The organism is Cupriavidus sp. 05T313 (genome assembly GCF_056396665.1).
Genome location: NZ_JBFTLX010000004.1, coordinates 1 through 57,671 on the forward strand (window position 1 = coordinate 1; position 57,671 = coordinate 57,671).

Annotated in this window: 46 protein-coding genes and 1 pseudogene (1 of these 47 running past the window's edge); 16 read left to right on the forward strand and 31 right to left on the reverse strand. The window is 67.7% G+C overall.

Features of this window, described 5'->3' with window-relative positions:
• The first annotated feature begins 220 nt into the window (after positions 1–220).
• Entirely contained in the window at positions 221–715 is a 495-nt protein-coding gene (rfaE2, locus tag AC1DKD_RS01630) for a D-glycero-beta-D-manno-heptose 1-phosphate adenylyltransferase (protein WP_441637202.1), read from the forward strand.
• A 15-nt stretch (positions 716–730) separates the two neighbouring features.
• Here rfaE2 and AC1DKD_RS01635 read toward each other — a convergent pair whose 3' ends face one another.
• The 3 genes from AC1DKD_RS01635 to AC1DKD_RS01645 are packed head-to-tail and all read right to left on the reverse strand — an operon-like array spanning position 731 to position 3,192.
• Entirely contained in the window at positions 731–1,426 is a 696-nt protein-coding gene (locus AC1DKD_RS01635; protein ID WP_441637204.1) for an SPOR domain-containing protein, read from the reverse strand.
• Positions 1,427–1,477: 51 nt separating this feature from the next.
• A complete protein-coding gene (locus tag AC1DKD_RS01640) occupies positions 1,478–2,329 on the reverse strand; it encodes a type III pantothenate kinase (protein WP_441637206.1) in 852 nt (283 codons plus the stop codon).
• On the reverse strand, positions 2,326–3,192 hold the full coding sequence (locus AC1DKD_RS01645) for a biotin--[acetyl-CoA-carboxylase] ligase (protein WP_477142861.1): 867 nt from the start codon (positions 3,190–3,192) through the stop codon (positions 2,326–2,328). The genes AC1DKD_RS01640 and AC1DKD_RS01645 overlap by 4 nt, the downstream gene beginning before the upstream one ends.
• A gap of 231 nt (positions 3,193–3,423) precedes the next feature.
• On the opposite strand from AC1DKD_RS01645, the gene AC1DKD_RS01650 reads away from it, so the two are divergent.
• From AC1DKD_RS01650 to AC1DKD_RS01670, 5 genes are all read left to right on the forward strand, one after another.
• On the forward strand, positions 3,424–4,545 hold the full coding sequence (locus AC1DKD_RS01650) for an MlaE family ABC transporter permease (RefSeq protein WP_477142874.1): 1,122 nt from the start codon (positions 3,424–3,426) through the stop codon (positions 4,543–4,545).
• Positions 4,542–5,417 carry an ABC transporter ATP-binding protein gene (locus tag AC1DKD_RS01655; RefSeq protein WP_441637210.1) on the forward strand — a complete coding sequence of 292 codons (876 nt, stop codon included), beginning with the start codon at positions 4,542–4,544 and terminating at the stop codon, positions 5,415–5,417. Before AC1DKD_RS01650 ends, AC1DKD_RS01655 begins: the two co-directional genes overlap by 4 nt.
• Positions 5,414–6,355, forward strand: coding sequence for an MlaD family protein (locus AC1DKD_RS01660; RefSeq protein WP_441637211.1), 942 nt, complete (start codon positions 5,414–5,416; stop codon positions 6,353–6,355). The genes AC1DKD_RS01655 and AC1DKD_RS01660 overlap by 4 nt, the downstream gene beginning before the upstream one ends.
• A 119-nt stretch (positions 6,356–6,474) precedes the next feature.
• Positions 6,475–7,113, forward strand: coding sequence for an ABC-type transport auxiliary lipoprotein family protein (locus AC1DKD_RS01665; protein ID WP_441637217.1), 639 nt, complete (start codon positions 6,475–6,477; stop codon positions 7,111–7,113).
• A gap of 11 nt (positions 7,114–7,124) precedes the next feature.
• Positions 7,125–8,351, forward strand: coding sequence for a VanZ family protein (locus AC1DKD_RS01670; RefSeq protein ID WP_477104650.1), 1,227 nt, complete (start codon positions 7,125–7,127; stop codon positions 8,349–8,351).
• A 24-nt stretch (positions 8,352–8,375) separates the two neighbouring features.
• Here AC1DKD_RS01670 and AC1DKD_RS01675 read toward each other — a convergent pair.
• The 9 genes and pseudogenes from AC1DKD_RS01675 to AC1DKD_RS01715 all read right to left on the reverse strand — a co-directional run.
• Positions 8,376–8,678 (reverse strand): annotated as a pseudogene (locus AC1DKD_RS01675) (pyroglutamyl-peptidase I family protein); the annotation flags it as partial.
• A 134-nt stretch (positions 8,679–8,812) separates the two neighbouring features.
• Positions 8,813–9,763 (reverse strand): DUF979 domain-containing protein, encoded by a 951-nt coding sequence (locus AC1DKD_RS01680; protein ID WP_441636906.1) that lies wholly within the window; start codon positions 9,761–9,763, stop codon positions 8,813–8,815.
• A gap of 3 nt (positions 9,764–9,766) precedes the next feature.
• Positions 9,767–10,504: a DUF969 domain-containing protein gene (locus AC1DKD_RS01685; protein ID WP_441636904.1), complete on the reverse strand. Its 738-nt coding sequence runs from the start codon at positions 10,502–10,504 to the stop codon at positions 9,767–9,769.
• A gap of 131 nt (positions 10,505–10,635) precedes the next feature.
• Positions 10,636–11,376: a 5-oxoprolinase subunit PxpA gene (pxpA, locus tag AC1DKD_RS01690; RefSeq protein WP_035865170.1), complete on the reverse strand. Its 741-nt coding sequence runs from the start codon at positions 11,374–11,376 to the stop codon at positions 10,636–10,638.
• Positions 11,377–11,442: 66 nt separating this feature from the next.
• Complete coding sequence (locus AC1DKD_RS01695; RefSeq protein WP_441636902.1) at positions 11,443–12,471, reverse strand: 5-oxoprolinase subunit C family protein; 1,029 nt, start codon at positions 12,469–12,471, stop codon at positions 11,443–11,445.
• Between the two features lie 55 nt (positions 12,472–12,526).
• On the reverse strand, positions 12,527–13,177 hold the full coding sequence (gene pxpB, locus AC1DKD_RS01700; protein WP_441636900.1) for a 5-oxoprolinase subunit PxpB: 651 nt from the start codon (positions 13,175–13,177) through the stop codon (positions 12,527–12,529).
• A gap of 493 nt (positions 13,178–13,670) precedes the next feature.
• Positions 13,671–14,666 carry a lipoyl synthase gene (lipA, locus tag AC1DKD_RS01705; RefSeq protein ID WP_006161271.1) on the reverse strand — a complete coding sequence of 332 codons (996 nt, stop codon included), beginning with the start codon at positions 14,664–14,666 and terminating at the stop codon, positions 13,671–13,673.
• 43 nt (positions 14,667–14,709) lie between these two features.
• The gene (gene lipB / locus AC1DKD_RS01710; RefSeq protein WP_441636898.1) at positions 14,710–15,441 is read right to left on the reverse strand and encodes a lipoyl(octanoyl) transferase LipB; all 732 of its coding nucleotides are present in this window, start codon (positions 15,439–15,441) and stop codon (positions 14,710–14,712) included.
• Positions 15,442–15,597: 156 nt separating this feature from the next.
• Positions 15,598–15,957: a DUF2917 domain-containing protein gene (locus AC1DKD_RS01715; protein WP_441636896.1), complete on the reverse strand. Its 360-nt coding sequence runs from the start codon at positions 15,955–15,957 to the stop codon at positions 15,598–15,600.
• A 220-nt stretch (positions 15,958–16,177) separates the two neighbouring features.
• Between AC1DKD_RS01715 and AC1DKD_RS01720 the strand changes: the two genes are divergently transcribed.
• Positions 16,178–17,137 (forward strand): transcriptional regulator GcvA, encoded by a 960-nt coding sequence (locus AC1DKD_RS01720; protein WP_477142862.1) that lies wholly within the window; start codon positions 16,178–16,180, stop codon positions 17,135–17,137.
• Here AC1DKD_RS01720 and AC1DKD_RS01725 read toward each other — a convergent pair.
• The 7 genes from AC1DKD_RS01725 to gatC all read right to left on the reverse strand — a co-directional run bounded on the left by AC1DKD_RS01725 (position 17,134) and on the right by gatC (position 24,928).
• Entirely contained in the window at positions 17,134–18,336 is a 1,203-nt protein-coding gene (locus AC1DKD_RS01725) for a tyrosine recombinase XerC (protein ID WP_477142863.1), read from the reverse strand. The two genes, AC1DKD_RS01720 and AC1DKD_RS01725, sit on opposite strands and share 4 nt — an antisense overlap.
• A gap of 40 nt (positions 18,337–18,376) precedes the next feature.
• Positions 18,377–19,045 (reverse strand): DUF484 family protein, encoded by a 669-nt coding sequence (locus tag AC1DKD_RS01730; protein WP_477104649.1) that lies wholly within the window; start codon positions 19,043–19,045, stop codon positions 18,377–18,379.
• A 978-nt stretch (positions 19,046–20,023) separates the two neighbouring features.
• Complete coding sequence (gene gatB, locus AC1DKD_RS01735) at positions 20,024–21,484, reverse strand: Asp-tRNA(Asn)/Glu-tRNA(Gln) amidotransferase subunit GatB (protein WP_441636962.1); 1,461 nt, start codon at positions 21,482–21,484, stop codon at positions 20,024–20,026.
• A 118-nt stretch (positions 21,485–21,602) separates the two neighbouring features.
• The gene (locus AC1DKD_RS01740) at positions 21,603–22,559 is read right to left on the reverse strand and encodes a dienelactone hydrolase family protein (RefSeq protein WP_477103969.1); all 957 of its coding nucleotides are present in this window, start codon (positions 22,557–22,559) and stop codon (positions 21,603–21,605) included.
• A 5-nt stretch (positions 22,560–22,564) separates the two neighbouring features.
• Positions 22,565–23,032 carry a hypothetical protein gene (locus AC1DKD_RS01745; protein ID WP_441636964.1) on the reverse strand — a complete coding sequence of 156 codons (468 nt, stop codon included), beginning with the start codon at positions 23,030–23,032 and terminating at the stop codon, positions 22,565–22,567.
• A complete protein-coding gene (gene gatA, locus AC1DKD_RS01750; RefSeq protein WP_441636966.1) occupies positions 23,029–24,534 on the reverse strand; it encodes an Asp-tRNA(Asn)/Glu-tRNA(Gln) amidotransferase subunit GatA in 1,506 nt (501 codons plus the stop codon). Before gatA ends, AC1DKD_RS01745 begins: the two co-directional genes overlap by 4 nt.
• Before the next feature lie 94 nt (positions 24,535–24,628).
• A complete protein-coding gene (gene gatC, locus AC1DKD_RS01755; RefSeq protein WP_477142864.1) occupies positions 24,629–24,928 on the reverse strand; it encodes an Asp-tRNA(Asn)/Glu-tRNA(Gln) amidotransferase subunit GatC in 300 nt (99 codons plus the stop codon).
• Between the two features lie 626 nt (positions 24,929–25,554).
• Between gatC and AC1DKD_RS01760 the strand changes: the two genes are divergently transcribed.
• The 6 genes from AC1DKD_RS01760 (at position 25,555) to AC1DKD_RS01785 (ending at position 32,752) form a co-directional block, all read left to right on the forward strand.
• A complete protein-coding gene (locus AC1DKD_RS01760; RefSeq protein ID WP_035859663.1) occupies positions 25,555–26,598 on the forward strand; it encodes a rod shape-determining protein in 1,044 nt (347 codons plus the stop codon).
• Positions 26,599–26,800: 202 nt separating this feature from the next.
• The gene (gene mreC / locus AC1DKD_RS01765) at positions 26,801–27,841 is read left to right on the forward strand and encodes a rod shape-determining protein MreC (RefSeq protein ID WP_045238331.1); all 1,041 of its coding nucleotides are present in this window, start codon (positions 26,801–26,803) and stop codon (positions 27,839–27,841) included.
• On the forward strand, positions 27,838–28,350 hold the full coding sequence (gene mreD, locus AC1DKD_RS01770; RefSeq protein ID WP_035859668.1) for a rod shape-determining protein MreD: 513 nt from the start codon (positions 27,838–27,840) through the stop codon (positions 28,348–28,350). Before mreC ends, mreD begins: the two co-directional genes overlap by 4 nt.
• A 72-nt stretch (positions 28,351–28,422) precedes the next feature.
• Entirely contained in the window at positions 28,423–30,747 is a 2,325-nt protein-coding gene (gene mrdA, locus AC1DKD_RS01775; RefSeq protein WP_477103967.1) for a penicillin-binding protein 2, read from the forward strand.
• Positions 30,748–30,759: 12 nt separating this feature from the next.
• On the forward strand, positions 30,760–31,902 hold the full coding sequence (rodA, locus tag AC1DKD_RS01780; protein WP_441631045.1) for a rod shape-determining protein RodA: 1,143 nt from the start codon (positions 30,760–30,762) through the stop codon (positions 31,900–31,902).
• Positions 31,903–31,984: 82 nt separating this feature from the next.
• On the forward strand, positions 31,985–32,752 hold the full coding sequence (locus AC1DKD_RS01785; protein WP_035859677.1) for a ParA family protein: 768 nt from the start codon (positions 31,985–31,987) through the stop codon (positions 32,750–32,752).
• 771 nt (positions 32,753–33,523) lie between these two features.
• Here AC1DKD_RS01785 and AC1DKD_RS01790 read toward each other — a convergent pair.
• The 6 genes from AC1DKD_RS01790 to AC1DKD_RS01815 all read right to left on the reverse strand — a co-directional run bounded on the left by AC1DKD_RS01790 (position 33,524) and on the right by AC1DKD_RS01815 (position 43,319).
• Positions 33,524–34,456 (reverse strand): alpha-E domain-containing protein, encoded by a 933-nt coding sequence (locus AC1DKD_RS01790; protein ID WP_477142865.1) that lies wholly within the window; start codon positions 34,454–34,456, stop codon positions 33,524–33,526.
• Between the two features lie 78 nt (positions 34,457–34,534).
• Positions 34,535–35,473, reverse strand: a complete 939-nt coding sequence (locus AC1DKD_RS01795) for a transglutaminase family protein (protein ID WP_441631040.1) — start codon at positions 35,471–35,473, stop codon at positions 34,535–34,537.
• Between the two features lie 8 nt (positions 35,474–35,481).
• Complete coding sequence (locus AC1DKD_RS01800; RefSeq protein WP_477142866.1) at positions 35,482–38,145, reverse strand: circularly permuted type 2 ATP-grasp protein; 2,664 nt, start codon at positions 38,143–38,145, stop codon at positions 35,482–35,484.
• Positions 38,146–38,172: 27 nt separating this feature from the next.
• The gene (locus AC1DKD_RS01805; protein ID WP_477142867.1) at positions 38,173–41,718 is read right to left on the reverse strand and encodes a transglutaminase family protein; all 3,546 of its coding nucleotides are present in this window, start codon (positions 41,716–41,718) and stop codon (positions 38,173–38,175) included.
• A gap of 168 nt (positions 41,719–41,886) precedes the next feature.
• Positions 41,887–42,627, reverse strand: a complete 741-nt coding sequence (locus tag AC1DKD_RS01810; RefSeq protein ID WP_441631034.1) for a tetratricopeptide repeat protein — start codon at positions 42,625–42,627, stop codon at positions 41,887–41,889.
• 92 nt (positions 42,628–42,719) lie between these two features.
• The gene (locus tag AC1DKD_RS01815) at positions 42,720–43,319 is read right to left on the reverse strand and encodes a MarR family winged helix-turn-helix transcriptional regulator (protein ID WP_441631032.1); all 600 of its coding nucleotides are present in this window, start codon (positions 43,317–43,319) and stop codon (positions 42,720–42,722) included.
• 283 nt (positions 43,320–43,602) lie between these two features.
• Here AC1DKD_RS01815 and AC1DKD_RS01820 point away from each other — a divergent pair, with 283 nt between their 5' ends.
• The 3 genes from AC1DKD_RS01820 to AC1DKD_RS01830 all read left to right on the forward strand — a co-directional run bounded on the left by AC1DKD_RS01820 (position 43,603) and on the right by AC1DKD_RS01830 (position 47,089).
• Positions 43,603–44,550: a tripartite tricarboxylate transporter substrate-binding protein gene (locus tag AC1DKD_RS01820; protein ID WP_051648081.1), complete on the forward strand. Its 948-nt coding sequence runs from the start codon at positions 43,603–43,605 to the stop codon at positions 44,548–44,550.
• A 158-nt stretch (positions 44,551–44,708) separates the two neighbouring features.
• Positions 44,709–46,268 carry a sulfatase-like hydrolase/transferase gene (locus AC1DKD_RS01825; protein ID WP_477142868.1) on the forward strand — a complete coding sequence of 520 codons (1,560 nt, stop codon included), beginning with the start codon at positions 44,709–44,711 and terminating at the stop codon, positions 46,266–46,268.
• A 161-nt stretch (positions 46,269–46,429) separates the two neighbouring features.
• A complete protein-coding gene (locus AC1DKD_RS01830) occupies positions 46,430–47,089 on the forward strand; it encodes a response regulator transcription factor (RefSeq protein WP_441631028.1) in 660 nt (219 codons plus the stop codon).
• On the opposite strand, the gene AC1DKD_RS01835 is transcribed toward AC1DKD_RS01830, so the two are convergent.
• The 6 genes from AC1DKD_RS01835 to kdpA form a co-directional block, all read right to left on the reverse strand.
• The gene (locus AC1DKD_RS01835; protein ID WP_477142869.1) at positions 47,056–49,098 is read right to left on the reverse strand and encodes a sensor histidine kinase; all 2,043 of its coding nucleotides are present in this window, start codon (positions 49,096–49,098) and stop codon (positions 47,056–47,058) included. The two genes, AC1DKD_RS01830 and AC1DKD_RS01835, sit on opposite strands and share 34 nt — an antisense overlap.
• Positions 49,099–49,234: 136 nt before the next feature.
• Complete coding sequence (kdpE, locus tag AC1DKD_RS01840; protein ID WP_441631024.1) at positions 49,235–49,930, reverse strand: two-component system response regulator KdpE; 696 nt, start codon at positions 49,928–49,930, stop codon at positions 49,235–49,237.
• The gene (locus tag AC1DKD_RS01845; protein WP_441631022.1) at positions 49,920–52,835 is read right to left on the reverse strand and encodes a DUF4118 domain-containing protein; all 2,916 of its coding nucleotides are present in this window, start codon (positions 52,833–52,835) and stop codon (positions 49,920–49,922) included. The genes kdpE and AC1DKD_RS01845 overlap by 11 nt, the downstream gene beginning before the upstream one ends.
• Positions 52,836–52,994: 159 nt before the next feature.
• Entirely contained in the window at positions 52,995–53,612 is a 618-nt protein-coding gene (gene kdpC / locus AC1DKD_RS01850; protein WP_441631020.1) for a potassium-transporting ATPase subunit KdpC, read from the reverse strand.
• A gap of 36 nt (positions 53,613–53,648) precedes the next feature.
• Positions 53,649–55,871, reverse strand: coding sequence for a potassium-transporting ATPase subunit KdpB (kdpB, locus tag AC1DKD_RS01855; RefSeq protein WP_477142870.1), 2,223 nt, complete (start codon positions 55,869–55,871; stop codon positions 53,649–53,651).
• A 129-nt stretch (positions 55,872–56,000) separates the two neighbouring features.
• On the reverse strand, positions 56,001–57,671 hold the 3' portion of the coding sequence (kdpA, locus tag AC1DKD_RS01860) for a potassium-transporting ATPase subunit KdpA (protein WP_441631016.1). The gene runs 150 nt beyond the window's last position; only the last 1,671 of its 1,821 coding nucleotides appear in the window; its start codon lies off the right edge, out of view; its stop codon occupies positions 56,001–56,003.

Sequence of the window (57,671 nt, forward strand, 5' to 3'; positions counted from 1 at the left end):
GGCCATGTTTGAGCATCGCCTTAAGGCGATGTGAGTTTGGCCCCCGGCCGCTCTTTTYGCCTGCCGACGAGGAGGGGGTCGCCCCATCCGGCRCGCCTTTTTTGCCTACTTTTTTGGCAAGACAAAAAAGTAGGTCGCCGCCCCGMAGGGGTGGTGAAACTGCCTTTGACTTTAAGCCTTTGACGTTAAGCTTTTGACTTACCCAAAACCAGCCACCACCATGTCCACCCCAGCCTTCGAATCCAAGCTAGTCACCACCAACACCCCCAACGACCTGACCGAAAAGCTAGCCGCCCTCCCACGCCCGCTCGTCTTCACCAACGGCGTCTTCGACATCCTCCACCGCGGCCACGCCACCTACCTCGCGCAAGCCAAAGCCTTCGGCGCGAGCCTGGTTGTGGGCGTCAACAGCGACGCCTCCGTCCGCATGCTCGGCAAAGGCGACGACCGCCCCCTCAATCACGAGTCGGACCGCATGGCGCTGGTCGCCGCGCTGGCATCCGTGGACCTGGTGGTGATGTTCCGCGAGAAAACGCCGGTCGAGCTGATCCGGCTGGTGCGCCCGGACATCTACGTCAAGGGCGGCGACTACGATATCGATACGCTGGAAGAAACGCGGCTGGTGCGCAGCTGGGGCGGGCAAGCCCATGCCATCGCCTTCCTGCACGACCGTTCCACTACCAAGCTGCTGTCCAAGGTTCGCCAGGTGCAGTAATCCGCCAGCGGCGCATCAGGCGCAGCTGAGCATGTCCTGCACGCCGTAGCGCCGGCGCATCTCGTCAAGCCGCGTACGCAGCGCCGCGTCGGCATTGCGCACGCGCAGCCACTGGCGCGTGAGCGGATGCGGCGTGTCGCTCAGCACCGCGGTACGCACGCCGTGCTCGCGCAGGTTGTCCAGGAAATGCTCGGCATGCTCGCGCTCCTGGAACAGGCCCAGCGACACCGTATAGGTTTCGGGCGTCCCCGCGCTGACCACCGACACATCGGTGATGTTGCGCCGGCGCAACTCACCGAGCTTGCGCTGCAGGTTCTCGCGCGTGGACTGCGGCGGCAGGTGAACCCACCAGCGCGCTTGCTCCTGCCGCTCGAACTGCTCCACCCGCCAGGCGCCGGCCGGTGCGCCTGCCAGTTCATCGGCCACGCGCCGCACCAGGTCGCCGTTGAAGCCACCGATCTCCACGCAGGCCATGGTGGACGCGGCGGCATGCGCGGCAGGCTGAAGCGCCGGCGCGGATGCCGGGCTTGCCCGGTCCTCCCGCGCCATCTGGCGGAATCGTTCCGCGCGGGTCTGCTGGGCGGCGCGTCCGGGTTCGCGCGCGCTTTCCATCCAGCCAGCCAGGGGCTGTGGGCCGAAAGCGCCCAGCACGGCCGCCAGCAGCAGCGCATTGACCAGGACCAGCAGGATTAACAGGCTTCGTTGGAGCATGGGGGCGATGCAGGGGAAACGAGAGGCTTGGAGAACAATGGCCGGCGCAGATCAGTCCAGGGCATCGGCCCGGCTCCGCGAGGCCATCACATGCAGGCCGAGCAGCACGAGATTATCGTGCATCTCGAACGGCATCGAGAGGGCGTTCGCCAGCATATGGCGGGCGCCGCCGGACAGCAGGCAGCGTACCGGACCGCGCTCGCCGAGGGCACGCCAGGTGCGCTCCACCGCACCGGCCTGCGCCGCCAGGCAGCCGGCGGCAATGGCGTCCCGGGTGTTGTCGGCCCAGGGTGCGGCCAGCCCGGTGTCGCCGACGCCCAGGGCTGGCAATTGCGCGGTGTTCTGCGCCAGCGCGCCCAGCATCAGGTCCAGGCCGGGCAGGATCAGCCCGCCCTCGAAACGGTCCTGCGCGCTCACCACGTCGAGCGTGGTGGCGGTGCCGGCGGTGACGATCAGCAGCGCACCCTCCGGCCGGTAGCACCGCGCGCCGATGCTGCCGATCCAGCGGTCGACGCCGAGCTGGGCGGGATCGCGGTAGCCGTTGACCAGGCCGCCGAAGCGCGGGCCCGAGCGTACCCAGTTCACACCGGCGCCGGGGCCGAACACGGTGTCCAGCGTGGCTTGCAGGCTGGCGGCGATGGCCGGGCCGGCTACGTTGCTGACCCACACCTGCGGCCGGGCGCCGGCGGGACCGGCCGTCCGCAGCGACGCCCATTGCGCCACCAGCGTGGACAGTGCGTCGTGTGCCACGGCGCCGCCGTGCTGCCACGGCGTGGGCAGCGGCGCCTCGTGCAACACAGCGCCGGACCAGGCGTCTTCGCACCAGGCCCATTTCAGGCGGGTGTTGCCGATATCGATCAGCAGTTGCGGCACGCGCGGCATGCCGGCGGTGGAAAAGCTCATGCGCCCGCTCCCGGGCMTTCGTCCGCCGGGCGTAGCGAGACTTCGCCGCTGGCGATGCGCTCCAGGCCCATCGGCGTTTCAAGCAACAAGTGGCCGTCGCCGTCCACGCCGCGCGCCAGGCCTTCGGCCTGCACGCGGCCGTCGTGCAGCAGGCGCACCGGCTGGTCGCGATACGCGTCGCGGGCCGACCAGCGGGCCGCCATCGGCGCGAATCCCCGCGCCAGGAAATCGTCGCGCATCGTCGCCAGCCGGTTCAGCACGGCGGCCAGCAAGGCGGTGGGATCGCAATCCGGCAGGTATTCGGTCACGCCGGCCAGGCTGCGCCCGAGCGCGGCCTCCATCTGCGCATCGCGTACCAGGTTCAGGCCGATGCCGATCACCGCCCAGACGCGCTGCGGCCCTGCCGGCACCGACTCAATCAGGATGCCGGCCAGCTTGCGGCCGTCGATCTGCAGGTCGTTGGGCCATTTCAGGCCCACGGCGGCGCCGAGCCGCGCATCGCAGTCGGCCAGCGCCTCGGCCAGCGCCAGCCCCACCGCCAGGCTCAGCCCGCTGAGTTGCGACGGCGCCAGCGGCAATGGCATCGCCACCGAGAAGGTCAGCCCGGCCTGGCCCTGCCAGGGACGGCCCTGGCGGCCGCGGCCCGCGGTCTGGCGGTAGGCCAGGCGCAGCGCGCCGGCCTCGGTCCACGGCGCGCTGCGGCAGGCCTGCGTCAGGTCGGCATTGGTCGAGCCGGTCTCGTCGACGACGTCGAGGGTCCAGCCGCTGGCGGCACCCGTGAGYGCGGCGCGCAGGCGGTCGGAGTCGATGCGCCAGGCCGGGGCTGGCGGGGCGGACGGCGGCAAGGATGGGTCTGCGGACATGCGAATCGGCGTTGGACGGCACAAAGGGCACGAAGGGCGCAAAGGGCACAACGTGCGCAAGAAGTACGAGAGGTACGGCTTGCGTCGGTGGAACAGGCCGCGCAGCCGGGACCGCGCGGGGAATCCAGCCCGCATTGTAGCCGCGCGAATCCGCCGCCGAGGCGGTCCGGGCGCCCGCTGACCCTGCGGGTGGCATAGAATCGGGACTTGCCCATCACTTCCACCCATCCTTTGGAAAGCCTTACCACGCCAGCCATCGAAGTGACGCGCGCGGACGGAGCGGCGACGGTGCGATTGCGCGGCGACTGGACCGCGCTGGCGCTCTCGGACTGCCACCACGCGCGCGGCCTGCGCCATGACTTGCATGCGATTGCCACGGATTCGCACTGGTCGCTGGCCGGCCTCGGCCGGCTCGACCACATCGGCGCGCAACTGATGTGGCAGGCCTGGGGCGGCAAGCTGCCCGAGCGCCTTGAGGCCAGCGAGGCCCAGCGGCGGGTGTTCGCGCGCATCGCCGGCCTGCGCCGCGAAAACTGGAAGAAACATATCGTGGACCGGTTCAACCCGGTGACACTGTTCGGCGCCTCGATCCTGTCGATGTTCTCGCAACTCGGCAACGGCGTGACCATGCTGGGCCAGCTGGCCTTCGACCTGCTGCGCCTGGCGCGCGCGCCGCATCGCGGCCCCTGGCGCGAGATCTCGGCCAACATCTACAACGTCGGCTATAAAGCGCTCGGCATTACCGCGCTGGTGGGCTTCCTCATCGGCATCGTGCTGTCGTACCTGTCCGCCAACCAGTTGCGCACCTTCGGCGCCAGCATCTTCATCGTCAACATCCTGGRCATGGCGGTGATCCGCGAACTGGGGCCGGTGCTGGCGGCCATCCTGATCGCCGGCCGCTCGGGCTCGGCCATCACCGCGCAGATCGGCGTGATGCGCGTCACCGAGGAGCTCGACGCCATGCGCGTGATGGGCATCTCGCACGGCTTCCGGCTGATCATGCCGCGTGTGATCGCGCTGGCCATCGCCATGCCGCTGCTGGTGGCGTGGACCGACGTGCTGGCGCTGGCCGGCGGCATGCTGGCGGCCAAATTCCAGCTCGATATCAGCGTGGCCTTCTTCCTGCGCGCGCTGCCCGATGCGGTGCCGGTGGCCAACCTGTGGATGGGGCTGGGCAAGGGCGTGGTGTTCGGCATCCTGATCGCGATCACCGCCTGCCATTTCGGCTTGCGCATCCAGCCCAATACGCGCAGCCTGGGCGAAGGCACCACCGCCTCGGTGGTGACCTCGATCACGGTGGTGATCATTGCCGATGCGATCTTCGCCATCCTGTTCAAGGACATCGGACTATGACAACCGCCACCGCTTCCACGACGCCACAAGCGGCCCGCCCGGCCTCCATGCCCGGCACGGCGCAAGAATCCGGGCGCACTACCGTCATCGAAGTGCGCGACCTCGTCAAGCGCTTTGGCGAGGCGGTCGTGCACGACCACCTGAACCTCGATGTCTATCGTGGCGAAGTGCTGTCCATCGTCGGCGGCTCGGGCAGCGGCAAGACCGTGCTGCTGCGCCAGATCGTCGGGCTGGACCGGCCCACCTCAGGCACCATCCGCGTGTTCGGCGAGGACCTGATGCGGCTCGATGCCGCGCGCCTGCAAGCCCTGCGCAACCGCTGGGGCCTGCAGTTCCAGCGCGGCGCGCTGTTTTCCGCGCTGTCGGTGATCGACAATATCGCGCTGCCGCTGCGCGAACTTCGCACCCTGCCCGACGATCTCATCTGCCAGGCTTCGCTGCTCAAGCTGCAGTTGGTGGGGCTGTCCGCCCGCGACGCGGACAAGATGCCGTCCGACCTGTCCGGCGGCATGATCAAGCGCGTGGCGCTGGCCCGCGCGCTGGCCCTGGAGCCCGAACTGGTGTTCCTGGACGAGCCCACCGCCGGGCTGGATCCGATGGCCTCCGACGACTACGTGGCGCTGATCTGCGAACTGCGCCGCGAACTGGGCCTGACCGTGGTGATGGTGACCCACGACCTCGACACCCTGGTGGCGCTGTCCGACCGCGTCGCCGTGCTGGCGGACCGCAAGGTGCTGGCAGCGCTGCCGATACCCGAACTGGTGCATATCGACCACCCGTTCATCCGCGAGTATTTCCTGGGCGAGCGCGGGCAACGCGCCATGCAGGCCCTGGCGGTGACACCGGCGGGCCCGCAATCTGGAGAAGCATGATGGAAAACAAGTCAAACGCCTTCCTCGCGGGCGTTTTYACGATCGGCCTCGCCATCCTGGTGCTGTTCTCGATCTTCTGGTTCAGCAGCGACCACGCGGTGCGCGTGCCCTACGACCTGATCACCCGCTCCACCGTCAACGGGCTGGGGCCGCAGGCCGACGTCAAGTACCGCGGGCTGGACGTGGGCAAGGTGGTGTCGATCCGCTTCGATCCCGCCGTGCCGGGCCAGATCATCGTGCGCATCAGCGTCAACCAGGACACCCCGATCACCCGCACCACCTATGCCACGCTCGGCTTCCAGGGCGTGACCGGGATCGGCTATGTGCAGCTCGACGACACCACCGCGCAGGAGGGCGGCACGCCATCGCCCCATCTGGCCACCTCCTCCAAGTCGGTGGCGCGCATCACCATGCGGGCCGGCTTCTTCGAAGAGCTGGAAAAGCGCGGCGACAGCTTGCTGACACAGCTCGAAACGATCATGGGCTCGCTCAACGACATGTTCCAGGCCGACAACCGGCGCGAACTGATGGGCGCGATCCGCTCGGTGCGCAAGACCGCCGACGACTACTCTCAGCTGGCCAACTCGCTCGCGCCGGCGGTGCGCCAACTGCCGCAGGTGACCGAAAACCTGAACGCCACGCTGGCCTCGACGCGGCGCCTGACCCAGGAACTGGCCAGCCCGAACGGCACCGTGCTGCGCACCATTGACCGCGTCGGGCACGACCTGCAGGGCGCCGCCGATTCGATCCAGTCGGCCGCCGGTGGCGTCAGCCAGGATACGCTGCCGCAGATCAACGGGCTCGCGCGCGATGCGCGCCAGACCATGCGCAGCATCGACCGCGCCGCCAGCCAGTTCAACGACAGCCCGCGCAGCGTGCTGTTCGGCGGCCCGGCCACCATGCCGGGCCCCGGCGAGCCTGGCTTCCAGGCGCCGTGAGCGGAACAGGTACCGTGATCCCGCGCCCCCAAGCAATCGCCGCGCGCCTGGTCCGCCAGGTGCGCACGGCAAACCCTTCGAGCAATCCGAGCCCCACGGGCAAACCGAGGCAATCCATGATGCGCACCGCCCATCTCCGGCCAGATCGTTCCGGCACCTCCGGCGTTTGCGGCCTGCCGCGCCGGCTTGCCGCCGGCATCGCGCTGGCCGGCCTGCTGCTGGGCGGCTGCGCCCTCACGCCCTCCACGTCCACCATCACCTACGACCTGGGCCCGCCGGCCGGGGCGGCGCCCGGCGCCACGCCCCTGCCCAGGATGCGCGTGGCGCAAACCGACGGCCCCACCTGGATGGACGGCAACTCACTCTTCTATCGCCTGCACTACGCCCAGGCCGAGCGCCTGCAGCCCTATGCCACCCAGCGCTGGGTGATGTCGCCGGTGCGCCTGTTCGACGACCGCCTGCGTGAAGCGGTGGCCTCGCGCGGGGCGCTGACCTGGTTCGGCGATACCGCCACGCCGGCGCTGAAGATCGACATGCTGGAGTTCGAGCAGGTCTTCGACAGCGCCAGCGCCAGCCGCGGCGTGATCCGGGTGCGTGCCAGCGTGTTCCGCAACGGGCTGCGCGGGCAGAAGACCTTCGTGGTGGCGCAGCCCGCGCCCACGGCCGATGGCGCCGGCGGCGTCAAGGCGCTCGCCACGGGCACCGACGCCGCCATCGCGGCGATCCTCGACTGGGTGGCCACGCTACCGCTGCAATAACCCGGTCCCGCATGGCATCGGCACCCGCTCCGCTCACTCCCTTGCCGCCCACGCCCCGCCATTCGCCGCTGGCGCGGGTGGGGCTGCTGTGCTTCACCCTTCTGGTGATCTACGGCAGCCTCTTTCCGTTCACGGGCTGGACCGACAACGGCATCTCACCGCTGGCCTTCCTCACCGCGCCCAAGCCGCGCTACCTGACCGAGTTCGATCTCATCACCAATGTGCTCGGCTATTGCCCCTTCGGCGCGCTGTTGGTGCTGTCCCTGCACCCGCGCGTGTCCGGCGCGCGCGCGACGCTGCTGGCGCTGGTGGCGGGCGCGCTGCTCTCAGGCTGCATGGAAGCGCTGCAAACCTGGCTGCCCAACCGCATCTCGTCCAATATCGACCTGATCACCAATGCGCTGGGCGCCCTGCTGGGCGGCGCCGTGGTGGCGCCCTTCTCGGCCGCGCTGATCGACCGCGGCTCGCTGCGCCAGTTGCGCATGGCCTGGTTCGAGCCACATGCCAGCTTCGCCATCATCCTGCTGCTGCTGTGGCCGTTCGCGCAGATCTTCCCGCAGGAGCACCTGTTCGGCATGGGCGCGATCGTGCGCGAGTGGCTGACCGACCCCGACTCCTGGCCCGTGCAGTGGCTGCAAGGCATGTTCCCGACGCTGCCCGACCTGATCGAAAGCGTAGGCCTGCTGCGGCCCGACGACGTGCAGGGACAGCAGTTGCTGGAATCGCTGGTGACCGCGTGCGGATGGGTCGGCACCGGGCTGTTCGCCTCGGCGGCGATGCGGCGCAATGCCCCGATGCTGCGCATTCTGGCCGGCTTGCTGGCCTGCACGCTGCTGCTCAAGGCGGCCGTGGCGGAACTGCAGTTCCCGGACGACAACGCCTTCAACTGGCTGTCCGAAGGCGGCCGTTTCGCCCTGCTGACGGGCTCGCTGGTGCTGGTATTGCTATTGCGGCTGCCGCGCTGGCTGCGCGGCGCGCTGGCGCTGGCCGCGCTGATGTTGCTGGTGCTGCTGTCCAACCTGCTGCCCGCCAATCCCTATTCCTGGATCTCGGAGCAGGGCTGGCGCCTGGGCCGCTTCATCCACTTCAACAGCCTGGCGCAGTGGCTGGCCTGGATGTGGCCGTTCCTGGCGCTGTTCTACCTGATCTGGCGCTTCGAGCAATTCCAGCTGGACCGCCGCAGCTTGCGGCGCGCACGCCGCAAGCTGCGGCGGCAGGCGGCGGCGAAAAAGGGATAGGCCACCGCCCGGGGCCTGACCGCTTCAGTGCGTCTGGCCGCCCTGCTCGCGGATATCGTCCTGCGTCGACAGCGCGGTAGCCACCGCGCAGCGGATGCCGTCGATCATCGTGGCCAGCGCCAGGCTGGGCTGGCCCGGATGCCGCGCGGCCTGCTCCGGCAGATAAGGAATATGGATGAAGCCGCCACGCACGCCCGCCGGCACGCTTTGCGTCGCCAGCAAGTGCATCAGCCCGTAAAACACGTGATTGCAGACGAAGGTGCCGGCGGTCTGCGAAACCGAGGCCGGCACGCCAGCCGTGCGCATCCGGCGCACGATGGCCTTGATCCCAGGACGGATTGATAGGTTCGCTTTCGAACGGCTCGAAACCGGTCAGCAGCACGGTACGCATGGCGGGGACTCCCGGCCCGAAGTCCGGTTGCCCGGGCCCCTGGCCAAACTTTCGCGGCTGGACCGCGTTCTTACATCAGGAAATACAGCAGCGCGATATTGGCCACCAGGATCATCAGCGCGGTCGGCACCTGCGCCCGGATCACGGCGTTCTTGTCGTCCAGCTCCAGCAGCGCGGCAGGCACGATGTTGAAGTTGGCCGCCATCGGCGTCATCAGCGTGCCGCAGTAACCGGAGAACATGCCGATAGCCGCCATCACCGCCGGGTTGCCGTGGAACATGTTCACCAGGATGGGCACGCCGATGCCGCCGGTCATCACCGGGAAAGCGGCGAAGCCATTGCCCATGATCACGGTGAACAGCGCCATGCCCACGCAGTACACCACCACGGCCACCAGTTTGTAGTCCATGTTGATGTAAGCCGTGGTCAGGTACGCCACCGCCTTGCCCACACCGGCATCGGCAAACACCAGGCCAAGCATGGCCAGCATCTGCGGCAGCACCAGCGCCCAGCCGAGCGACTCGGTCAGGCGGCGCGACTCGCGCACGCCCTGCACCACAGTATCGCGGGTGAGCCAGCAGGCCGCGGCCAGCGCGACCAGGCAGCCGACGCCCAGCGAGACGAAGGTCACGTTCTTGGGGTCCAGCAGCGGCAGGCCGGCGATCTTCACGTCCTTGAACAGCACGGTGCCGATCACCGTCACCAGCGGAATCAGCAGGGCCGGGATGAACAGCTTGTTGCCAAGGCGCTTGGCCGAGGCGCGGCGCTCTTCTTCCGGCAGCGTGCCGTGCTTGCCGTGGCCAACCCCGCCAAAGCCCGCGATCAGCGCCATCACCACGGCGCCAACGCCGACGACGGCCGGCGGCAGCTTGTCACCGATCAGGAACACCAGCGCATACAGCGCCCAGAACAAACCCGTGCTGAGCCGGCGCGGATGGTCGCGGTCCGCGAAAATCATCAGCGAGGTGATGGCCAGGACCAGGCCGGCGAGCCAGTAGAGGTACTCGATGGAAATGATCATGGCTTACTCCCCGCTCTTGGCCGTAGCCGCCGTACCTGCGGCGGCCGCAGCCTTGCCGCCCACTTCGCGTTCCAGCCACATATCCAGGCGCTTGAGGCGCACGGCATGGATCAGGAAGGCGCAGACCGCGGTCGGGATGCCCCACACGGCGATATGCAGCGGCTCCACATCGATGTTCGACGACAGCAGGAAGGTGTGCATCAGCGCGATCGCGCCGAAGGCCACGAAGATGTCCTCGCCGAAGAACAGGCCGACGTTGTCGGTAGCCGCGCAGAAGGCCAGCACGCGCTGGCGGACCGGCTCGGGCAGCTTGCCGAAACGGGTCTCGGCCGCGCCTTCGGCCATCGGGGCCAGCAGCGGACGCACCATCTGCGGGTGGCCGCCGAGGCTGGTCAGGCCCACCGCCGCGGTGAGCTCGCGCACGCCGAGGTAGACGATCAGCAGGCGCCCGACCGTGGCCGAGGCGATGCGCGAGATCCAGGCTTGCGCGTGCTCGCGCAGCCCGTGCCGCTCGAGCAGGCCGATCACCGCCAGCGGCAACAGGATGATGAGCGGCAGGTTGCGCGTCTTGACGAAGGCGGTGCCGATCGCCGTGAAGATCTGCATGACCGGCATAGGCGCCGCCAGCCCGGTGGCGATGGCGGCAAGCGCCACCACCATCATGGGATTGAAGCGCAGCACGAAGCCGAGGATGATGATGCCGACCCCAACTAAGGGCCAGAGGTTGACTGCCTGTTCCATGAGAGACACCAATAGAGTGTGATGGAGGCGAGTGCCACGCGTCGCGTCATGCTGCTCGACATCGCGCGGGTCACAGTGAATACCGGAAGCCTGGGGGCGCGTCCGTTGCGTTTACCGTGTGGTGTGCCCCTTCAGCCTCCGGCGCGGATTGCGATGCCTTCGGCGCCGAGCCGTTCGCGGATGCGGCGCGCAAAGGCAAGCGCGTGTGCGCCGTCGCCGTGCAGACACACGGTTTCGGCGCGAATCGGTACATAGCTGCCGTCGATGGCGCGCACGCGCTGCTCGCGCACCATCTGCAGGGTCTGGCCAAGCGCCACGTCTTCGTCTTCGTGCAGCGCGCCGGGCGTCCCGCGCTTGACCAGCGAGCCATCCGGGTTGTAGCCGCGGTCGGCAAAGACTTCTTCCTTCACCTTGAGGCCGGCTTCGCGCGCCACCTTCACCATGACACTGCCGGCCAGGCCGAAGAAGACCAGGTCGGAATCGAAGTCGCGCACCGCGCGCACGATGGCGTCGGCCAGCCTGGGATCCCTGGCGGCCTGGTTGTAGAGCGCGCCGTGCGCCTTGACGTGGGCCAGTTGCCCGCCCTGCGAGCGCACCAGCGCGGCCAGCGCGCCGATCTGGTAGAGCGTGTTCGCGTACACCACTTCGGGATCGAGCTGCATCTCGGTGCGGCCAAAGTTCTCGCGGTCCGGATAGCTCGGATGCGCGCCGATGGCGACGCCCTGCTCCAGCGCCCACTTCACGGTCTGCAGCATGGTGGCGGCGTCGCCGGCGTGCCAGCCGCAGGCGACGTTGGCCGAGCTGATCAGTCCCAGCAGTTCGCGGTCGTTGCCGCAGCCTTCGCCGAGGTCGGCGTTCAGGTCGATATGCATTGCGATACTCCTCACCGGTCTTGCGGCTTGTCCTGAGGTTTGGGGGTTGCTGTCATCCGGCGGCGCTCAGGCCACGGCCGCGGCCGCGTGGCTGCGCGTGCGCCGCCGCGAGGCGATCACCATGCCGTCTCCCTGCCATTGCAGTGCCTGGTCCAGTTGCTGCAGGTAGCGATCCAGCTCGGCCTGCGCCGCAGCGGCCTCTTCCAGCGTGACGCGCACGAAGCGCACCGGCGCGCCCAGCGGCACCTGCGCCAGCCGCCACAGGTCGGCGCCGATCACCACGCCGATCTTGGGATAGCCGCCGGTGGTCTGCGCGTCGGCCATCAGCACGATGGGCTGGCCGGCCGGCGGCACCTGCACTACGCCCGGCAGCACGCCGTGCGAGAGCAGGTCGGCGGCACGCTCAGGCTGGCGGGCCAGCGCCGGGCCTTGCAGGCGCAAGCCCATGCGATTGCTGTTGGGCGTGACGATCCAGTCGGACTGCCACAGCGCCTCATGCGCGGCGGCGTCGAAGTCCTCGTATTCGATGCCAGGCAGCATGCGGATCGGCGTGGCGTTGCCGAGCTTCGTCACCGGCAGCGCCCAGGCCGGAGCCTGCACGCCCAGCCAGTCGCTGTCCTCGGCCACGCCGGGCCGGCCGGCATCGAAGCGGTCGCCTTCATGCAGCGCCCGGCCACCCAGGCCGCCAAAGCCGGCCTTGAGATCGGTGCTGCGCGAGTCCATCACCGGCGCCACGGCGATGCCGCCCGCCACGCACAAATAGGTACGGGTGCCACCCTGCGCCGCCGACAGCGTCAGCGTTTCGCCGCGGCGCACGTCGAAGGCATGCCACGACCACACCGGCACGCCGTCCAGGTTGGCCCGGCACTCGGCGCCGGTCAGCGCGACGCGCATGTCGGCGTGGAAGCGCACGGCGGCGCGGCCCAGCGTGAATTCGATGGCGGCATCGCCCGCCGGATTGCCGAGCAGGCGGTTGCCGATGGTGAGCGCGACCGTATCGAGCGCGCCCGCGGTGCCCACGCCGAAGCGGCGAAAGCCGGGGCGGCCGAGGTCCTGGACCGAGGCGAGCGCGCCAGGGCGAATGATCTCGATCATGCGCGGACCCTCCGCACAGTCGCAGCAGCGGGTGCAACGGGTGATGGCATACGGTTCATGGCAGCAGCGCCTCGACGACAAAGCGCACCGTGTCGCCCGGTGCGAACAAGGAAGGCGGATCGCGGTCGGCGACGAAGAGTTCGCTGGTTGTGTGTCCGATCAGTTGCCATCCGCCGGGAGCGGCGGCCGGATAGATGCCGGTCTGCTCGCCGCCGATGCCGACCGAGCCGGCCGGCACCGACAGCCGCGGCTCGCGCCGCCGAGGCGTGGCCAGCGCCGGGTCCATGCCGCCCATATAGGCGAAGCCGGGCTGGAAACCGAGGAAGTAAACGACGTACTCGCCCTCGCTGTGGCGGCGCACCACTTCCTGCGCCGTGAGGCCGGTATGCGCGGCCACCTCGGCCAGGTCGGGGCCGAATTCGCCGCCGTAGCGCACCGGGATCTCGACCAGCCTGCCTGTCGCCGCGCGCGCCTCGCCCGACGCCCAGGCCAGCTTCAGGTTGCGTTCCAGCGCTTCGGGATCGGCATCGCGGTCAAACACCACGGTGAGGTTGTTCATGCCGGGCACCGCGTCGACCACGCCGCGCCACTCGGCCGCGCGCTGGGCCATGGCCCAGATACGTCGCTGTACATCAAGCGAGGCCGGCGGCGGCACGCTGCACAGCAGCGCGCGCTCGGCCAGGCGGTGAACGGAACATCGGGTCATGGGAAGCACCGGCAGGGGGACCTGTCTTGCAGTGTAGGCGCGCGCACCGGACTTGGTCAGGGACGACGCCGGCTGCAATCCGGTCCGTGAGCAGAATCTTTTTTCATCGACAATTTGTCGATAAATTCATGATAACCAAACAATAAGATGCTGGGGCTAGGTGTAGACCCTAGGATTTCCCACGCAAAGTGTTGTGCGTGACGGGCCCTGCGCCCTGTCCTGGTGCGGCCGGCCGATGCGGCGAATGCCTTCGGTGCGGGAGCGCTCGCGAGGGCTCCCGCCATGCGCCGGTCCGGTGCGATCGCGCGGCGCGCGGCCCCGCCCGCGCCGACGGGTGCGATGGAAGAAATTTCAGGGAAAGAGGTCACGCCGTCGCGTGCATGCAACGCCAGCTGCGGCGGCAGCCGCTGCCGCAGGCGAAAAAAACCGGCCGGGTGGATACCGGCCGGTTTTTTTGCAATGAACCAAGGCGCCCGGAGGCGCGCAGGCAGGCTCAGGCGAAGCCGGCCTTATGCGCCTGCTCGTCCGCATGATAGGAGCTGCGCACCATGGCGCCCACGGCGGCATGGGTGAAGCCCATCTTGTATGCCTCGGCCTCGAACATCTTGAAGGTGTCCGGATGCACGTAGCGCATCACCGGCAGGTGGTGGCCCGACGGCGCCAGGTACTGGCCGATAGTCAGCATGTCGATGTCGTGGGCGCGCATGTCGCGCATGACTTCGAGGATTTCCTCGTCGGTCTCGCCCAGACCCACCATCAGGCCGGACTTGGTGGCCACGGTGGGGTTGCGGCGCTTGAATTCCTGCAGCAGCTTGAGCGAGTGCGCGTAGTCGGCGCCCGGGCGCGCCTGCTTGTACAGGCGGGGCACGGTTTCCATATTGTGGTTCATCACGTCCGGCGGGCCGGATTGCAGGATGTCCAGCGCCTTGTCCAGGCGGCCGCGGAAATCCGGCACCAGCACTTCGATGCGGGTGACCGGCGACAGCTCGCGGGTCAGCGTGATGCAATCGACAAAGTGCTGGGCACCGCCGTCGCGCAGGTCGTCGCGGTCGACGCTGGTGATCACCACGTAATTGAGCTTGAGCTGGGCAATGGTGCGTGCCAGGTTGCCCGGCTCGCTGGCGTCCAGCGGATCGGGACGGCCGTGGCCGACGTCGCAGAACGGGCAGCGGCGCGTGCACTTGTCGCCCATGATCATGAAGGTCGCGGTGCCCTTGCCGAAGCATTCGCCGATGTTGGGGCAGCTCGCTTCCTCACATACCGTCACCAGGTTGTTGGCGCGCAGGATGTCCTTGATCTCGTAGAAGCGCGAGCTGCCGGTGGCCGCCTTGACGCGGATCCACTCAGGCTTCTTGAGCTTCTCGGCCGGCACGATCTTGATAGGGATGCGGGCGGTCTTGTCGGCCGACTTCTGCTTGCGGGTCGGGTCGTACTGCTCCGCCTGGGGTTGCGGGGCTTCGCTGGAAGTGGCGATCAGGGCGTCGCTCATAGTGTTCTCCGCACGCGCGGTGCGTGCATATTCGGCTGGATGACTAAGTGGCCAGGGCCGCGGCGGTGTTCCGGTCGGCTGCCAGGGCGCGCTCATGCGCCGCTGCCAGCACTTCGCACAACGCCGCCGCAAGGCGCCGCGCGATATCGGCTTGTTGTGCCGCGGTCACGGGCAGGCGGGACGCGCCAGCCGCATCGGCCACCGGGAAGGTGGCGCCCGCCGTTGCCATGTCGACCGTTTCCAGGCCGGCATAGCCGCAGGGGTTGATGCGCAGGAAGGGCGCGAGGTCCATCTGCACGTTGAGGCTGACGCCGTGATAGCTGCAGCCGTTGCGGATCTTGAGGCCGAGCGCGGCGATCTTGGCGCCCTGGTGCGGACCTTCGCAAAGGTAGATACCAGGCGCGCCGGGCTTGCGTTCGGCTGCGAGATTATACGCCGCGAGCGTGTCCAGCACGGCTTGCTCGATCGCATGGACGAGCTCGCGAACCATGAGGCGGCGCCGGCGCAGATCGAGCAGAAGATAGGCTACGACCTGTCCCGGACCGTGGTAAGTGACTTGTCCTCCACGATCGATCCGCACCACGGGGATCGCCTCGTCCGGGGCCAGCAGGTGCGCGGGATCTCCCGCCTGGCCGAGGGTGTAGACCGGAGGATGCTCGACCAGCCAGATCTGGTCGGGGGTATCGGCGGTGCGTGCGGCGGTAAAGGCACGCATCGCGTCGAAACAGGGCTCGTACTCTTGCCGGCCCTGCTCAATGACTTGTATCGATTGCATCCCGGCAGTTTAACGAAAAGGGGCGGATCTCACAGGATGCCGCCCCTCTCTTGCTCTGTCCGTCTCGTGCTCTTTCACTCCGCGATGGTCCTGCCAGGGTCAGGGTCATCGCGCGAATGCACCAGCCGCAGATGGCCGCGCACGCGGCCGTCTTCGTCAGGAGGCCGTGATCTGGTCCTGGTTAGGCGTCCATTCGGTACCTCGAACCAAACGCCGCGCCATGCGTGCCACCAGGTGCGACAGGTTGACGGCCGGCCGGCGGGCCTCGGCGATCAGGGCCAGGCGTACCGGCTCGGCGGCGCGCGGATCCACGCTGACCGTGATTTCGTCGCCGCTGGCGAGCAGCAGGCTACCGCCGCAACGCAGCCAGTAATCTTCCGAATCGCCTTCGCGGGTCAGCCAGACATCGGTCCCCGTGGCCTCATCCACGCGCAGGCGCTGTTCGGCGTGGATGGAAAGCGAGGTAACTTCGCCCGGGCTCAGGGTGAACAGGGTCGTTGTGAGCAATGTTTTCATGTTGGGCATCCTTCACTGACATCGTCGACACCCTCGCCCGCTTGCCCGGAATGGGCAGCCACCAGTCGCGCCAGCCCTTGTCAGGCTATGCTTTGTACTTGACTGGCACCGGTGCGGGCAGCGCGCCGATGCATTGCATTCTAGTGATTGCCGCGGCCCTTCCAAAACGATATATTTTCCTTGTTCTTGTTAGAGAAACTCACATAAGACGAGGTCAGTGATGGCGCTGAAGGGAGCATGGGAGAGAGATTTGCCACGTGGCTGGCATCGCGAGTTGCCGCGCCTGCCGCCGCTGACCGCGCTGCGCGCCTTCGAGGCGGCTGCCCGCCACGAGAGTTTTTCGCGCGCGGCCACCGAGTTGTTCGTCACCCACGGCGCGGTCAGCCACCAGATCCGCGCGCTGGAGGAGGAACTGGGCCAGGCCCTGTTCGAGCGCAATGGCAAGCGTGTCAGCCTGACGCCCGGCGGCCGGGCCTACGCGGGACGCGTGCGCGAAGCCCTGCTGGAAATCGCCGATGCCACGCGCGCGCTGCAGGCCGGCAACCGCGACAAGCGCCTCACCATCAGCACCATGCCCTCCTTCGCCGCGCGCTGGCTCACGCCGCGCATCGGCAGCTTTATCGAACAGCATCCCGAGCTTGACGTGGAGTTGCTGTCGTCCAACACCCTGGTGGATTTCGCGCGCGAGGAAGTCGATATCGCGCTGCGCATGGGCAGCGGCGACTATCCCGGCCTGTATGTGGAGAAGCTGCTGGACGACGTGTTCTTCCCGGTCTGCAGCCCGGCCTTCAACGGCGGCAAGCTGCCGGCACGGCCGCAGGACATGAAAGGCATGTCGCTGCTGCGCGGCGAGGGCGACCCCTGGAAACCGTGGTTCGAAGCCGCCGGACTGGACTGGCCGGAGCCGCGCAAGGGCCTGCTGCTGGAAGACTCCTCGCTGCTGCTGCAGGCGGCGGCAGCCGGCCAGGGCATTGCGCTGATCCGTTCCTCGCTGGCCTATAACGACCTGCTGTCCGGGCGCGWGGTCCGGCTCTTCGACGTCAGCATTACCTGCCCATGGCTGCTTTACTTCGTCTGCTCGACCAGCATGCTGGAGGCGCCCAAGGTAAAAGCCTTCCGCGCCTGGCTGCTGCCGGAGATGGAAGCGTTCCGCGGCATCCTGGCCCAGTGGGAGGGTTAGTCGTCTTCTTTGGCAGCCGGGGTGGCCGGGGGGTTGGACTCGCCCGCCGCTGGCCCGGGGGCCTTCGGGGCGGCAGCCGGCGCCGGTGCCGAGTGCGCCCTGCCAGCGCGCGGGTGCGCCTTGTCGTAAACCTTGGCCAGGTGCTGGAAATCCAGCGCGGTATAGATCTGGGTGGTGGCCACGCTGGCATGGCCAAGCATTTCCTGCACCGCGCGCAGGTCGCCGGAGGATTGCAGCACATGGGTGGCAAAGGAATGCCGCAACATGTGCGGATGCACGTCCGCGGGCACGCCTGCCCGGATCGCCTGCTGCTTGATGCGCAGTTGCACGGTGCGCACCGGCAGGCRCCTTCCCCGCACGCTGAGGAACAGCGCATGCGCGTCCTCCGGCGCCGCGCCGGTGCGCGACATCTCCGCGCGCACCGCCAGCCACGCGCGCAGGGCTTCCATCGCCTTGCTGCCGACGGGAACGGTGCGGCGGCGCGAGCCCTTGCCGATCACCGTGACTTCGGCGCCGTCCATATCGATCCAGCCGGCGGAGCGGTATTCCCCGTCCTCGGTGTAGCGATGGTCCAGTTGCACCAGTTCCGACACGCGCAGGCCGCTGGAATAGAACAGCTCGTAGACGGCCTGGTCGCGCCGGCCCTCGTTGTGCTCGCCCGCGCTGTGCGAGACCAGCGCCACCGCATGCTCCACCGACAAGGCCTTGGGCAGCCGGTGCCCGGACTTGGGCGCGCGCACGCCGTCGACCGGATTGGCCTCCACCCCAAGGCCATGGCGCGCGGCCCACAGGTAGAAACCGCGCCAGGCCGACAGCGTGCGGGCGATACTGGTGCCGGCCAGGCCGCCGCCATGCAGGCGCGCGGCAAAGCCGCGGATATGGTGGGTCTGCAGCGATAACAGCGCGCAGCCCGGTGCATGGCGCTCGGCATGCGCCTGCAGGACCGACAGGTCGCGGGCGTAGTTGGTCAGGGTGTGGGCAGCCAGCTTGCGGCTGCTGGACAGCCATTCCAGGTAGCGCAGGACCACCGGGGCGGGCACTGGCTTGCCGAGGGGTTCCGCCGGGGCGTCCTGGCGTGACCTGGACCTGGCGGCATCCGATGGCGTCTTGCCTGCGGCGGCCTTCCCGGCCGCCGGCGCCGCTGCCTTGCGCGGCCGCGCGGCCGCGCCACCTGATCTGGGCGGACGGGATGCCGTCATTGCCCGGCCACGGCGATGGGATTGCGGTGCATCGCCCGGTTTAGTCACGCAGCCGGTTCAGCGCGGCGCCGGCCACTTCGCCGATCTGCGCCAGGTAGGCAGTGCCCATGCCCTCGTGGAAGCGCCGCGGCTCGGGCGAACCCAGCACCAGCAGCCCGAAGGCCGCGCCAAGCGTGCCGGCTTCACGCGCGGGCACGCGCAGCGTCACCATGGCCAGCGAGGCGATATCGTCGCGCTCCAGCCAGGCCGCCGCCTCGAAGCCGCTGTTGGCGCCGCAATACGGCGCGCGCAGGCCTTCGGCGAACAGGCGGACGTCATCGCTCGCGCCCTGGGTCACTTCCATATGCGCGTAGCTCTCGGCCACGTTCCAGAGCTTGAGGGCCACACCCGGTACTTCGAACACCTGCTGCAGGCCGTCCTGCACCGCATAGGGCAGCGCGTGCGAGTCCACTTCTGCCAGCAGGCGCAGTTGCCAGGCGTGCATGCGCTGCTGGGTGCGGTCGTTGTCGTGGCCGTGACGGACGAGGTCCGCGAGCTTCAGTTCCAGGCCTTTGTTCTTCTCACGCAGGATTTCCATCTGGCGCTCTTGCAGCGAGACTGCGCGGTGGCTGTGCGGGCTGGTGAGTTGCACCGTGGCCAGCAGCTCGGCGTGATCTTCGAAGAACTGGGGGTTGGTTTGCAGGTAGGAGGCAACTTCTTGGGGGTTCATTGGCTTCAACCGGGATGTTTGGGGGGCAGTGTAGCAAATGGTTAGGGGGTGGATTTGGGGAGGGGGGGGTGTTGGCCTTTTTGGGGTGAGGGCTTGGGCTTGCTGGCTCCTTTGCGGTTTCTTTTTGCGGCGTTGGTTATTTAACCCAAAGGAATACGACATCCCCCTGCGGGGGACGCCGGTCACTCTTCTTTGCCTCGGCAAAGAAGACTAACGAGAAGAAAGCCGACCCTGCCGGGGGCAGAGCAATCGCGGGTGCGCAGGGTGCTGGTTTCGTCGTATGGGCAGCGGTTCTGCTGGTATCTGCCGTTACCGGCTTGCAGGGCAGCGCAATGGCCTGACCCATGGGTTTCGTGGTGCGGCCCCTGATCGCTTTGCTCGGTGCCTCTTCCCACATCTGCCGTTCGCGGCGCGAAGGACCGCGATCCTGCCTGCATTGGTGGTTTCGTGGTTTTGTCTCTAGCGGTGGCCGCCCAGCCATTTGATGCCCTGCCTACCGGCGCGAGCGGCACCTTGCTACCAACGCCCTTGGTTTCGTGGTGGGCACCATGGCCCGGTTCGCGAGGGTCACGCTCGAACATCACCGCGCCTGCTCTCCGAGACAAAACCACGAAACCAGCCACACTCGAAACGGCGCAGCCACTCGCGCCGCGAACGGYAGATGTGGGAATGGTCACCGCATACGAGGTCAGGGGCCCCACCACGAAACCCATGGGGCAGGCCAATGCGATGTCCTGCAAGCCGGTTGGACACGCTAGGCAACACTCAGGGCCGTACGACGCAATCACCGAGGCCTACAAGCCCGATTGCTCTGCCCCCGGCAGGGTCGGCTTTCTTCTCGTTAGTCTTCTTTGCCGAGGCAAAGAAGAGTGACCGGCGTCCCCCGCAGGGGGATGTCGTACGCACTTGGGTGCAAGAGCCAACACCGCAAAAAGAAACCGCGAAGGAGCCAGCAAGCCCCCCCCAAAAAAAGCCGCCTTACGCCCCCAACTTCTTCTTCAACAACTCATTAACCTGCGCCGGATTCCCCTTCCCCTTGGTAGCCTTCATAGCCTGCCCCACCAGCGCATTAAACGCCTTCTCCTTGCCAGCCCGGAACTCGTCGACAGACTTCGCATTGGCCGCCAGCACATCATCGATGATCTTTTCCAACTCACCTGAGTCGGACATCTGCTTCAGCCCCTTGGCCGCGATGATGGCGTCGGCGTCACCGCCCTCGTCCCCCGCCCACATGGCCGGGAAGACATCCTTCTTGGCAGTGTTGTTCGACACCGTGCCATCGGCAATGCGCACCAGCAGCCTGGCCAACTGCGCCGGCTTGACCGGGGCCGCTTCCAGCGCAATGCCTTCGCGGTTGAGCAGCGACGACACATCGCCCATCAGCCAGTTGGCAGCGGGCTTGGCATTGGCCGCACCGGCTTCGGCGACCACGGCCTCGAAGTAGCTAGCCAGTGCCTTGGACGCGGTCAGCACGCTGGCGTCATAGGCGGACAAGCCATATTGCGACACCAGGCGCGCCTGCATGGCCACCGGCAGTTCTGGCAGCGCGGCCTTCACCCGCTCGATCCAGGCCGCGTCGATCTCCAGCGGCAGCAGGTCGGGGTCGGGGAAGTAGCGGTAATCGTGCGCATCTTCCTTGGTGCGCATCGCGCGCGTCTCGCCGGTGTCCGGATCGAACAGCACGGTGGCCTGCTGGATGGCGCGGCCGTCCTCGATCTCGGCGATCTGCCACTGGACTTCGTAGTCGATGGCCTGCTGCAGGAAGCGGAACGARTTCAGGTTCTTGATCTCGCGGCGCGTGCCCAGCGTGGGGCTGCCGTAGGGGCGCACCGACACGTTGGCGTCGCAGCGGAAGCTGCCTTCCTGCATATTGCCGTCGCAGATGCCCAGCCACATCACCAGCGCGTGCAGGGCCTTGGCGTAGGCCACGGCCTCGGCCGAGCTGCGCATGTCGGGCTCGGTAACGATCTCCAGCAGCGGCGTGCCGGCGCGGTTCAGGTCGATGCCGGTCATGCCGGCGAAATCCTCGTGCAGCGACTTGCCGGCGTCTTCCTCGAGGTGGGCGCGCGTGAGCTGCACGGTCTTCTCGTAGGTCTCGCCCTTCTTGCCTTCGACCTGGATGCTGATGCTGCCGCCCTGCACCACCGGGATCTCGTACTGGCTGATCTGGTAGCCCTTGGGCAGGTCGGGGTAGAAGTAGTTCTTGCGCGCGAAGATGCTGCGCGGCGCGATGGTGGCGCCGATCGCCAGCCCGAACTCGATGGCGCGCTCGACCGCGCCGCGGTTGAGCACCGGCAACACGCCGGGCAGCGCCAGGTCGACCGGCGAGGCCTGCGTGTTCGGCGCCGCGCCGAAGGCGGTGGAGGTACCGGAAAAAATCTTGGAGGCCGTCGACAACTGCGTGTGCGTCTCGAGGCCGATCACCACTTCCCATTGCATGGCGGTATTCCTGTTCGTGTGCTGTATGTGTTGCTACGTGTTTGCTACGTCTGCTACGTGTTCATCGGCATCGCGCGCGCATTTCGCATCCGACCGCGGCGCCATGCCGGTATTCATCTCACGGATTCGGGCTGGCCAGCCACGAATCCAGTTGCGCCAGCGCCGCGCCGCGCGCGACCGGGTCGCCGCCCTCGGTCACGCCCAGGCCGGGACGCGCGCCGTTGGGCACATCGCGCCGCACCCGCAGTTCGCTGGTGCCGTCAAAGCCGTGATACGCGCCAGGGTAGATCTCCAGCCGGAAGCGCGCATCGGGCTGGCGCGCCGTGACCGCCTCGCGCAACATGGCGCAGCGGGTGGCGGGGGTCCAGTCGTCGGCGCCGCCGGTCATCAGCAGCAAGGGCGTGCGCAGGCGRTATTCATGCCGTTGCACGGCGCGCTTGCAGCCAGGATAAAAGGCCACGGCGCGCTCGATTGCCGGCGCGCCCGCCGGCCAGTCGCGGCTGGCGTCGATGGTGCTGAGCACCGCCTGCGCGCCGTTGGACCAGCCCAGCAGCACAATGCGCGCCGTGTCGATGCCGGGCTGCCGCGCGAGCCAGCGCAGCGCCGCCAGGACATCGCCGCGCCGCGTTTCGTCGTCGATGTCGCGCCCGGCCAGCGCTTCGGTGCAGATGCCCTGCGGCTTGCCGCGCGGACCGAAGCTGTCGGGCAGCAACACGGCGTAGCCGCGCGCGGAGAGCCATTGCACGTATTCCCGGTAGCGCTCCTGCAGCGCCGCGGCATCCGCGCCGCCGTTCTGGTAGAGCCCGGCGCAGCCATGCAACGCAATGACCACCGGCAATGCCTGCGCCGACGCCAGCGCGCCGCGCTGCGGCAAGAACCAGTGGGCGCTGAGCGCATTGCCCTTGTCGGCATCGGGAAAATGCACCGTCCGCGCCGGCGGCATGGCGTGCATGCCGGCCTCCGGCACGAAGGCATGCGCGAGCGCGCCGTGGCTTGCCAGCACCAGGGCGCACGCGCCAAGGCAAAAATCCCGCAGGCGGGCGGCGAGTCCGGACAGGGCGCTGAGCGGGTGCATCGGATTCATCGGGTCTGTGCACAGCCGCCAGTGCCGGGTTCGAACATCACCGGCCAGGCTTCCTCGTAGATGCCCGGCGAGCACCGTGCCTCGCAATTGGCGTGGGCCAGCGTGACCCGGCGCGGATCCTGCCAGACCATCAGCTTGCAGGCGCTGCCGTCGTTGGCGCGCAACTCGATATGCGGCTTCTTCTGCGTCTGGCGGAATTCGGCCAGGTTGAAGCTGCACGAACCGCGCTTGCCCACCCACAGCTTCCACGACAACTGCTGCACGCTGTTGTCCGCCACGCGCAGCTGGGCATCCTCGCGGAAGCCGTCTTCCTCGGTGCGGCGGCAATCGCCGGCAAGGTCGATGTCGCGGCTGGCGATCGGGGTGGGCCCGCCGCCGAAGCGCGGCAGCGGGATGCAGGCCGCCAGTGCGGCGGCCAGCCCGATGCCGAGTGCGAGCCGGACCAGCCAGCGCCGCGCGATCATGCCTTGGCAGGCCGGCGCAGGTGCCAGTCCGTTGCCTGCTGGAAAGCGTGCGCCGTCTGCAGCAGTTCGGCTTCGCCGAAGTAGTTGCCGATCAGTTGCAGGCCAACCGGCATGCCGCCCTCGCCCAGCCCGCAGGGCACGCTCATGCCGGGCAGGCCGGCCAGGCTGGTCGACAGCGTGAAGATGTCGGCCAGGTACATCTGCACCGGGTCGGCGCTCTTCTCGCCCAGCTTCCAGGCTACCGTGGGCGCCACCGGACCCATGATCACGTCGCACTGGGTAAAGGCGCGCTGGAAATCGTCGGCGATGATGCGGCGGATCTTCTGCGCCTGCAGGTAGTAGGCGTCGTAGTAGCCATGCGACAGCACATAGGCGCCCACCATGATGCGGCGCTTGACCTCGGGGCCGAAGCCTTCGGCGCGGGTCTTCTTGTACATGTCCATCAGGTCGCGGTACTCGGCGGCGCGATGGCCGTAGCGCACGCCGTCGAAACGCGACAGGTTGGACGAGGCCTCGGCCGGCGCGATCACGTAGTACACGGGGATCGACAGCTCGGTCTTGGGCAGCGACACCTCGACCAGCGTGGCGCCCAGCTTCTCGTACTCGGCGAGCGCGGCGCGCACGGCCTGTTCCACGTCTGCCGACAGCCCCTTGCCGAAATACTCGGTGGGCAGGCCGATGCGCAGCCCGGACAGTGGCCTCTCAACGCTGGCGCCGGTGCGCGGCTTGCCCAGCAGGCGCGTGTAGTCCTCGTCGACACCACCCTGGGCGGGCGCGAGGCTGGTCGAGTCGCGCTCGTCGAAGCCGGCCATGGCGCCCAGCAGCATGGCGCAGTCCTCGGCGGTATGTGCCATCGGGCCGCCCTGGTCGAGCGAGGAGGCGAAAGCGATCATGCCGTAGCGCGACACGCGGCCATAGGTGGGCTTGATGCCGGTAATACCCGAGAACGAGGCCGGCTGGCGGATCGAGCCGCCGGTGTCGGTGCCGGTGGCGGCGGGCGCGAGCCCGGCTGCCACGGCGGCGGCCGAGCCGCCCGAGGAGCCGCCCGGCACGCGGCTGGCATCCCAGGGGTTCTTCACCGGGCCGAAGTGCGAGTTCTCGTTGGACGAGCCCATCGCGAACTCGTCCATATTGGTCTTGCCCAGCGTGACCATGCCGGCGGCGGCCAGGCGCTCGACCACGGAGGCGTCGAACGGGCTTTCATAGTCGGCGAGCATGCGCGAGCCCGCTGTTGCGCGCCAGCCACGCGTGACGAACACGTCCTTGTGGGCGATCGGCACGCCGGTCAGCAGGCCGGCTTCGCCGCGCGCGCGGCGCTCGTCGGCGGCGCGGGCCTGCGCCAGCGTGAGTTCGGGGTTGACGTCGACAAAGGCGTTGAGCGCGCTGGCCTGCTCGATGCGGGCCAGGTAATCGCGCGCCAGTTCTTCGGCGGAGACGGTGCGTGCCGCCAGCGCGTCGGAGAGCTCGCGCAGGGAGGTCACGGTAGATGCGGAAAAGGACATGTCGGTCGGTTTGGCTTGGCAGGTGATGGCTGCCGGCGCCGCCTGGCGGCGGCGCGGCGCAGCCGCTGGTTCGAGGGCCGGTGTTCGATGACCTTTATTCGATGACCTTGGGCACCAGGTAGAGGCCGCCTTCGGTGGCCGGCGCGGGACGCTGGTAGTCCTCGCGGCGGTTGGGCTCGGTCACGGCGTCGTCGCGCAACCGCTGCGACATCTCGCGCACCGMGGACAGCGGGTGGGCCAGCGGCACGATGCCGGTGGTATCGACCGCCTGCATCTGTTCGACCAGGGAGAAGAATTGATTGAGCTGCACAAGCGTCTGCCCGGCCTCGGCATCGTTGATTTCGATGCGGGCAAGGTGGGCGATGCGCTTGACGTCGGATAGGTCGAGAGCCATGGCTTGGGGTCGGTGCGAAAGGCGATGCGGGCGCGGCCGGGGCGGGCCGGCGAGTGCTGCCGGGAGCGCCCGGGAATCGTCAAAGTTACAGGTTTTTTCGGGGTAGAAGCCCCCGAAACAGGGGGAATTATAAGGTATCATTGCGCGTTGCCATCCTTTGGCAGCGCCTTCGTCACATTGGTGCACATTGGTGCAAAACCGCGTGCCGCGGAGCTTTGTGGGTCACCCTACGGTCCCCCGGACCCACGGATCGCAGCATTGGCCACATCGCCAGGCCACCAGCCGGCGGTGCGATGCCGAAGGCAGGCAAGGGATACAGACAGGTTCCTCCGATTAGACCGCCCCCGCCAGCAATTAAATTGTAATTGCGGTGCCGTTCCACCGAACTTTCGCGCGTGGTCTAATCAAAGGTACCCGTACAGGTCGTTTCCGCCACCCGGCGAGACGGCCTTGGTTGGCGGCCCCGGCCCTGACAGCACGCCCCCTGTGGCAGGCTGGCAACGGCGCCGGCCCCACCGAACGACCGGGGGCCTTAATACTACCCGTCGCTATGAATATCGTGGCTGGCCCCGCAGCGGCGCCGGCCACTTCGCATACTCGCGAACCACCAGAAAACAGGATTCCTGATGTTCGGATTTCTCCGCAGCTACTTTTCGAACGATCTCGCGATCGACCTCGGCACCGCCAACACCCTGATCTATATGCGCGACAAGGGCATCGTCCTTGACGAGCCGTCCGTCGTCGCGATTCGCCAGGAAGGCGGGCCCAACGCCAAGAAAACCATCCAGGCGGTCGGCAAGGAAGCCAAGCAGATGCTGGGCAAGGTGCCGGGCAACATCGAGGCCATCCGCCCGATGAAAGACGGCGTGATCGCCGACTTCACCGTCACCGAGCAGATGCTCAAGCAGTTCATCAAGATGGTGCACGACACCAAGCTGCTGCGTCCCTCGCCGCGCATCATCATCTGCGTGCCGTGCGGCTCGACCCAGGTCGAGCGCCGCGCCATCCGCGAATCGGCGCTGGGCGCCGGCGCCAGCCAGGTGTACCTGATCGAGGAGCCGATGTCGGCCGCGATCGGCGCCGGCCTGCCCGTGTCGGAGCCGTCCGGCTCGATGGTGGTGGATATCGGCGGCGGCACCACCGAGGTGGGCATCATCTCGCTGGGCGGCATGGTCTACAAGGGTTCGGTGCGCGTGGGCGGCGACAAGTTCGACGAAGCCATCGTCAACTACATCCGCCGCAACTACGGCATGCTGATCGGCGAGCAGACCGCCGAAGCCATCAAGAAGGCCATCGGTTCGGCCTTCCCCGGCTCCGAAGTCCGCGAAATGGAAGTCAAGGGCCGCAACCTGTCCGAAGGCATCCCGCGCGCCTTCACGGTGTCCTCCAACGAGATCCTGGAAGCCCTGACCGATCCGCTCAACCAGATCGTGTCGGCAGTCAAGATCGCGCTCGAACAGACCCCGCCGGAACTCGGCGCCGACATCGCCGAGCGCGGCATGATGCTGACCGGCGGCGGCGCGCTGCTGCGCGACCTGGATCGCCTGCTGGCCGAGGAAACCGGCCTGCCGGTGCTGGTTGCCGAAGACCCGCTGACCTGCGTGGTGCGCGGCTCCGGCATGGCGCTCGAACGCATGGACAAGCTGGGCAGCATCTTCTCTTACGAATAAAGAATCAGCAGAGGAATCGCTCGTGGCGCGACGCGGCCTGCCGGACTACCTGGTCGGGGCCGCGCCGTGCCGCGCCACCCTCCCGACCCGGCCCGAGCCCGTGCAACACACCGCGCCGCGACGCCCCAGCCACGCTGGCTGGCGCGCCGCGGCGCTGTCGTGCCTACGGGACCGGGAGACCTTTCTGCCAGCGCACGGGTAAATGGATTACACTCCGCCGCCGCTCTTCAAGCAGGGCACTTCCGCCGTCGCGCGCCTCGTCTTCTATGTGACGATCGCGCTGGCGCTGCTCATCGTCGATGCGCGCTTTGACGCCCTGCGCGTGGTGCGCCAGGTTGCCGCCACCGTGCTGATGCCGGTCGAGCGCACCGTGCTGGTGCCGCGCGATGCACTGCGCGCCACCTTCGACTACGCCCAGTCAGCGGCCGCCCTGGCCAGCGAGAACCGCGAACTCAGGCGCCGCATGGTGGCCGAGGCCGAGGGCTCGGTGCGCCAGTCCCAGCTCGAAGCCGAGAACAATCAGTTGCGCAAGCTGCTCGGCCTGGTGCAGCAGTCGGCCACGCCGGTGACGTCGGCCGAGATCCTGTACGACGCCCGCGACCCCTACAGCCAGCGCATCGTGATCGACCGCGGCAGCCAGCACGGCCTGCGCGCGGGCTATCCGGTGATCGACGAACGCGGCGTGATCGGCCAGGTGACGCGCGTGTCGCCGTTCCAGTCCGAAGTCACGCTCCTGACCGACAAGGAACAGGCCATTCCGGTGCAGGTCGTGCGCAACGGCCTGCGCAGCGTAGCCTTCGGCGGCGCCCGCGCCGGCCTGCTGGACCTGCGCTTCATGGCCGCCTCGGCCGACCTGCAGCAGGGCGACCTGCTGGTCACCTCGGGCCTGGACGGCACCTACCCGCCCGGCCTGCCGGTTGCCCGGATCGTGCAGATCGAGCGCAAGGCGGATACCGCCTTCTCGCGTGTGTACTGCGAGCCGGTGGCCGGGGTGCGCTCGCACCGCCAGCTGCTGGTGATCCGCTACGAAGCCCAGCTGCCGCCGCGCGAATCCATCGACGGCCCGCGCGACGCCAAGGAAGCCAGGATCGTCAGGGCCGACCGGCCGGGCGTGAAGGACGCCGAACGCGCCGACGCCAAGCCGGCGGCGAAGCCCGCCGCAAAGCCAGCCGACAAACCTGCCGACAAGGCGGCGGAAAAACCCGCGGACAAGCCCGCCGCCGCCAAGGAGGTCAAGCGTTGACCAATCCCCAATACCTGCTGCGCCCGGTCAACCCCGCGTTTATCGCGCTGAGTTTCGTACTGGCCTTCCTGTTCAACCTGATGCCCTGGGGCACCACGCTGTGGGTGCCCGACATGGTGGCGCTGGTGCTGGTGTTCTGGAACATCCACCAGCCGCGCAAGGTCGGCATGGGCGTGGCGTTCGCGCTCGGCCTGCTGATGGATGTGCACGATGCGCGCCTGCTGGGCGAGCACGCCATGGCCTACTCGCTGCTGGCGTACTTCGCCATCACCATCCATCGGCGCGTGCTGTGGTTCACCGTCTATACCCAGGCGCTGCACGTGCTGCCGCTGCTGTTCGTCGCCCACGCGGTGCCGGTGGTGATCCGCCTGGCCATGGGCGCGCCGCTGCCCGGCTGGCAGCTGCTGCTGGCGCCGGGCATCGAGGCGCTGCTGTGGCCGCTGGCCACCGGCATGCTGCTGGCGCCGCAGCGCCGCAGCGCGGACGTGGACGAAACCCGGCCGATCTGACGCTTTACCCCAACCGATGTCCCGCCGCGGCCCCCTGGGGTGCGCGGCAAACCGCAAGGCTGACGCAGTACCATGACCGAAATACGCAATGTCGAACAGGAGCTCGGCCGCTTCCGCATCCGCGTAGCGGCGGCGGGCCTGTTTGCCGTGATCTGCTTCGGCCTGCTGTTCACGCGCTTTCTCTGGCTGCAGTGGTACAAGCATGACCAGTACTCGGCCAAGGCCGAGGACAACCGCATCTCGGTGGCGCCGATCGAGCCCAACCGCGGCATCATCATGGACCGCAACGGCGTGGTGCTGGCGCGCAACTATTCCGCCTACACGCTGGAAATCACGCCGTCCAAGCTGTCCGACACGCTCGACAACACCATCGAGGAACTAGCCCAGCTGATCGACATCCAGCCGCGCGACCGCCGCCGCTTCAAGCGGCTGATGGAAGAATCCCGCAGCTTCGAGAGCCTGCCGATCCGCAGCCAGCTCACCGACGAGGAAGTGGCGCGTTTCTCCGCGCAGCGCTTCCGCTTTCCCGGCGTGGACGTGCGCGCGCGGCTGTTCCGCCAGTACCCGATGGGCGAGTCCGCCTCGCACGTGATCGGCTACCTCGGCCGCATCTCGCAGCGCGACCAGGAACGCATCGAGGCCATGGACGAGGCCAACAGCGCCGAAGGCGCCAAGTACGATCCGCGCAAGGACGCCGACAACTACAAGGGCTCCAACTACATCGGCAAGATCGGCATCGAGCAGAGCTACGAGACCGAACTGCACGGCCTGACCGGCTTCGAGGAAGTGGAAGTGAGCGCGGGCGGACGCCCCATCCGCACGCTGTCCACCTCCCCCGCCACGCCCGGCAACAACCTGATCCTGTCGCTCGACATCCGCCTGCAGCAGCTGGCCGAGGCGCTCTTTGGCGACAAGCGCGGCGCGCTGGTGGCGATCGAGCCGGCCACCGGCGACATCCTGGCCTTTGTTTCCAAGCCGACCTACGACCCCAACCTGTTCGTCGAAGGGATCGACACCAATACCTGGAACGAACTCAACGGCTCGCCCGACAAGCCGCTGCTGAACCGTCCGCTGCGCGGCACCTACCCGCCCGGCTCGACCTACAAGCCGTTCATGGCGCTGGCGGCGCTCACCACCGGCAAGCGCACCGCAGCCTGGGGCATGCACGATCCGGGCTCATTCACGCTGGGCAACCATACCTTCCGCGACGACAAGCCGGGCGGCCACGGCTGGGTGGACATGAACGCCTCCATCGTGCAGTCGTGCGATACCTATTACTACATGCTGGCGCGCGACATGGGCGTCAACGCCATTCATGACTTCATGAAGCCGCTGGGCTTCGGCCAGATCACCGGCATCGACATCGAAGGCGAGAGCCGCGGCATCCTGCCGTCGACCGAATGGAAGCAGCGCGCCTACCGCAAGCCCGAGCAGCGGAAGTGGTATGACGGCGAAACCATCTCCCTTGGCATCGGACAGGGCTACAACAGCTTCACCATCCTGCAGCTGGCCAACGCCACCGCCATCCTGGTCAACAACGGCTCCGCGATGAAGCCCCACCTGGTCAAGGCGGTGGAGGATTCCGTAACCCGCGACCGCGAGCTCACGGTGCCCAAGGAAAGCTACCGGCTGCCGTTCAAGCAGGCCGATATCGACGTGATCAAGCGCGCCATGGTCGGCGTGACGCACTCGGGCACGGCTGCGCGCGCCTTTGCCGGCGCAGCCTACGAGTCGGCCGGCAAGACCGGTACCGCCCAGACCTTCACCATGGGCAAGAACGAGAAGTACAACCACCACGCGCTGGACGAGCGCAAGCGCGACCATGCGCTCTATACGGCATTCGCCCCGGCGGACAACCCGAAGATCGCGCTGGCGATGATCGTGGAAAACGCCGGCTTCGGCGGCGCCGTGGCCGCGCCGATCGCGCGCAAGGTGATGGATTACTACCTGCTCGGCAAGTGGCCGGCAGAGCTGGAGAACATCGCCCCGCCCGCATCGGAGCGCGCCGGCGGCAAGCCGCCGGTGGATACGCCCAGCGTGTTCACCACCGGCCACACCGCCAGCATCGCCAGCGCCACGGTCATGGGCGCCAGCGAGGCCGCCGCCACCAGCGAAGGCGCCAGCGCGCCGGCCGCGCGCGTCGCAGCCCGTGCCGGTGCTGCCGCCACGGCCGCTTCCGCCGTGCAGGCGCCGGTGATCGACCCCGCCGCCATCGCGCCGGCCTCGGCGGTACAGACGCTGGACGAGCGCATGGCGCAGGCCCTTGGCCACAGCCGCCCGGCTCCGGCCCCCGCCCCTGCCGCGCAGGCCGTGGTGGGGCCGGCCAGTTCCAAACCCCGCGCCAAGCCGGCAACCGCGCCCGCCGCGGCCGGCGGCAACGCCAACGCTACACGCTGAAGGAGACGCGCCATGGATCGCCGCCGCGTCCTATCGTTCATCAAGACGGCCATCACCGGCTTCGACAAGCCGCTGGCGCTGATCGTCTTCCTGCTGTTCGCCACCGGCATCGTGGCGCTCTACTCCGCCGCCATCGACATGCCCGGGCGGGTCGAGGACCAGTTGCGCAACATCCTGCTGTCCTATGTGGTGATGTGGGCCATCGCTTACCTGCCGACCCAGACGCTGATGCGGGTGGCGGTGCCGCTCTACACGGTAGGCGTGGCCCTGCTGGTCGCGGTGGCCATGTTCGGCCTGATCCGCAAGGGTGCGCGCCGCTGGCTCTACGTCGGCATGGTGATCCAGCCCTCCGAGATCATGAAGATCGCCATGCCGCTGATGCTGGCGTGGTACTTCCAGAAACGGGAGGGCTCGGTCAGGTGGTTCGATTTCGTGCTGGCGCTGGTGCTGCTGCTCGTGCCCGTTGGCCTGATCGCCAAGCAGCCCGACCTCGGCACCGGCCTGCTGGTCATGGCCGCCGGCCTCTATGTGATCTATTTCGCCGGCCTGTCGTGGAAGATCATCCTGCCGCTGCTTGCCATCGTGGTGGTGGCCATCACCGCGCTGGTCACCTTCGAGCACGATATGTGCGCCCCCGGCGTGAACTGGCCGATCCTGCACGACTACCAGCAGCACCGCATCTGCACGCTGCTGGATCCCACCACCGACCCGCTCGGCAAGGGTTTCCACACCATCCAATCGATCATCGCCATCGGCTCCGGCGGCGTCTTCGGCAAGGGCTGGCTGAAGGGCACGCAGACGCACCTGGAGTTCATCCCGGAAAAGCACACCGACTTTATCTTCGCGGTCTTCTCGGAGGAATTCGGCCTGGTGGGCAATGCGGTGCTGCTGGTGCTGTACCTGCTGCTGATCTTCCGCGGGCTGTATATCGCGGCCAACGCGCCGACGCTGTTCTCGCGGCTGCTGGCGGGGGCGATCACGCTGATCTTCTTCACCTACGCGTTCGTCAACATGGGGATGGTGAGCGGCATCCTGCCCGTGGTGGGGGTGCCGTTGCCGTTGATGAGCTATGGCGGGACGGCGCTGGTGACGCTGGGCATGGGGATCGGGATACTGATGAGTATCTCGCGTCAGAAGCGGCTGATACAGACGTAGCCTGTCGCGCGATTTGGCCGCTGAAATGACACCGCGCTAGGGTATCCTCTTCCCTTTGGCACGTTCACATCCAAGGGCTCAAATGCGGCGCGTCGTATTCAATCAGAAGGGCGGTGTCGGTAAGTCGACCATCGTTTGCAACCTGGCCGCCATCAGTGCCAGCGAAGGCCTGCGCACCCTGGTCATCGACCTGGATGCGCAAGGCAACTCCAGCCAGTACCTGCTCGGCACGCAGGCCGCGGAAGCCACCCCGACCGTGGCAGACTTCTTCAACACCGCGCTGACGTACAGCTTCAAGCCGGTGGAAGTCACCTCGTTCATCCATGCCACGCCGTTCGAGAACCTCGATGTGATGCCCGCCCATCCCGAGCTCGACGCGCTGCACGGCAAGCTCGAATCCCGCTACAAGATCTACAAGCTGCGCGATGCGCTGATCGAGCTGGAAGCGGTGTACGACGCGATCTACATCGACACGCCGCCGGCTTTGAATTTCTACACCCGCTCCGCGTTGATCGCTGTCGAGCGCTGCCTGATTCCGTTCGACTGCGACGACTTCTCGCGCCGTGCGCTTTATACGCTGCTCGACAATGTGAAGGAGATCCAGCATGACCACAATGCGGATCTCGAAGTCGAGGGTATTGTGATCAACCAGTTCCAGCCGAGGGCCAGCCTGCCGTTGCAACTGGTTGAGGAGCTGGTTGGCGAGGGGTTGCCGGTGCTGAATTCACGGTTGTCGTCGTCCGTGAAGATCCGGGAGTCGCATCAGCATGCGATGCCGATGATTCATCTGGATCCGCGGCATAAGCTGGCGTTGGAGTATTTGGCTTTGCATCGGGAGTTGGTGGGATAGGGGTTTTTTGAGCGGTGTTGGCTCTTGCACCCAAGTGCGTACGACATCCCCCTGCGGGGGACGCCGGTCACTCTTCTTTGCCTCGGCAAAGAAGACTAACGAGAAGAAAGCCGACCCTGCCGGGGGCAGAGCAATAAGGCTCTCGAATATCGGGGGTTTCGTCGTACGGCCCAAAGTGCCGGCGGGCTTCTGCCGGTACCGGCTTGACTGACCACGAACCTGCCAGCATCCGGGATTGACGGTGAGGCCCCCGGTAGCGCACATCACTTGCTTCAAGCCGTCTGTCGCTCGCGGAGTGGCCGGCCACGAAGTTGCAGGCGCACCGGTTCCGTCGTGGGCGCGGTGGCACCGGGTTGATTTGCCCAAGACCTTGACCACCGCGCCCGCCCCACCACGAAACCATTGACGGGCGATGTGTCGTGATGGCCCGCGCCGGTAACGGCAGATTGGCGAATGGCCAAGGATTCTCCTACCGGGGGCCGCACCACGAATCCCGGAAACTTGCAGATTCGTGGCCCTTTAAACCGGTACCGGCAGATGCCCGCAGAACCGCTGGCCATACGACGAAACCAGCACCCTGCGCACTCGCGATTGCTCTGCCCCCGGCAGGGTCGGCTTTCTTCTCGTTAGTCTTCTTTGCCGAAGCAAAGAAGAGTGACCGGCGTCCCCCGCAGGGGGATGTCGTACGCTGTTGGGTGCAAGAGCCAACACCGCTCAAATCAAAGACCAAGCACCGACAAAAAAGCCAATGGTTTGCCCCTACCCCTACCCCTACACCCCCTTCATCAAAAAATCCCGACTAACCCCACCCCCCAACTCATGGATCCTGCGAAGAAAATCACTAAGCCACCCATGAATCCCAACAGAAAAAATATCCTCGATCCGAGTGAATTTAAGCTCGGCATGCAGCTTCCCCGCCCGCCTCTCCGTCTCCACTGACTGCGCATTCCTGACCTGCGCCAGCAACGAAACCACCTCCCGCAAACTCGCCGCCAGCGACCGCGGCATATCCGGATGCACGATCAGCAACTCCGCCACGCGTTCCGGCGTAACCACCGATCGATAAACCTTGCGATACATCTCCAGCCCCGACACCGAACGCAATACGGCAGCCCACTGATAGAAGTCGTCCTGCTGCTGCCCCAGGTCGGTAGCCTGGAACTTGACATCGAGAATGCGGGCCGTGTTATCCGCCCGTTCCAGGAACGTCCCCAGGCGCATGAAGCAATAGGCTTCGTCCTTGAGCATGGTCCCGGCTTCCACGCCGCGCGTAAGGTGAGAGCGGAACTTCACCCACTCGAAGAACTGCRCCGGGTCGTGCCGCAGGATCCCGTCGGCAACCATCTGCTGCACATCGAGCCAGGTGGTGTTGATGGTCTCCCAAAGCGGCGTGGTAAGCGCGCCGCGCACCGCACGGGCGTTTTCGCGGGCGGCGCGCAGGCACGACATGATCGACGCGGGATGGCTCAGGTCCCGCACCATGAAGTCGATCACCTCCCCGTGCGCCACCGCGCCGTGATGCGCGGCAAATACCGGCGTGAGTTCGGTCACATCGAGCATCGCCAGCCAGCCTTGCCGGGCCACGTCGGGCGACTGCGGCAGCATTGAGGCCTGGTAGTTGACGTCGAGCATGCGTGCGGTGTTCTCCGCACGCTCGGTGTAGCGGGCCATCCAGAACAGGTGGTCGGCGGTGCGGCTTAGCATGATGATTCCCCCTTTTCTCGGCAAACCCAGGCTACCGACAAGCAATTGGCTTGCCAGCCGCTGACCGCTGCGGCGTCGCTACACGAGCGGCAACACGCTGACCTCCACTTCGACATCGTGCGCGCCGCCGCCGAAGATGACACCGCGCAGCAGCGAGACATCGCTGTAGTCGCGCCCGAATGCCAGCGTGACGTGGCCGGTGTCGGCCAGCACATCGTTGGTGGGATCGAGGTCGACCCAGCCGGCCAGCGGGCAGTAGACCGACAGCCACGCGTGCGAGGCGTCGGCGCCGATCAGCCTGGGCTGGCCGGGCGGCGGTTCGGTGCGCAAGTAGCCGCTGACATAGCGCGCGGCGAGGCCAAGCGAGCGCAGGCAGCCGATCATCACCTGGGCGAAATCCTGGCACACGCCGCTGCGCAGGCCGAAGGCCTGCAGCGCCGGCGTATCGACCTCGGTGGCGGTGGCGTGGTATTCGAAGTCGGCATGGATGCGGTGCATCAGGTCGATGGCGCCCGCCACCACTGTCGTGCCGGGCGCGAAGCTGGCCAGCGCGTAGGCCTTGAGGTCCGGATGCAGCGCTATGTTGGGCGAGGCGAAGCAGAACTCGCTCTGCGGCATGAAGGGCTGGCCGGCGCGAAAGCGCAGCGCTGCCACGGCGGCTTCCCACGGCATGCTGGCGGCGGGATCGAGCGCCTCCCAGCGCGGCGTCAGGCTGACCGTGCTCTCGCAGGCGAGCTGCATGAAGTCGTGCGGCACGTCGATGGTGAAGTACAGCACGTTGTTGCCGAAGGCATCGGTGTCGGCACGCTGATGCGACGGCGCCGGCTCGATCAGCGTGCTGTGCGAGAGCACCGCCTGCCACGGGCAAGTGACCGGGAACACCACGGCGCGCTGCTGGGCGTTTTCCACCGGCGCGGTGTAGTCGTAGATGGTCTTGTGGTGGACGGTTAGCACGGATGCGGCGCGCGGCGCGGGTGTCGCGGGCGCGACGGCGGCGGCGGCGGTCGTCTCGTTCATCGCCGCGGTCATGGCTGCACCCCGGCCCAGGCACCCGTCCCGGCCATGCCGGCATGGCTGAAGTAGCGCGCACTGATTTCGTCGGACAATTGCACCATCATGCTCGTCAGTTGCCCGCACAATTGCACCAGATTGGTGTATTGCCCGTCGGCATCACGCTCGCATAGCGCCTCCCAGCCAGGCAGCGTCTCCACCGTGGGCAGGAACTGCGGCAGCGGCAAACGCCCGGTGCCTGCCGGACTGGCCGGGGGCGTGACCTGGCCGAGCTTGACGCGCAGCCGCGCCAGCACGCCATAGAGCCCGCGCGGATTGGTGGGCTCGATCACGATCTGGTCGACCAGCGCCGGCACATCGGAGCGGCCGGGATAGAGCGCGCGGAAGGTCAGCGTGCTGTCGAACAGGTGCAGCACCAGGTCGAAGCAGGTCCGGTGCAGCAGCGCGCCGTTGTGCGCGAACACCTGCAGGAAGGTCGACAGCGTGGCCACGCGTTCGATATGGCGGCCGATGAACAGCAGGCGCCAGGCTTCATCCCGGGTCATGCGGTCGCCCTGGGCGCCGCTGATGGCGGCGAGCTGCATGCCCAGGTGATCCAGCGCCGCCAGCACGCGCGGCCGGTCGTAGTAGCCGGCGTCGCTGCCCGCCGCGCCCGGGCTGCCGCCACAAGCGGCCGCCATCGCGTCGCCGAAATCGTTGCGCGCGGCCAGGATGGTGCGCCAGTGATCGTTGGACAGCCGGTTGCGGATCTCGGTGGCGGCATGCACATGACTGGCCAGGTTCTGGCCCACGCTGGTCCAGCCGGCGTCTTCCGCCAGCGCGGATACCAGGCTGCGCTCGAACACGCGCAGCGAGGCCCGCGGCTGCGGGGCGCCGGTCGGCAGCAGGCCGCAGGCCTGCACCAGTTCGCCGATCACGTCGAGCGCGCTGTCGTCGCGGTCGTCGCTGCTCTCGATCGAGCCCAGCACTAGCCGGCACAGGCGCACATTGTTCTCCGCACGCTCGGCATAGCGGCCGGCCCAGAACAGGTTCTCGGCGGCGCGGCTCGATACCGCCAGCGGCTTGGGGGCTGGCCCCAGGCCCGTGCTGCCCATCGGGAACGGCGGCGGCATCGGCACCGGCTGTGCCGGCTGGCTCGACAGCACCCAGGTATCGACGCTGGACCCGCCGAGCTGCATCGAAACCGCCGGCTGCCCTTCTCCCGCGAGCCGGGTAAAGCCGCCCGGCATCACCTGCCAGCCGCCGCGCCCGTCGGCGATGGCGTAGACCCGCAGCATGGCCATGCGCGAGCCGATATGCGGGCCTTCCCAGCGCGGCGCGTGCGACAGCGGCAGATCGGCCTGGATGGTGAACAGATCGGGCACCTGCTCGATGCGCTCGCGCCAGTCGGCCAGCCGCTGCAGGCCGCGCTCCATGCCCAGCCGTGGCCCTTCCCACGGCTGCGCCATGCCGCGCGGATAGGTCGGCATCAGGAAGGCTTCGCTGAATTGCGCGAGCGCTTCCGCGCGCGCGGTGGCCTCGCCGCACCACCAGCTCGGCACGCCGGGCAGCAGCAACGGCTCGCCCAGCAGTTCGCGGGCGATGGCGGGCAGGAAACCGTGGATGGCCGGCGTTTCCAGGAAGCCCGAGCCGGGCGCGTTGGAGACCAGCACATTGCCCGCGCGCATCGCCTGCAGCAAGCCGGGCACGCCAAGCGTGGAGTCCTGCCGCAGCTCGACCGGATCGCAATAGGCATCGTCCAGGCGGCGCAGCACCACGTCGACGCGTTCCAGCCCGGCCAGGGTCTTCAGGTAGACCACGTCGTTGCGCACGGTCAGGTCCTTGCCCTCGACCAGCGTGATGCCGAGGTAGCGGGCCAGGAAGGTGTGCTCGAAATAGGTTTCGTTATAGGGGCCCGGGGTGAGCAGCACGATGTGCTTGCTGACCGCCGCCGCCATGCCGGCAGCGGATTCGGGCGCGGGTGGCTGCGCCGCGGGCTGCTGCGCCAGCGTGGCCACCAGTTGCGTGAACGCGGCGGGCAGGCGCCGCACGCGCAGCTCGCGGAACGCATCGGYGAACAGGCYSGAGATGATCAGCCGGTTYTCCAGCGCGTAGCCCATGCCCGAAGGCGTTTCCGTGCGGTGGGCCATGACGGTCCAGCCGCCCGCCACGGTATGCGCCAGGTCCACCGCGACGATATGCAGGAAATTGCCGCCCGGCGGCTGGTAGCCCTTGAGCGGGCGCAGGTAGCCGGGATGGCCGAAGACCAGGCCGGCCGGCAGCAAGCCCTTGGACAGCAGGGTCTGCGGCCCGTAGATGTCGGCCACCACGGCGTTGGCCAGCTCGGCCCGCTGGATCACGCCGCGCTCGATCCGCTCCCAGTCGTCCTCGGGGACCAGGAAGGGCAGCAGGTCCAGCGCCCAGGCGCGTGCGCCAGCCTTGTCGGCGTTGTCCGCGTACACGTTGTAGGTCACGCCGTTGTCGCGGATCTGGCGCGCCATGGCGGCGGCCTGCTGGTCGAGGCCGTCGATGCCTTCCTCGCCCAGCACCTGGAAGAAGCTCGCCCACGGCGCGCGCAGCCCGTCGCCGCACGCGCCCAGTTCGTCAAGGTGGCCGGGCGGCACCGGCCGCGCGCGGTGCATCACCGCGTCTGCCGCGGGGGTGGATTCATCGAAAGGCAGTGATGGCTGTTGAGGCACGGGGGCGCGGCTTGGGGGCGAGCCGGATCAGCGTTGCCGCAAATCCAGCGTGAACGGAAACTCGAGGCCGCGGCGGGGTTCCTCCACGCGCATCACGCCCGGTGTGTGTCCGAGTGTGAAGAAGCGTGTCAGGCGCCGGCTTTCGGCCTCGTAGGCATTGACCGGGAAGGTCTCGTAGCTGCGCCCGCCCGGATGCGAAACATGATACTGGCATCCGCCGATGCTGCGTCCCATCCAGGTGTCCACCACGTCGAAAGTCAGCGGCGCGTGCGACGCGATGGTGGGATGGAGCGCGGACGGCGGCGCCCAGGCCCGGTACCGCACCCCCGCCACGAACTCGCCCACGCGCCCGGTGGGCTGCAGCGGCACCGCGCGGCCGTTGACCGTAACCACGTGGCGGCTGTCGTTCAGGCCCAGCACGCGCACTTCGATGCGTTCCAGCGAGGAATCCACATAGCGCACGGTGCCGCCGGCGCTGCCCTCCTCGCCCATCACGTGCCACGGCTCCAGCGCGGCGCGCAGCGTCAGCGCCAGCCCGCCCGCCGCCAGTTCGCCCACGCGCGGGAAGCGGAACTCGAAATGCGGGGCGAACCAGGCGTTGTCGAAGGCGAAGCCSGCCTCGCGCATCTCGSCSAGCACGTCSTCGAAATCCATCTGSACGAAGGTGSCCAGCAGGAAGCGGTCGTGCARCTCGGTGCCCCAGCGCGTGAGCCGCGCGCGATACGGCTCGCGCCAGAAGCGTGCCACCAGCGCGCGCAGCAGCAGTTGCTGCACCAGGCTCATGCGCCCGTGCGGCGGCATCTCGAACGCGCGCAGCTCCAGCAGGCCGAGCCGGCCGGTAGGGCCGTCGGGCGAGTAGAGCTTGTCGATGCAGAACTCGCTGCGGTGGGTGTTGCCGGTGACATCGATCAGGATATTGCGCAACGCGCGGTCGACCAGCCACGGCGGCACGTGCGCGCCATTGGCGCCCGCCGCCCCTTGCGTGCCGCTCAGGCGGTCGAGCTGGTGCTGCAGTTCGGCAAAGGCGATCTCGAGTTCGTACAGCTGGTCGTTGCGTGCCTCGTCCACACGCGGCGCCTGGCTGGTGGGGCCGATGAACATGCCCGAGAACAGGTAGGACAGCGAGGGATGGTTGTGCCAGTACGCGATCAGGCTGGACAGCACATCGGGGCGGCGCAGGAAGGGACTGTCGGCCGGCGTGGCGCCGCCCAGCACGAAGTGGTTGCCGCCGCCGGTCCCGGTGTGGCGGCCGTCGAGCATGAACTTCTCGGTGCTGAGGTAGGTTTCGTGGGCGGCCTGGTAGAGAAACTCGGTATGGTCGACCAGTTCGTCCCAGTTGGCCGCGGGATGGATATTGACCTCGATCACGCCGGGATCGGGCGTGACCTGCAGCACCTTCAGGCGCACGTCGCGCGGSGGCGGGTAGCCTTCSAKCACGATCTTCACGCCCAGCCCGGCGGCGGTGGCTTCCACCGCCGCCAGCAGTTCCAGGTAATCCTCCARCACGGTCAGCGGCGGCATGAAAACATAGAGCATGCCGCGCTTGTCGCCAGCAGCCTTGCTCTCGGCCTTGGGGCCCGCGGCGCGGCTGGGGTGGCGCACCTCCACGCAGAGCGCGGTGCGGGTGATCCAGCCCGCGGATTCGCCGCGTCCGGGCACGCGCGCCAGGTCGGCCGCCTGGCCGCCGGGCGTGCCGGCACCGACGGCAATGCCCGCGGCCCTGCCGGCACCGGCAACTGCGCTCCTTGCCATCGCGGAGCCGGGTGCCGGGAAAGCCGCGGTGCTGGCGCGAATCCCGTGACCCTGGCCAGTCTCGGCGCCCGAGCCGGCAAGGCCCGGCAACTGCGTGCGCAGCTGTGCGCCGGTGGGTAGCGGCGAGCGTACCGCGAACGGGTCCTGGTCGAACTGCCAGGGGTAGTCCGCCTCGCTGACCCAGGGCAGGGCATCGAGCGGCAGGCGATAGCCCATCGGCGAATCGCCGGGCAGCAGGTACATGCGGTCGTCGCGGAAGAACCACGGTCCGCTGATCCAGCGCTGGCCGGACAAGGCAGGGCCATCCTCCTCGCCGGTGCGGCGCAGCGGCAGCACGTAGCCGGTCGGCCGCGACAGCCCGCCATCGAACACGCGGCGCAGGCGCATGCGCTCCATCTCGTCGTCCAGCCGCGCGTCCATGGGGTCGACGTTGACCGGCAGCCGGCGCTCGCGCCAGAGGTAATACCAGGTGTCTTCATAGCCGGGCTGCACAAAGTCCGGATTGAGGCCGAGCCGGCCGGCCAGGCTGTCGAGGAAACGCTGCGCGTCGGCCTCCGTGTAGTCGCCCGGCTCGCGCTCGTCGGCGAACAGCGACGGATCCTGCCAGCAAGGCTGGCCATCGGCGCGCCAGCAGATCGACAAGGCCCAGCGCGGCAGTTGCTCGCCGGGGTACCACTTGCCCTGGCCGAAGTGCAGGAAACCACCCTCGCCGTATCGGCCGCGCAGTTTATGCACCAGTTCGGTGGCATAGGCGCGCTTGGTGGGACCGAGCGCGTCCGTGTTCCACTCCGCGCCGTCGCGGTCCCTGACCGCGACAAAGGTAGGCTCGCCACCCATGGTCAGGCGCACGTCCTGCGCGTTGAGCAAGCGATCGACCTCGGCGCCGGTGGCGGCCACGGCCTGCCACTGCTCCTCGGTATAGGGCTTGGTCACCCGCGGCGATTCATAGATGCGGGTGATCGACATCTCGTGGTGAAAGCTCACCTCGCTCTCGTCCACCGCGCCGCTGACCGGCGCCGCGCTGCTGGGCTCGGGCGTGCACGCCACCGGGATATGGCCCTCGCCGGCCAGCAGGCCGGAGGTGGGATCCAGGCCGACCCAGCCCGCGCCGGGCAGGTACACCTCGCACCAGGCGTGCAGGTCGGTGAAGTCCACCTCGGTGCCGCTGGGGCCGTCGATGGATTTCACGTCGGGCGCCAGTTGCAGCAGGTAGCCGGATACGAAGCGCGCCGCCAGACCCAGGTGGCGCAGCGTCTGCACCAGCAGCCAGCCCGAATCGCGGCAGGAGCCCGCGCCGGATTCCAGCGTCTGCTCCGGCGTCTGCACGCCGGGCTCCATGCGGATCAGGTAGCGGATGTCCTCCTGCAGGCGCTGGTTCAGGCCCACCAGGAAATCGATGGTGACCTGCGGCGTGCGCGGGATGCTCTCCACGAAGGCGGCAAAGCGCGGCGTCGGCTCGCCCTTGACCATATAGGGCGCCAGTTCGTGCGCCAGGCCCGCCTCGTAACTGAAGGGGAAACGCTCGGCGTAGGGTTCCAGGAAGAAGTCGAACGGGTTGTAGACTGCCATCTCGACCACCAGGTCGACGGTGATCTTGAACCCGGTCGTGGGCTCGGGAATCACCAGCCGGGCCAGATAGTTGGCGAACGGGTCCTGCTGCCAGTTGATGAAATGCTGCTCGGGCTCGATACGCAGCGAATACGAAAGAATGGGGGTGCGGCAGTGTGGGGCGGGCCGGAGCCGTACCACTTGCGGCGAGAGTTTCACCGGCCGGTCATACCGGTAGTGGGTGACGTGGTTCAGTGCGACGTGCGTTGCCACTCGGGCCTCCCATTGCGCAGGTTTTGTGTTGTGCTTACAAGCAAGAGTTGTACCGCCCCGGGCTCGACGAGGCGCGGCTTCCTCCTTGATTACGCTCTGCTCCGGCCGGCGTCAGCCTGGCCGCGGCTACTCCACCTGATATGGCACCATGGCAATGCGACCGGGGCATTACATGGCACCGGCTCCTTTGGGATTGGCTTTCGCCTTGTCTTTCAGCCCCTGCTCCAGCAGCGAGCGCAGCTTGGCCAGCGCGCCGGGGTCTCCGTGCGAGGCGGAGCGGGCGTACCAGATCTTGGCCTGCTCGATGTCTTTTTCCACCACGCCGGGCTCGCCACGCTCGTAATAGCTGCCGACGATGTATTGCGCGCCGCCGTCGCCGGCGCTGGCGGCGCGGCTGTACCACTGGAATGCCTTGCCGTAGTCGCGCGCCACGCCGCGCCCGGTAAAGTAGTTCGTCGCCAGCTCGACCTGGGCCTGCACATGGCCGCCTTCCGCCGCGCGGCGGTACCACTCGTTGGCGGATTCCAGCGAGCGCGGCACCAGTTCGCCGTGCTCGTACAGCTCGCCAAAAGTGAACTGGGCGTGGGTCATGTCGTTGTCGGCGGCGCGGCGCAGCCAGACCAGCGCCTCCTGMGGGCGCACCGGCGTGCCCTCGCCGCGCAGCATCATCATCGCGTAATTGAACTGGGCCAGCCGGTTGCCCTGCTCGGCCGCCTTGGCAAAGTCGCGCAAGGCCGCATCGAAGGCGCCTGCGTCGTAGGCGGCCACCGCCTGGCGCGTCAGCGCTTGCGCCGGTGCGGGAGGCTGGGGCGCGGCAAGGGCAAGCGGGGCAGCGAGCAGGCAGGCGGGCACCAGCGCCGCGGCGGTGGCGGCGCGCAGCCGGGGCGAAAAGAGACGAACAAGCGGCATGGCAGGCTCCAGGCAGTGCACGCGCTGACTCCAAGTCTACAAGTGTAGGAGCAGGAAGTCGCAGGGTGCAGTCGGAAGCCAGCGGCCGGACCTTACGGCTGGCGCCACCAATCCTGGGGCAACTGCGCAGGCGCGGGTACGGTATCGGGCAGCGCTTGCGCCTGCGCCAGCAAGGTTTCGGCCTCGGCTTGCAGGCGGGACAGGCAACGCCCCAGCACCCGCGCCTCCTCCGGAGCCAGGCAGGCGGCCAGGCGCGCGTTGAAGGCCTGCGCCTGCGCAAAGGCCTGCCGGTAGACCGCCTCGCCCTCCTCGCTCAGCACGAACGCCGCCGCCCGCCGGTCCGTCTCGCGCGTGGCGCGCAGCACCAGACCACGCGCCATCAAGGCATGCACGGCGCGGCTGGCCAGCACCTTGTCCAGCCCGGCGCTTTGCGCCAGCTCCGTCAGGCGCGTGCCCGGCTGCTCGCCGAGGAAGGACAGCATGCGCCACTCGCGCCGGCTCACCCCGACCGCGACGCGCAGGTGATGCCCGCTGGCTTGCAGGGCGACACGGCTCAGGTGATAGAGGCGGTAGTTCAGGAAGTCGGCCAGCCGGGCGGGATGCTGCAGCGTCTCGCCGGCATCCCGTTCCCGTTCGTCCGCCAGCTCCCCGGCGTTCCCGCTGCCCTGCCTGCCCGTTTCGTCAGCGCTCATGCCGCATCCGCAAATTTAGTTGATTTTGTCAATTATATGGGTGGGTGTTAGCGTCTGTGCCGCTGCACAAGAACTGGCGAGCCGCATGGACAACGCAGCCGCCGGGGTACGGCCGGGCACCCGGCGACAAGGAACGAAACGCGCGGATCGATCCGCGAAACCCTTCTTTGGCTCACCACGACCGTATCGATAAATTGGCCGGCTTCCCGCCGATGCCGAACCAACAGGAGAATCCGTGAAACCCGCCAAACTGCTGCGCGCGCTAGTTCCCACCCTCGCCACCATGACCGTGCTGGCCGCCACCTGCCTGCCCAGCGCACCGGCCAGCGCCCAGAACGACCGTCCTCTGCGCATCCTCGTGGGCTACCCCGCCGGCGGCACCGCCGACCTGGCCGCGCGCCTGATCGGCGACAAGCTGCGCGACGAGCTCAGGCAGACCGTGGTCATCGAGAACAAGCCCGGCGCCGGCGGCCGCCTGGTGATGGACTACGCCCGCACGCTGCCCGCCGACGGCAACACGCTGGTAATCGCCAACTCGGCGGTAATGACCATCGCCCCGCTGGTCTACCGCAAGCTCAATTACGACATCCAGCGCGACTTCACCCCGGTGGCGCAGGCCGCCAACTTCCAGCTGGCGCTGGCCGCCGGCCCCGGCACGACGGCGAAGACGCTGAAGGAGTACATCGACTGGCTCAAGGCCAATCCTGCGAAGAACAACTCGTACGCGTCGCCGGCGCTTGGCAGCATCCCGCACTTCTTTGGCTTGCTGGTCGGCAGGCAGGTGGGCGTCGAGATGCTGCATGTGCCGTTCAATGGCTCGGCACCGCTGATGAATGCGYTGGTGGGCGGGCAGGTGCCGGCGTCGGTCGATACGCTGGCCGACCTGACCGAGATGCACCGGGCCGGAAAGATTCGCGTGCTGGCGAGTTCGGGAACGCAGCGGTCGGTGGCGCTGCCGGATGTGCCCACGTTTACCGAGCTTGGCTATAAGGATATCGAGGGCGTAGGCAGGTACGGCTTCCTGGCGCCGGCTGGCTTGCCGAAGGCGGCCATCGACCGGCTGAACGCGGCGATTGTGCACGCGGTGCAGTCAGGAGACCTGAAGGAGCGCTTCCTGAAGCTGGGACTGGAGCCGCTGACCGGGAGCGCGGAGCAGTTCGGGAAGGTGCTGGCGGCGGACGCAGGGCGCTGGGGGCCGGTGGTCAAGGCATCCGGTTATACGGGAGACTGAAAATCCCCCCAGAAAATATCGCCATGATTATTCATCAGATCAATATCATCTTCTTGACTGATGTAGTCATCGTCGAATCCCATTCTGTTATTTGTTGAGTTGATGGAATCCGGGTCGGGCGGCAATCGTCCGACCCCAGGCAGATCGTCAGGAAAGCCATGTCCACGAGAAACACCCTCTTCATCATGTGCGACCAGTTGCGTCAGGACCACCTGACCTGCTACGGCCACCCCACCCTGCGCACCAGGAACATCGACGCCCTCGCCGCGCGCGGCGTGCGCTTCACCAARGCCTTCGTCACCTCCGGCGTGTGCGGCCCGAGCCGCATGAGCTTCTACACCGGCCGCTACCCCAGCAGCCACGGCGCCACCTGGAATCGCGTGCCGCTGTCGGTCGGCGAAGTGACGCTGGGCGAGTACCTGAAGGACAGTCACCGCTCACTGGCGCTCGCCGGCAAGACCCACGTCATGCCCGACAACGCCAACATGAAACGCCTGCACCTCGACGGCGGCAGCGAGCTGGAAACGCTGCTGCGCAGCGGGCATTTTGTCGAAGTCGACCGTCATGACGGCCATCATGCCGAGCCCCGCGGCGCCTATGCCGACTGGCTGCGCCAGCAGGGCTACGACAGCGCCGATCCCTGGACCGATTACGTGATCAGCGCGGAGAACGCGCAGGGCGAGATCGTGTCGGGCTGGCAGATGCGCAATGCAGGCCTGCCGGCGCGCGTGGCGGAGCCGCATTCGGAGACGGCCTATACGGTAGGCCAGGCCATGCAGTACATCGCCACGCGTGGCGACGATCCGTGGGTACTGCATCTCTCGCTGGTCAAGCCGCACTGGCCCTATATGGCACCGGCGCCTTACCACGCGGCTTACTCGCTGGACGACTGCCTGCCGCTCAAGCGCCACGACGCGGAGCTGGAGGACCCGCACCCGGTGCTGGACGCATACCGCACGCAGGAGGAATGCGCCAACTTCATGCGCAGCGAAGTCTCGGACACGGTTCGCCCCGCCTATCAGGGGCTGGTGCAGCAGATCGACGACCGGCTTGGCGAGCTGTGGGAGCAGCTCGAACGCCTGGGCCGCTGGGAAGATACGCTGATCGTCTTCACCGCCGATCACGGCGACTTCCTCGGCGATCACTGGCTCGGCGAGAAGGAGCAGTTCTACGACACCGTGCAGAATATCCCGCTGATCGTCTACGACCCATCGCCCGACGCCGATGCCACGCGCGGCAGCGTCGATGCGCGCATGGTCTCCGCCGTGGACGTGGTGCCGACCRTGCTGGACGCCCTGGGCCTGCCGCCGGCCGACCATCGCGTCGAAGGCCGCTCGCTGCTGGATCTCACGCGCGCGCGCAGCGCCGGTCCGTGGCGCGATTTCGTGGTGTCGGAGCTGGACTACGCCTATCGCGGCGCGCGCGTGGCGCTGGGCCGGCACCCGGGCGAATGCCGAGCCTGGATGGTCCGCAACGCCCGCTGGAAGTATGTTCACTGGCAGGGCTTCCGCCCGCAGCTGTTCGACCTGGAGCGCGACCCCGATGAGTTCTTCGACCTGGGCGGGGATGCCGGCCATGAGCCGATCCGCTCGGCCATGCGGGGGCATCTGCTGGAATGGTTCTGCACGCTGAAGCCACGCACCACGGTCAGCAGTGCGGAAGTGGCGGCGAAGACCAATGTGTATAAGCAGGCGGGCGTGTTCTTTGGCGTGTGGTGAGCGGTCAGTTGTGAGCGGGCCTCGCAGCGGGGGCAGGGTCGATTAGGCAGAGATGCAGCCCAGGGGTTAAGATTCCACCCATTCTTACCGTAATATCGCAGGAGCAGGCTGAAACCTGCCCTGGCCACGATCATTTAAGGTAACCGCTGCAAGGTATTGGGATGGGCAATGTCATCTTGCTCGAGGATGAGATCGAGCTACGCGAGGAACTGGCGGCTTTCCTGCAAAAGCGCGGCTGGATGGTAAGCCAGGCAGGCAGCCTGGCGGAATTCCTGCCGCTGGCCGCGCAGGCGGAAATTGCCGTCATCGATGTCATGCTGCCCGACGGAACCGGTTTTGATGCGGCAAGCCGGCTAAGACAGGAACGGCCCGGCTGCGGCATCGTCATGCTCACGGCCCGCGGCGAATCGCAGGACAAGATCCACGGCCTGAACGGCGGGGCGGACCACTATCTGGTCAAGCCCGTCAAACTGCTGGAATTCGACGCCATCCTTCGCGCCCTGAGCCGCCGGGTGATTGCCAACTGGCGGCTCGACCGCCAGGCCTGCACGCTGGTCGCGCCGGCCGGAGACCGCCTGGCCGTCTCCTCCAATGAGAGCAAATTGCTCGAGATGCTGGCACGCAACCCGGCCCAGCCCGTCAATCGCCGCCAGATCGCCGAAGGCTTCGGCTTCGACTGGCTAAGCTACGACGAACGCCGGCTGGAAACCATGGTCAGCCGTCTCCGGCAGCGCTGGCGGAGCGAATCGGGAACTGAGTTGCCGCTCAGGACCGCCCACCGGAAAGGCTACACGTTCACCGCGCCCATCTCGCTGGCCTGATTGCCGGCCTGCAGGCCCGGCTGCGCCGACGGCAGGAAAATCCTCGCGCGACAGCCCTGCCCCGGCATGCTTTCCAAAGCCAATGTGCCGCCCYGCATTTCCACCATGCGCCGGGCCAGCGACAAGCCTAGCCCGGTCCCGGGCTTCTGCCCGGCATTCTGGCCGCGATAAAAGCGATCGAATATGCGCGGCAGGTCCGCCGGATCGATGCCCGGCCCGTTGTCCCGCACCTCCAGCTCCACGCCTGCGGCCACCAACCTGCCGCCCAGGACCACCCGGCTGCCCACGGGTGTGTACTTCACCGCATTGTCGGCCAGCGTGCGCAACGCCAGCCGCAACAGGCTGGCATCGCACAGGAAGGCCTCCGGCAAGCGGCTCCCGTCAACCTCCAGCTGGTGCCCCTCCGAAAGCAAACGGGCTGCCGCCGCGGCATCCTCCAGCAAGTCCGGCAGACTGGTGCGCGAAGGCCGGGAGCCATGCCGCAGCAGCTCGAAGCCATCCTCATGCAACGAGTCATTCAGCAGCATGGTCAGGCGCTGCGTGGCACGCAGGATCTTCTGGTACCGGGCCGAGGTCCGCGGATCATCGTGGGCATCGTCCAGGTCCAGGTTCTGGGCCGTCGCATCGATCACGGCCAGCGGCGTGCGCAGTTCATGCGACACCGTGGACAGGAACTGCCGCTGCTCTTCCTGCGCCCGGCGCTCCAGCGACAGGGACGCCTCCACCTGCGCCATGGCATCTCTGAGCGCCTGCGTGCGCAGGGCAACCTTGAGTTCCAGATCGCGCTCGGCCTGATGGGCCACGCGCAAGGCTTCGGCCTGCGCGGCTTCTTTTTCGGCCCGCATATCCGTGTATCGCCAGCTGATGGCCGAATTCATGATAAGCAGGAAAGCCACCATGCCCAGGTAGTTGGCGTTGTCGACGAACGAGCCGGGATCGATCCAGCCGACATTGCGCGCCAGGCGCAACACGGTGCCGCCCAGCAGGAGAACCAGGACAAACACCAGCACCCGCGCGGCCTTCTGGCCGCGCCAGGCCATCACCGTGGCAACGATCAGCTGTATCACCATGATGGCGATACCCCACAGCAGGGCCAGTGGACGTATCCACCAGACATTGTCCAGGAGCAGCCAGGATGCCGAAACCAGGGCCACACCCCAGGTCAGCAGGGAGAAGCCGACCGCCCAACGCCGCCAGGGCGCCTCGAACAGGCCGTGATAGTGCGCCGTGAACATGACGCCAAGTGGCGTCACGGAAAACCAGCTCAGCACGTAAAGGGTTTCGCTCGCAAGCGGCCATTCGCGCAGCAGATACTGATAGGTGAAACCTTCGGCGCCCAGCGAAATAAACAGATTGGCCAGCACGGTAAGACTGAACAGCCCGAAGGAAATATTGCGGGTCACCCAATAGAACCAGACGCTGGTGATCAGCAAGACCAGGTGCGCCGCGTAGAACAAGCCAAACAGAAGCAGTTCGGTGCCGATAAAGGAAATGAACGCTTCTGGCGACCACACCACCAGGGGAAAGCTCAGTGTGCTGGTACTGCGCACGCGCAGATACAGGGTGACCGGCTGGTCCGCCGGCAGGTCGAGCCGGAACACCGGGCTGCGGTAATTCACGTCACGCCCCGCGACCGGCTGCCTGTCGCCAGCCACCCGCTGCTCGTACCCGCCCCCACGCTGCGGCAGGAACAGGGTGACGTCGTCCAGCAGCGCCGAGCGCAACTGCAGCAGCCATATCGGTGCGGCTTGCGCCGGCCGCGTCAGGGTGATGCGCAGCCAGACGGTCCCCTTCACGTAACCAAGGGCGGGAGGCGAGTCCTGGGGCTGGAAGGCGGCCGCGGTCTCGGGCCGGGATAGCTGCGCCACGGTCAGCGCATCCTGCGGATCGCGCAGCAGTTCCCAATGCTGGCCAAGGGAGACCTCCCCCGACTGCGGCAAACGCACTTCCGCCCATGCCGCGGACTGGCCCACCCAGCACAAGAGAACAATCAGGAAGAGCCGAACCATTGCCCCCTCAGCTGGCGTTTGGYGGAAAGGGCATGACTATATCCCACCGCCGACCGGGCTTTTTCGCTTCCCCGGGCCATGTCAGCTTTTGTCAGTTTTTTCAGTGATTTCAAACCTGTTGCGTACGGCCGCCCTGTCACCCCACGAACCGGTACCCCACCCCCACCTCCGTCATCAGATGCGAAGGCTGCGCGGGATCGGTTTCCAGCTTGTGCCGCAGGTGCCCCATGTACACCCGCAAGTAATGGCTGCTCTCGGAATGCGCGGGCCCCCACACTTCACGCAGCAGCTCGCGATGCGTCATCACCTTGCCGCGATGCGCGATCAGTACGGCCAGCAGGCGGTATTCGATCGGCGTGAGATGCACGTCGTCGCCGGCGCGCGTGACTACCCGGTTGGCCAGGTCGATCCGCACTTCGCCAAAGGTAACCAGCGGCGTGCCTTGCGGATTGATCTTGGCATGCCGGCGCAGCAGCACGCGCACGCGCGCGATCAGCTCGCCCACGCCGAAGGGCTTGGTCAGGTAGTCGTCGGCGCCGGCATCGAGCGCGGCGATCTTGTCGGCTTCGCCGGTGCGCGCCGACAGCACCAGCACCGGTACTTCGGTCCAGGTGCGCATCTCGCGGATCAGCGTCATGCCGTCGCCGTCGGGCAGGCCCAGGTCGAGGATCACCACGTCGGGCTGGCGCGTGCCGGCATCGATCAGGCCGCGCTTGAGCGTCTCGGCCTCATGCACGGTGCAGCCCTCCGCCTGCAATGCCTCGCGCACGAAACGCCGGATATGCGGCTCGTCTTCGACCAGCAATACCGTGGGCGAAAATTCAAACGTCATTTCGGTTGGATTCCTTGTTTGCTGCTTCGTGCGCGAGCTCGGGCGGCTCCGGCTCGATCGCCGGCGGATTGCCGCGCGGCAGCGCCACCACGAATCGCGCGCCGGTACCCTGCGTGCCACCGGCACGCGCCACGCCGGCGCTTTCCACCCAGATGCGCCCGCCGTGCGCCTGCACGATGGCTTCGCAAACGGCGAGCCCCAGGCCCACGCCGGCGGTGGCCGACTCGCGCTCGCCGCGCGTGAATTTCTGGAAGATCGACAGCTCCTGTCCGCGCGGCACGCCGGGGCCGTCGTCCTCCACCACGAGCCGCACCTCCGCGTCAGCCACCTCGCCGGCAATGCGGATGCCGGTGCCCGGCGGCGTGTACTTGGCGGCATTCTCCAGCAGGTTGCACAGCACCCGCTCCATCAGCACCGCGTCGCACTCCACCAGCGGCAACGCCGACAGATCGGCCACCGACACGCGGTGCCGCGAGAGCGCGTCGCGCATGCCGGCCAGCGCCGCGCCCACCAGCTCTTCAAGCGATTGCCACTCCTTCTGCATGCGTACATCGCGGCTTTGCAGGCGCGCCATGTCGAGCAGGTTGACCACCATGGTACGCATGCGCAGGGCCTGCTCGCGCATCGCGTCCACGGTTTCGGACAGCGGCGGAGGCAGCGGCGGTTCGGTGCGCTGCATGGTTTCGGCCATGCCGATCAGGCTGGTCAGCGGCGTGCGCAGATCGTGCGAGACGGCGGCCAGCAGCGAGCTGCGCAGCCGCTCCGACTCCATCGACACCAGCGCCTGCTGCGCCACCTCCACATAATGCAGGCGCTCGATGGCGATCGCGATCAGCGTGGCGAACACATCGATCTGCCGGCGCCGCTCGGGCCGCGCGAAGGCGCGCCACTCCTGCGGCTCCACCGCCAGCACGCCGCGCGTCTGCATCGGCGCCTTGAGCGGCAGGTAGAGTACGGTGCTGCCCGGCAGCGTGTGGGTGCCGGTGCCTGCGGGCTGGCCATGATCGAATACCCATTGCGCCAGCACCGGGTCGATGGCGTCGCTGCCGCGCTGCGCGGGATCGATTACCGGCGGCATCAGCCGCCCCTTGGGCGACACCAGGAAGAACGCCGAACGCGCCCCCAGCGCGGCGTGCAGGAAGCGGCCGCTGATCTCGATGATCTGCTCTGGCATCAGCGCGGCGGACAACTCGCGCGCCAGCTCATAGAGGGTGCGGGCATCGGTCTCGCGCTCAACCGAAACCTGGGCCTGCTCACGCAGCCCGGCTGTCAGCTGGCCGATCACCAGGCCCACCGCCAGCATCACCACGAACGTCACCAGGTATTGCACGTCGCTGACCGCGAAGGACATGCGCGGCGGCACGAAGAAGAAATCGAAAGCCGCCACCGATAGCACCGAGGCCAGCGCGGCAGGGCCGCGGCCGTGGCGCAGCGCCACGCCGACCACCGCCGCGAGGAACAACATCGCGATATTGACCAGGTCGAACCAAGGCCGCGTCAGCGCCGACAACAAGCTGGCGCCGCCGCACCACGCAACCGCCCACAGGTAGTCGATGCGGCGCGCCACCGCGCTGCTGTCGTCATTGCGCGCCGGATCCTCGCGCACGTCGGCGCGCCCGGACACCGGTTGCGCACGGCCGCGCGTGTCGGCGCCCATGGCATCGGCGGCGACACGGATCACATCGATCTCCGGGCAGCCGAGCGCCAGCGAATCGGCAAAGCTATGGCGCCCGAACAGCCAGGCGCGCGCGCCCAGGAACGGCGACAGGCCCAGTGCCAGCAGCTCCCGCGCGCGCGCCAGCGGGCTGCCGCCACTATGGTGCCAGGTTCCTGGCGCACGCCCGACCACTACCTTGGTGAGATTGTGGCGCCGCACATAGCCCGCCACCGCCTGCACGATATCGCTGCCGGCCAGGGTCTCGGTGCGCGCGCCGAGCTCTTCGGCCAGCCGCATCGCCTCCTCGATGTTCGCGCGCTCCTGTTCGGCGAACCGCGCCAGCCGCGGCGTGGCCACCGTCACCACATGCCAGTCGCAATCGAGCTGCCCGGCCAGCCGGCGCGCGCTCTTGACCACCTGCGCCGCATCGTCGCCCGTGCCGATGCAGGCCAGCACCGCTTCGCGCGTGCGCCACACCGGGCGGATCGATTCGGCGTGCCGGTAGGCGCGCACATCGTCGTCGACGCGGTCGGCGGTGCGGCGCAGCGCCAGTTCGCGCAGCGCGATCAGGTTGCCCTTGCGGAAGAAGTTGCTGGCCGCGGTCCGTGCCTGTTCCGGCAGGTAGACCTTGCCGTCGCGCAGCCGCCGCAGCAGTTCGTCGGCGGGCAGGTCCACCAGGATGACTTCGTCGGCGTCGTCGAACACCGTGTCGGGCACGGTCTCCCACACGCGGATGCCGGTGATGCCGCCCACCGCCTCGTTGAGGCTGTCCAGATGCTGGACATTGACGGTGGTCCAGACATCGATGCCGGCCGACAGCAGTTCCTCGATGTCCTGCCAGCGCTTGGGGTGACGGCTGCCGGGCGCGTTGGAATGCGCCAGCTCGTCGACCAGGATCAGCGCCGGGCGCCGGGCCAGGGCGCCGTCCAGGTCGAACTCGTGCAGCACGTGGTCGTCGAGCTTGTGATGCGGCATGGCCTTCATCGGCAGCCGCTCCAGCCCCACGATCAGCACCTCGGTCTCGGCGCGACCGTGGGTTTCCACCACGCCGATCACCACGTCGCTGCCTTGCTCGCGCAGCGCCCGCGCGGCGGTCAGCATGGCGAAGGTCTTGCCGACGCCGGCGGAAGCGCCGAAATACACACGCAGCTTGCCGCGTGCGGCGCGCTCGCCCTCCTCCTGCATGCGTTGCAGCAAGGCATCGGGATCGGGCCGGCCGGGGGCGTCGCGCGTGGCGGTGTCAGGCATGGTGGGGGTCATTGCCCGGGAGAGGGATGGATACAAACGATTGTGCCACGCCTGGTGCGCAAGAACCGTTTGCCATGCCGACGGCTGTCACTCGCTCTCCCCTCCTGGAGAGGGGCGCAAACCAGCGGGCATTGCCAGCGCGCCAATGGCCCCCCAACCTCACCGCTTCTCGCCATCCAGCGCGAGATTCAGCTTCAGCACATTCACCACCGGATCGCCCATCACCGCCAGCAGCGGCCCGTCCGTGTTCGCCGCAATCAGCGCCTGCACGCGCTCCAGGGGCAGGCCGCGCAGCCGGGCCACGCGTGGCGCCTGATACTGCGCCGCGGCCGGGCTGATGTGCGGATCGAGCCCGCTGCCTGAAGCGGTCACCAGATCCACCGGTACCGGCGCCTGGTTGCCGGGATCGGCCTCGCGCAGCGCTTCGATGCGGCCACGCGCCGCATCGGTCAGCGCAGGATTGCTCGGGCCGAGGTTGGAGCCGGCGGATGCTGCCGCGTTATACGGCATGGGCGCGGTAGCCGACAAGCGGCCCCAGAAGTACCTGGGGTCAGAGAACGGCTGGCCGATCAGTTCCGAACCAACGGCCTTGCCGTCCTTGACGATCAGCGAGCCTGCCGCCTCATGCGGAAACACCGCACTCGAAATGCCGGTGATCACGCCGGGATACAACAGCCCGGTGACGGCCGACAGCACGACAAACACCGTCAGCAAGGGCCGCAGCAGGCCACCCTGGATGGGCGCAACAGGCTGCGCGGTCTGGACTTTCGTATTCATTGATTGCTCCGTTAACATGCCACGCGTTCGACGCGCTCAGACCCAGCCGAACAGCGCCAGGATCATGTCGATCACCTTGATGCCGACGAACGGAACCAGGATGCCGCCCAGCCCATACACCAGCAGGTTGCGCCGCAGCAGCACGGCGGCGCCGAGCGGGCGGTACACCACGCCGCGCAAGGCCAGCGGAATCAGCACCACGATGATCAGCGCGTTGAAGATCACCGCCGACAAGATGGCCGAGGCCGGCGTCGACAAACCCATCACGTTGAGCTGGTTGAGCTGCGGATACGTGGTGGCGAAGGCGGCCGGGATAATGGCGAAATACTTCGCCACGTCGTTGGCCACGCTGAAGGTGGTCAGCGAGCCGCGCGTCATCAGCATCTGCTTGCCGATCTCGACGATCTCGATCAGCTTGGTCGGATTGCTGTCGAGGTCGACCATATTGCCGGCTTCCTTGGCCGCCTGCGTGCCGCTGTTCATCGCCACGGCCACATCGGCCTGCGCCAGCGCGGGGGCGTCGTTGGTGCCGTCGCCGGTCATCGCCACCAGGCGGCCTTCGGCCTGGTAGTCGCGGATCAGCTTGAGCTTGGCTTCGGGCGTGGCTTCGGCAAGGAAGTCATCGACGCCGGCCTCGGCGGCGATCGACGCCGCGGTCAGGCGGTTGTCGCCGGTGATCATCACGGTCTTGATGCCCATCTTGCGCAGCTCGCCGAAGCGCTCGCGGATGCCGGCCTTGACGATGTCCTTGAGCTCGACCACGCCGAGCACGCGCACGTTCTCGCCATCGGCGCTGGATTCCGCCACCACCAGCGGCGTACTGCCGGCGCGCGCCACATCATCCACGGCCTGCATCACCGCGTCGGGGAACTTGCCGGCGCGCTCGGTCACATACTTGCGCACGGCATCGGCGGCGCCCTTGCGCACGCTGCGGCCGCCGGCATCCACGCCGCTCATGCGGGTCTGCGCGGTGAACGGCACGAAGATCGGGCGCAGCGCGCTGATATCGGGCGTAGCCGCGCCGGCCTGCTGGCGCGCCAGCGTCACGATGCTGCGGCCTTCCGGCGTTTCGTCGGCCAGCGACGACAGCCAGGCGGCTTCGGCCAGTTGCTGCGCCGACACGCCGGGCGCGGCGATAAAGCGCGAGGCCTGGCGGTTGCCGTGCGTGATGGTGCCGGTCTTGTCGAGCAGCAGCACGTCCACGTCGCCCGCGGCTTCCACCGCGCGGCCCGAGGTGGCGATCACATTSGCWYCCAKCATGCGGCTCATSCCCGCCACGCCRATSGCCGACAGCAGGCCRCCGATGGTGGTCGGGATCAGGCASACCARCAGCGCGATCAGCACGGTGATGGTGACCGGCATGCCGGCCTTGGCCACGAGTACGCTGAACACCGAGAACGGCTGCAGCGTGGCGGTGGCCAGCAGCAGCACGATGGTCAGCCCGACCAGCAGGATGGTCAGCGCCAGTTCGTTGGGCGTCTTCTGGCGCTTGGCGCCTTCGACCATGGTGATCATGCGGTCGATAAAGCTCTCGCCCGGATTGGTGGTGATGCGCACCACGATCCAGTCGGACAGCACGCGCGTGCCGCCCGTGACTGAAGAGAAATCTCCGCCCGACTCGCGGATCACCGGCGCCGATTCGCCGGTGATGGCGCTCTCGTCCACCGAGGCCACGCCTTCGATCACATCGCCGTCGCCAGGCACCATGTCGCCGGCCTCGACCAGCACCACGTCGCCACGGCGCAGCGCGGCGGCGCCGCGCGGCTCCGTGGCGCCGGCGGCGCGGTAGTCGCGCCGGCCTTCCTTGATCAGCTTGGCGGTGACCGTGGTCTTGAGCCCGCGCAGCGCCTCGGCCTGCTGCTTGCTGCGCCCTTCGGCCAGCGCTTCGGCAAAGTTGGCGAACAGCACGGTGAACCACAGCCACACCGATACCGCAAGGATGAAGCCGGCGCTCTCGCCGCCCGCCGTAGCTGGCGCGAACAAGGCACGGAAAAACAGGATAGTGGTCAGGATGCTGCCCGCGTAGACCACGAACATCACCGGGTTGCGCAACTGGTCGCGCGGCGAGAGCTTCTTCACCGAGTCGAGCAGGGCCGGCTTGACCAGCTCGGGCGCGAACATGCCGCCGCGCGCCGGACGATGATGGCCGCCGCCCTTGCCGGATCCGTGGGCCGGCGTGGCCACGCTGGTCGCCGGCGTCGTGTTTGCCGGTGCCGCGCCGGCAGTCTTGCCGCGCGTCACCATGGATTCTTGTTGCATGCGTTTCTCCGCAATACGCTGATACGCTTTTCTTGAGGGCCGGCGCCGCCTGCGCGGACGGCAGCCCTCATTGCTTGCTGGTTTGCTGCCTCGCCATGCCGCGCGGGTCGCCGCGCGGCAGGCGCTCCGTCACTTGCCCGCCGCCGTCACCGCGGGGGGCTGCAATTGCTCCGCCACCGGACCCAGCGCGAGCGCCGGGATATAGGTCAGCGCGCCCACCATCAGCACCGAGCCAACCAGCAGCACCACAAACAGGGGACCGTGCGTGGGCATGGTGCCGCCGGTGACCGGAAGCCGGCGCTTGGCCGCCAGCGAACCCGCCATGGCGAGAATCGGCACGATGATCCAGAAGCGCCCGAACCACATCGCCGCGGCCAGCGCCACGTTGTAGAAGGGGGTGTTGGCCGATAAGCCGCCAAAGGCGCTGCCGTTGTTGTTGGCGGCCGACGAGAACGCATAGAGGATTTCCGAGAAGCCGTGCGTGCCAGGGTTGAACACACCGGCGCGGCCCGGCTCCACCATCACCGCCACCGCCGTGCCCAGGAGCACCAGCAAGGGCGTGACGAGGATCGCCACGGCAGTCATCTTCATCTCGTAGGTCTCGATCTTCTTGCCCAGGTACTCCGGCGTGCGGCCGATCATCAATCCTGCGATGAACACCGCCAGCACCGCGTACACCAGCATGCCGTACAGGCCCGAGCCGACGCCGCCGAACACCACCTCGCCAAGCTGCATCAGCAGCATCGGCACCAGGCCGCCGATGGCGGTGAAGGAGTCATGCATGGCGTTGACCGCGCCGCACGATGCCGCCGTGGTGATGGTGGCGAACAACGCGGTGGCGGCAATGCCGAAGCGCGTTTCCTTGCCTTCCATATTGCCGCCGGCCTGCAACGCGCTGGCCGCGTGGTCGATCGGCAATCCCGCCAGCGCGGCGTTGGCCATCTGCTCGGAGAGCGCCGCCACGCACGCCATGACGATAAAGATCACCGCCATCGAGGCCAGGATCGCAACGCCCTGGCGGCGGTCCTTGACCATCTCGCCGAAGGTGAAGCACAAGGCCGCCGGAATCAGGAAGATGGCCAGCATCTGGATCAGGTTGGCGAGCTCCGTCGGGTTCTCGTAGGGATGGGCCGAGTTGGCGTTGAAGAAGCCGCCGCCATTGGTGCCGAGCATCTTGATGGCTTCCTGCGAAGCCACCGGGCCCATTGCCAGCGTCTGCTTGTCGGTCTTCATGGCCTCCGTCACGGGCGCGCCCTTGGCGTCGAGCACGGGCTGGCCGGCTGCGTCCACCTTGGGCTGGCTGTACTCGACCGGCGTCACCAGCGTGACTTCCTTATAGCTGTCGAAATTCTGGATCACGCCCTGGCTGACCAGCGCCAGCGCGATGGCGGCGGAGATCGGCACCAGCACGTAGAGCGTGCAGCGCGTCATGTCCACCCAGAAGTTGCCGATGGTGGTTGCACTCTGCCGCGCGAAGCCGCGGATCAGCGCGAATACCACGGCGATGCCGGTGGCCGCCGAGAAGAAGTTCTGCACTGTGAGCGCCAGCATCTGCGTCAGGTAGCTCATGGTGGATTCGCCCGCATAGCCCTGCCAGTTCGTGTTGGAGACGAAGCTGACGGCTGTGTTGAAGGCGGAGTCCGGCGTGACGGCGCCAAAGCCTTGCGGGTTGAGCGGCAGCCAGACCTGCACGCGCTGCAGCACGTAGACGGCCACCACGCCCAGCATATTGAAGGCGATGACCGCGACGGCGTACTGCTTCCAGCCCATCTCGGCATTGGCGCGCACGCCGGCCACGCG

Excerpts from the sequence above, each read along its gene's own strand:
- AC1DKD_RS01830 (WP_441631028.1), top strand. The coding sequence starts at position 46,430 with ATGGGCAATGTCATCTTGCTCGAGGATGAGATCGAGCTACGCGAGGAA.
- kdpE (WP_441631024.1), bottom strand. The coding sequence starts at position 49,930 with ATGACGTTTGAATTTTCGCCCACGGTATTGCTGGTCGAAGACGAGCCG.
- AC1DKD_RS01640 (WP_441637206.1), bottom strand. The coding sequence starts at position 2,329 with ATGAGCTTTTCCACCGCCGGCATGCCGCGCGTGCCGCAACTGCTGATC.
- AC1DKD_RS01845 (WP_441631022.1), bottom strand. The coding sequence starts at position 52,835 with ATGCCTGACACCGCCACGCGCGACGCCCCCGGCCGGCCCGATCCCGAT.
- rfaE2 (WP_441637202.1), top strand. The coding sequence starts at position 221 with ATGTCCACCCCAGCCTTCGAATCCAAGCTAGTCACCACCAACACCCCC.
- AC1DKD_RS01685 (WP_441636904.1), bottom strand. The coding sequence starts at position 10,504 with ATGGAACAGGCAGTCAACCTCTGGCCCTTAGTTGGGGTCGGCATCATC.
- AC1DKD_RS01815 (WP_441631032.1), bottom strand. The coding sequence starts at position 43,319 with ATGAGCGCTGACGAAACGGGCAGGCAGGGCAGCGGGAACGCCGGGGAG.
- AC1DKD_RS01760 (WP_035859663.1), top strand. The coding sequence starts at position 25,555 with ATGTTCGGATTTCTCCGCAGCTACTTTTCGAACGATCTCGCGATCGAC.
- AC1DKD_RS01730 (WP_477104649.1), bottom strand. The coding sequence starts at position 19,045 with ATGAACCCCCAAGAAGTTGCCTCCTACCTGCAAACCAACCCCCAGTTC.
- AC1DKD_RS01745 (WP_441636964.1), bottom strand. The coding sequence starts at position 23,032 with ATGATCGCGCGGCGCTGGCTGGTCCGGCTCGCACTCGGCATCGGGCTG.
- AC1DKD_RS01695 (WP_441636902.1), bottom strand. The coding sequence starts at position 12,471 with ATGATCGAGATCATTCGCCCTGGCGCGCTCGCCTCGGTCCAGGACCTC.
- kdpC (WP_441631020.1), bottom strand. The coding sequence starts at position 53,612 with ATGAATACGAAAGTCCAGACCGCGCAGCCTGTTGCGCCCATCCAGGGT.
- AC1DKD_RS01655 (WP_441637210.1), top strand. The coding sequence starts at position 4,542 with ATGACAACCGCCACCGCTTCCACGACGCCACAAGCGGCCCGCCCGGCC.
- AC1DKD_RS01715 (WP_441636896.1), bottom strand. The coding sequence starts at position 15,957 with ATGAAAACATTGCTCACAACGACCCTGTTCACCCTGAGCCCGGGCGAA.
- lipB (WP_441636898.1), bottom strand. The coding sequence starts at position 15,441 with ATGCAATCGATACAAGTCATTGAGCAGGGCCGGCAAGAGTACGAGCCC.
- AC1DKD_RS01665 (WP_441637217.1), top strand. The coding sequence starts at position 6,475 with ATGCGCACCGCCCATCTCCGGCCAGATCGTTCCGGCACCTCCGGCGTT.
- gatA (WP_441636966.1), bottom strand. The coding sequence starts at position 24,534 with ATGTCCTTTTCCGCATCTACCGTGACCTCCCTGCGCGAGCTCTCCGAC.
- mreC (WP_045238331.1), top strand. The coding sequence starts at position 26,801 with ATGGATTACACTCCGCCGCCGCTCTTCAAGCAGGGCACTTCCGCCGTC.
- pxpA (WP_035865170.1), bottom strand. The coding sequence starts at position 11,376 with ATGCATATCGACCTGAACGCCGACCTCGGCGAAGGCTGCGGCAACGAC.
- AC1DKD_RS01670 (WP_477104650.1), top strand. The coding sequence starts at position 7,125 with ATGGCATCGGCACCCGCTCCGCTCACTCCCTTGCCGCCCACGCCCCGC.
- lipA (WP_006161271.1), bottom strand. The coding sequence starts at position 14,666 with ATGAGCGACGCCCTGATCGCCACTTCCAGCGAAGCCCCGCAACCCCAG.
- AC1DKD_RS01785 (WP_035859677.1), top strand. The coding sequence starts at position 31,985 with ATGCGGCGCGTCGTATTCAATCAGAAGGGCGGTGTCGGTAAGTCGACC.
- pxpB (WP_441636900.1), bottom strand. The coding sequence starts at position 13,177 with ATGACCCGATGTTCCGTTCACCGCCTGGCCGAGCGCGCGCTGCTGTGC.
- mrdA (WP_477103967.1), top strand. The coding sequence starts at position 28,423 with ATGACCGAAATACGCAATGTCGAACAGGAGCTCGGCCGCTTCCGCATC.
- AC1DKD_RS01635 (WP_441637204.1), bottom strand. The coding sequence starts at position 1,426 with ATGCTCCAACGAAGCCTGTTAATCCTGCTGGTCCTGGTCAATGCGCTG.
- rodA (WP_441631045.1), top strand. The coding sequence starts at position 30,760 with ATGGATCGCCGCCGCGTCCTATCGTTCATCAAGACGGCCATCACCGGC.
- AC1DKD_RS01680 (WP_441636906.1), bottom strand. The coding sequence starts at position 9,763 with ATGATCATTTCCATCGAGTACCTCTACTGGCTCGCCGGCCTGGTCCTG.
- AC1DKD_RS01795 (WP_441631040.1), bottom strand. The coding sequence starts at position 35,473 with ATGAACGAGACGACCGCCGCCGCCGCCGTCGCGCCCGCGACACCCGCG.